We start from the raw sequence: 55,549 nt of genomic DNA on the forward strand, positions 1-55,549 counted from the left end.
GGCGCAAGTCGTGGATAGGCGCAAACGGCTTTCGGCGCAAATCTCGGCACGCAGGAAGCAAAACATCCCTGCGGACCTCGAGGGTATGCCGACCTGGCGGCTACGCTGGACACTCAGATCCGTGACCTGGAGCGGCGGATCGAAAGCGTCATCGCCCAAGAGGAGGCGTCGGCCGTCAGGGCAAGGCTTCTGCTGTCCATCCCCGCTACGTGAAGGCCATGCTTGCGCAGATGTCATTCTCCATCGCCGAGAAAATTGGTTCCGATGCCGTCCATCGTCAGGTTCAGTGGCTTGGCGTCCGATGCATCAAATACATTCACCTTGATCAATCTATGTCTGCGGCTCAGGCTTGAGAAGCTAGGTGCGGGTCGATCGATCCCGGCCATCGACAAAATGCTCGCGACCATTCCGGTCGTTTGCCAAGAGGAGCCCGAACGGAACATTCGCCGTCAGGCAGAATAGGATCGTGGCATCGCGGAAACCGGAGGGCGGCCATTGCAACCGGCCTTCGGGGCAAACCCTGTCTTGTCCGTGTCCTGCACGATCAGCAGGGAGCCACCTTGCATCAGTACCTCATTGTAATTCTTCCAGTTTGCCGTCCCATAGTGGGCAGGGTCACCATCTCAGTCCATCAACCTCATGGGTCCCGGGTGTGAACCACACTCCCACGGGACTTCTGCAAAAACGCCGATTTCAACGGGGCCTCCTTCGGCTCACCGGCATCGTGATGTCTCAGCCAACCGTGCAAGCGTAGACTACACGATGGCTCGCTCGTTTCGCGATCTTCCGTCGCTCAGAGAAAGCCGCTTCACCCGTCGAAATGCCGCATTCCCCGGGTTCGTCCATGTGCTGACGGCCGACCGCAAGGACTTGCGCCGCGAGGAAGGATGTTCCGCGCGAAAGGCAACCCCCTCACGTTACATCAGCGGGCGACGGTGAAGGCTTGCGCGACCCTATGGCCGGAGGCTGAGGTATTGCGTCCATTCGCCACATATTCCTGGAGCGATCAGGACGTTTTGCAACATTGACCCTGGTTGCTGGTCACTGTTTCCTACGGCATTTGCGCCGCTTGCGGCGGCAGCTTTTTCAGGGGGGATTCATATGACGGATAAAAAGCCGGAACTGAGTCATCAAGGTCAGTTCAATGAGCAACGTGGGTGGCGGCGGTATAACGTCTGGATCATGCGTGCGCTCGGTATCATCGCGGCGCTTGTCGTCTATTCTCTGCTTGCGGGGGCCGAGGGATTGAGTGCGGATGGTCGCGCTGTCGCGGCTATCGCAACTCTCATGGCGATCTGGTGGATGACGGAGGCCATACCTCTGGCCGCCACGTCGCTGATCCCCATCGTGCTGTTTCCTGCGCTTACCGGGCAAAGCGTGGCTCAGGCGACTTCGCCCTATGCAAACCCAATCGTATTCCTTTTTCTGGGCGGATTTCTTATCGCGATCGCCATGGAGAAATGGAACCTGCACCGGCGTATTGCGCTGCTTACCATCGCTCGTATCGGAGTAGAGCCGCGCCGCATAGTGCTCGGCGTGATGGTTTCCACAGCGTTTCTGTCGATGTGGGTTTCCAATACCGCGACGGCCCTGATGATGCTGCCCATCGGCATGTCGATCCTGGCGCTGTTCACCAGCGAGGGCAAGTCCGCTGGATCGGTCGAGGACATTGGCGATGGTCAGACTATCACGGAAGCGATCCGTGATCCCAATGTGGCGACCTTCGGAGTCTGTCTGATGCTCGGCATCGCATGGTCGGCCTCCATCGGAGGGCTTGGCACACTGCTCGGAAGTCCGCCCAATGCCATCGTGGCGGGCTATGCGGCGGATACACTGGGCACACCGATCAGCTTCTTCCAGTGGATGATGATCGGCCTGCCGCTCGCCGCGGTGTTCATCCTGCTGGCGTGGTGGGTGATGACGCGCGTCATCTACCGCTTCGATCTGCCGGAAGTCCCCGGCGGCCGCGGCATGATCGACAAGGAGATCGACGCCCTGGGGCCGATGAGCCAAGGGGAAAAGGTGGTGCTCGCCGTGTTTGTGAGCGCAGCTTTCCTGTGGATTGCTCCGGGCTTGCTCAGCAATATTCCCCTCGTCTCCGCAGCTTTGCCTTGGCTGGGCGGTTTCAACGACACCGTCATTGCCATCGCTGCCGGGCTTGCCATGTTCATCCTGCCTGCAGAGGGCAAGACGAAGATGGTTCTGAACTGGAAAGATGCGGAGGACGGGCTGCCGTGGGGCGTGCTGCTGCTGTTCGGCGGTGGCCTGAGTCTCGCCGCTGCCGTTGGGTCGTCCGGGCTGGATGATTGGTTCGGCGCGCAGGTGTCCGGTCTGGGTGCACTCCCCGCAATCCTGCTGGTCGCTTCGGTCGTCGGTATCATCCTTTTCCTGACGGAAGTGACATCAAATACCGCGACGGCCGCGACGTTCATCCCGATTCTAGGGGGAGTTGCTCTGGGCCTTGACGTCAATGCGATGATGCTGATCGTACCTGCGGCGCTGGCAGCGACCTGCGCCTTCATGCTGCCGGTAGGCACGCCGCCGAACGCGATCGTCTTTGGCTCGGGGGCGGTCACCATCGCCCAGATGGCGCGGGGTGGGGCGGTAATGAACCTGATCGGCATACTGCTCATCACCGGCGCGATCTACGCGATAGGCGGGATGGCGCTCGGGATAGAGTTCTGATCTGTCTCTTCCGCGATCGGAGGGGTTACTCGCCCCCTCCGATCGCGGCCTGTTCGGCGATCGTCCTGTAAAGACGCTCGTTCCAATAGGGCACCCAGCAGACCAACGCGCGGCCCGTCCCATGGAAGGCACGCAACCGCCTCTGACCGGAGATCAGGCTGCGGGGCCATCTCGCCGGTGCGCGGGATGAAAACTTCAGCCCGCCCGTCCGGCCCAGAACGAGCCGTCCCTGAACACGGAAGTCGCTGTCATCGACATAGATTGTCTCGACGGGTCCGGGAGCATTGATGGCAACCTTGCCTACGCCAGAAACCGTTGTCTTCCATGACAAAAATCCATCCCCCGCCCAGAAGCTTGACCATGCGGGTTCGCGTGTCATGCCCAGCTGCACGGATCCTTCGGAGGCCCAGTAGGCCCCCGGTTCCAGTATCCAGCGCTCACCCGGGGTTACGTCGAGAAGATGGTAGCCCCCAAGCGTTGGTTGAAGGAGAACGGAGCCGGTCCCCGAGTAATAAGGCCGGATCCGGGCGTCCGAGGTGAAGAAGGATCGAAAGATGTCACGTGGCCCGGGAAGACGGGGCGTCATGACCACCTTGCCCTGCATGGTGGACATTGCGCCATGGCGGGCGCGCACCGTTTCCTCTGCCATGTCGATGCGGATCTGACGCATCCCTTCAACCTCACGGACACTGAACTCCGCCATCACCGTCTCCCTTCAGTAACGCGGCTCGTCCCACGACATCGACCGCTCCCAGACCATAATGAGGGATTCCGGTCTCAGCCCGGCCGCCCCGCGCAGTGGCGCATCCAGCGTGGACATCACGAACAGAATGACGGCGAGAAAGAGCGAGGTGACCGCGCCGAGAAAGAACTGCCGCAGCGGCCGCATGCGCAGCAGGCAGATCAGCAGAACGCTTATGACTGCGCCGCCGAACACGGCGTACCACATCGCCTGCGGGATCCGTACGAAGACGGCGGCGATGCGCTGCTGCCGGGCCGTCACGAAGTCGCGGAACGCGGAGAGCACCTCGGCATGCACGATCTCCTGCCCCGGCGTCTGCGGCTCGAATTCCGCCAGACGTTGGCGCATGGCATTGGAGCGGTTGTTGCCTCCGTCTAGGAAGTCGCCGTGTTGATGTGCGGCCCAGTCCTTGTGGATGGTGAACAACACATAATCGCGCAGCATATCCTTCATGTCGGATCGCAGCGGCTCGGGGTACACGTTCACATCGGCATAGAGAGCAGAAATGGAATTCGCCTCATCCAGCATGGCGGTGCGGACGCGGTCGTTGTTCTGATAGGCTGATACGGTGAGAAGGCCGAGCAGCAGCCCATAGAAAAGGCTGAAACCCGAGGTTGCATAATTGATGGATTCGTTCAGATCCGGGCCGGAGCCGATCAGGACACGCATAACCGGTTTGAACACCAGCATCCCAAGCAACATGCCAATGATCGCCATGGCAAGGAAGCCGATCGCCAGTTGCTGCTGGGGAATATCGTAGACGAAATCAAACATGAGCGTGTGCCCGTAGATGTCACGCAAACCTATCGCGCGAACGGAGAAGCGCGAAGGGTAAAATGCAAATTGTCGCCTGTGGAACGCTCGATTAGTCTCTGCGTGCAGATTAGTACGGGTTGCTCATGATGGTCTCGTTCTTTCGGCTACTTTTTGCACTGTCGACCGTGATCGCATCCCCAGCGATGGCAGTGGATCAGGCTTCCCCGGATCTGCGATTCTTCTCGATCGGAACGGGGGAGGTTACAGGGAACTACTATGCAGCGGCCAAGGCGATCTGCGGTGCCGTCAACCGTCACTCCGACGGTACGATCCGATGCAGCGCGGAAGCAACACAGGGAACGATCTACAACCTTGCCGCGCTGAAAGCCGGCGATCTGGACTTTGCTATCGTGCAATCGGACTGGTTGAGATATGCCTATCAAGGTGCGGGCATTTTCGAGGCAGAAGGTCCGATGACCGAGCTTCGGACGGTCATGGCGCTCTATCCCGAAACGCTCACCATCCTCGCCGCGCGCGGCCGTGGGATCGACAGTCTGCTGGCGCTGCGGGGGCATCGGATCGACATCGGCGCGCCGGCCTCAGGTCGGCATGCGACGGCTCTCAGAGTGCTCGATGCCGTCGGATTGAGCAGCAACGACTTTCCTGTGGTGCTCGAACTCCCGATCACGAGCGCCTATGAAGAGCTCTGCGCGGGGAGGATCGATGCCTCCATTCTTGTGATTGGGCATCCCAATGAGGGCCTCGCAAGCGCCATTTCAAGATGCAATCTTGAAATCGTTGGGATTTCCGCACCGACGAGCGAGGACATTCTTTCCCGGCATCCGGATTTCCGGGCGATCTCCATCCCCGCCTCGGACTATGGTCTTGCGGCAGATATCCCTTCTCTCGCCGTCACCGCGACGGTTATCACCCTGGCCGCCCAACCTGATGATCTGGTGAGGACGCTGGTCGAACAGACCCGCGCTGCTCTGCCGGAGCTGCGTATAGCAGCGCCGATTTTCGGCGCGGTTGAAGCGTCCGGGATGGGAAAGGGAGCAGAGGTCGCGCCGCTTCATCCGGGGGCTGCAGCAGCCTACGAAGCGCTGCCGCCATGACCATCACGATAATCTGTGACCGCTAACGCCGCTTCAGCGCATCGAAATATACAGTATGGCGGAAATGAGAGATATATGGTCGCAAATCGTACTCCGCCCGACGCGGCTTCCGCCATTTTGGTGGGAAGTTTTGTAGGGGCGTGAAAAGCTGTGAAGGGCGGGGCAAACCGGAAATTGGGCGGTTGTGCGGGTAGGGCTCTCCGTCCGCATCGCTCATTGGCGGCAAGATGAGTGACGCGGTCCGGCGATCGGCAGACATGCGGATCGGTTTGATCGGTGCGACGGGTTGGATCGGCGGGGCGCTGGGGACGCGGCTTTTGACATCGGGGATCGTCAGTCCCTACAGTCTGGTTGCGATGAACCGTAGTGGCGACCCTGGCCCCTACGCGCCATACGCAATCGGCTGGGTCGGTGATCCGCTGGAACTTGCGGCGCAGGTGGATGTGGTCATCGTTGCGGTTCGGCCCGAGACATGGCCGGGGCTCCGGCTGCAAGCTCCGGGTAAGCTGCTCATTTCCTTGATGGCTGGCGTGGGAAGCGGCGAGCTTGCCCGTAGCGGCGCGCGCATTGTGCGCGCAATGCCGAATGCCGCGGTCGAAACCGGGAGATCCTACTCGCCCTTTTGGGCTGGAGCCGGGGTGACAATGGCGGATCGCGGCGTGGTTCACCGTATTCTGGGCGCAATCGGCACCTTTGATGAATTGCCCGAGGAACGGCAGATCGACATGATCACCGCCGTTTCAGGCTCTGGTGCGGCCTATCCCTCCCTGATGATGGTTGCGATGGTTGACGTGATGAAGCGGCACGGAATTCCGGACGGCATCGCTTGGCATGCGGCGGAAGCTGCCGTCTGCGGTGGCGCTGCCCTGTTAGCCGGGCAGCCGCAGCAGGCGCAGAATTTCCTCGCTGCCTATCGCGACTATGGCGGAACTACCGCCGCGGGTCTGGACGCGGCGGCAAGAGGAGGGTTTTCCACCGCGCTGGAAACAGCGCTTGAAGCCGCTGCTGAAAGGGCACGGACCATGACCATGGCCGGTTCAGGAGCCGTCTAACGCATTTCAAGGTGCTCGACGTGCCAAAGCGGCAGCTCGCGGGCAGATCACAAAAGCCGCAACAGGGAATGGAAATGAAAAAGCTAGCGTGTCTCATTGCGGTTGCCCTTCCGGCGGCGTTTTCGACGGCTGCCAGCGCAGCTTGCGGCAGCTTCACCATCGCGAGCATGAACTGGCAGAGCGCCGAGGTGTTGGCGAGCCTTGACCAGTTCATTCTGAATACCGGCTATGGTTGCAGTGCCGAGATCACTACCAGCGACACGGTGCCCGCCATCACCTCTCTGGTGGAGAAGGGCAAGCCCGAGGTCGTGCCAGAGTCCTGGGTCGATCTTATGCCCGAGGTGGTCGCGGGCGGTCTGAAGGATGGAAAGATCGTCGAACTCTCCCGCTCGCTTTCCGACGGTGGGCAGCAGGGCTGGTTTATCCCTCGCTATATGCTCGACGAGCATCCCAACCTCAACAAGATCGAGGAGATACTTGCTCATCCCGAACTCTTCCCGGCACCGGAGGATAAGTCGAAAGGTGCCGTCTATAACGGCCCGCAGGGCTGGGGCGGAACGGTGGTGACAACACAGCTCGCCAAAGCGTTCGGGATAGAGAACAAGGGGTTCACCCTTGTCGATACAGGCTCCGCCGCGGGGCTCGACGGCTCGATGGCCAAGGCCTATGAACAGAAGGCGCCATGGCTTGGCTTCTATTGGTCGCCCACGTCGATGCTGGGCAAGTACGATATGGTCGCGGTGGATTTCGGCATGGCGAATGACCCTGCGGAATGGAAGCGCTGCACCTCTTCGGCCGATTGTGCCGATCCGAAGCCCAACGCCTTCCCACGGGACAATGTCTTTACGCTCGTGTCGAAGAAATTCGCGGACGAGACCGATCCTGCGGTCATTGACTATCTGAAAAAGCGCAGCTGGACAAATGATACCGTGAACCAGCTCATGGCGTGGATGACCGACAATCAAGCGACGGGAGAGGATGGCGCGCGGCAGTTCCTGAAAGAACATCCCGATATGTGGAGTGCATGGGTGAGCCCTGAAGCAGCCGAGCGCATCAAGGCGGCACTCTGATCCGCCAGCGGAGCCGCTTCTGCGGCTTCGCGTCCTTTCGCTTGTCATAGCCCATCCGATCAGGAGGTCGCCATGGCCTGGTTCGACAGGTTTCCGCAACTCGATGACTCGACACTCCGTGATCTCAAGAAGGTCATCGATGAGGGTTTTCGCACCTTCACACGCTCCTACGGGGATGCGATCGAAGGCTTTTTCGAGCCGCTCCGGCAGTTCCTGGTATGGTCGGAGGCGTTGTTGACGAGCACGCCATGGCCCCTCGTCCTTGCTGCCATCGCCGCTCTTGCATGGTTTGCCAGCCGCAACCTGCGCATCGTGATCGCCAGCGTGGCGACGCTCGCTCTGATAGGAGCGTTCGGGATGTGGGACGATACGATGAAGACGATCTCCATGATCCTGACATCGACACTTCTTGCCATCGTCATCGGCTTGCCGATAGGCATTCTCATGTCGCGCTCCGACCGGGTTCAGTCTTTCTTCAACCCCGTGCTGGACGTGATGCAGACCATGCCGTCCTTCGTCTACCTGATCCCGGTTGTCATGTTGCTGGGCATCGGCAAGGTGCCGGGCCTTATCGCCGTGGTGATATATGCCATTCCGCCCATGATACGGCTGACGAACCTTGGTATCCGCGAGGTGGATGGCGAGGTGCTCGAAGCGGCGGATGCCTTCGGTTCTTCCCGCTGGCAACGGCTGGTGAAGGCGGAGCTTCCACTCGCACTGCCGACGATCATGGCGGGTATCAACCAGACCATCATGATGGCGCTGGCGATGGTCGTCATCGCGTCGATGATCGGCGTGCAGGGTTTGGGCCAGCCCGTGCTGAAGGCGATTTCGAACCAGTATTTCACGCTGGGACTGTTCAACGGGTTGGCCATCGTCGGTATTGCCATCGTGTTTGACCGGATCAGTCAGGCCTGGGGCTTCCGGCTCCAAAAGCATCGCGGCGGCCATAGTGTCTGATCCCATCGGTATCGAAATCCGCCACCTTTTCAAGATCTTCGGCCCGCGTGCTGCGGATTACATAGATGCGGTTCAAAGCGGCCTGTCGAAGCAGGAGCTCAACGAGCGGTATCGCCATGTCCTCGGTCTGCGCGATATCAACATTTCCATCGCGGCGGGCGGCATACAGGTGGTGATGGGCCTGTCCGGCTCCGGCAAATCCACGCTTATCCGCCATATCAACCGGCTCATCGACCCGACCGCCGGAGAAATACTGGTGGAGGGGGAGGATGTGGTAAAGATGTCTCCCATCGCTCTCCGCGACTTTCGTCGCCATCGGACGGCGATGGTATTCCAGAAGTTCGGCCTGCTCCCGCATCGAACCGTGATTGACAATGTGGGTTATGGGCTGGAGGTGCAGGGCAGGGGCACCGCCGAACGGAACCGCATCTCCGCCCGCTGGATCGAGAGGGTCGGTCTCGCCGGGTTCGAACGGAAATATCCCGCCCAGTTGTCAGGCGGGATGCAGCAGCGGGTGGGTCTGGCGCGAGCGCTGGCAAATGATGCGCCGATCCTGCTGATGGACGAAGCATATTCCGCGCTGGACCCGCTGATCCGCTACGACATGCAGACGGTGCTGCTCGATCTTCAGAAGGAGGTTCGCAAAACCATCGTATTCATTACGCATGACCTTGACGAAGCCCTGCGCATCGGTGATCGCATTGCGCTGCTTAGGGACGGTGCTGTCATCCAGCAGGGAACGGGGCAGGAAATAGTGCTGCATCCCGCCGATGACTATGTCGCGAACTTCGTGCAGCATGTTGACCGTGGAAAGGTGGTGCGGGTCGCCTCCGTGATGGAAGCGGCAGGGCCTGAAACTGCTGGGCCAGCCGTGGCAGCGGAAACCACGCTGACCGATGCCCTGCGCGAGATGATGGGGCACGGCGTCCAGTGCCTCGTTGTGTGCGACGGAGCGGGCAGAACGGTGGGGCAGCTGTCGTTACAACGTGCCATCGCGGTTTCGGCTGGGGTCTGAGGAGAAAGGAGCCATCCGGGGAGCGTTCCATTCCGGTGCGAAATGAAGCGCTGGTACCGCTCGGGCATACCATGACGGTGAGAGCTCGAACCACAGAGTGTTCGCCGCAGGGACGATGGGCGCACGACTCCCCACGACATCGCCCGGACGCGCGGCGGTCGTGAGGGGTGTTCAGGGCACCGCCAGAGACAACCGCTCCGGTTCGTTGGTGGCGCGAACGCAATCCCCATTACACGTTATTGCATAGCTCTCCATTCGAATATCAGTGCTCGCGCGCTAATTTTGACGGCAGCGTGAACTTCCGACTGGATCGTGACTTTGATTGTGCGATGCGCAAGAAATAGCGAAACCTGCTCGAGAATCCGCGTTTTTCTCAATCGGCTGGCTGTAATCGATGAAAATCGGAGTAGGAAAGTCTGAAAATATGAATCGTGACGAATATGGATTACTGCCGCGCGGCATCAATCATATCGGCCTGACAGTAGAAGATCTGGATAAAGCAAGCGAGTTTCTGGCCAAGGGCGTCGGCGCGAAATGGTGTTACGACGGCCTGACCCGCGACGACGCACCGCGCCAAGGACCGGAGGTGGAGCGGCAACTGGGTCTTTCCGAAGGTAGTCGCATCGTTCGCCAGCGCCTGATGAGGATCGGAAATGGCCCTAATATTGAAATTTTCGAAATCGAGTGCATCGATCCGGCTCGTCCTCTCGAACTGGAAGACCGAGGCTGGAACCATATTTCCATATATTGCGACGATATCGATGGTTCGTTAAAACGTCTGATTGCGGCCGGCGCCGAGCCGCTGTCCGGCGTCCACGGCAATTCCCGCCATGAAGACACAGAGGGTAACGGCAGTGTCTATGTCCGCCCGCCATGGGGAGGGCTTATCGAATTGCAGTCGATCCCAAATGGCTATTATTATCCCGATAGCAGTGAAGCGAAAACCTGGTTACCGGAGAAAAGTTAGCAAAGTGCCTTTCTGAAACTCGGGTGGTGTTGCAGTAAACACGACGTGAGTGCACTTACATCATGGGTTCAATCTGAGCACTTCGGAGGGGTTCACGAGGTTCATCCATTTGTCCGTTTGTGTGATGTTTCGACCGAGCGCCTCATGAACTCAACATCCCCCCGTTGACTTCGGATATGATGGCAGGCTGATCTCTCCCAAAGGGTTTGGCACAGGCGATGGATTGCGGAGAGGATCTCGCCGCGGCAATCCTTACGTCATCGTCGCCCGTGCTTTCCGATGGAAGGGATGGAGCGTCCTCGCAGGGGGCATCAGGCCGCTGAAAAGCCCTGCAGTATCGTAACCGGAATCGGATAATCGGCCGTAAGCACTTGGAAGTATATAGATTTCCGGTTGGATTTCGTCAGATTGCGAACGATTCCCGCCTCAACACAGTCCAAAAAGCCTTTTTCAGCAGCCTGCTCATGCGACCTTCGGGGCGGCTCTCCGGGCGGGAAGAGCAAAATACTCCGAGGCGGGCGCGGCCATCCCCAATTCTGCCGCCGCCGACTGCAACATCGGTGCCAGTTCCGCCATGCGGGCATCCGTCATGCGGACTGATGGCCCCGCGATTGACAGGCAACCGAGTATCTGGTCCGTATCCGCATACCGCACCGTCACGGCCATCGCCGCCATCCCGAGGATATACGTGCTGACGGCCACGGAGTAGCCGCGCTCGCGGGTTTCTTTGAGGATCGCCAGCAGCTCGGGGATGCTGATGGGTTTCCCTGGACCTTCGTCCCGGCCAAAGCCCTGTGCACTGACGTGTTCCAGCGCCTCCTCGTCATGCATCGCCGCGAGCCAGGCCCGACCGCCTGCGGAGGAGGCGAGGTGCACCACAACGCCCTGTTCCTGCCCTGGATCGTAGCGCAGCCCCGTGGTTGCCCCTTGTGCAACGGCAACCCAGGTCAGCGCCCCGCTATCGATCACCGAGAGGCGGATGAGTTCGCCTGATTCCGCGGCCAGCCGATCCAGGATCGGCTGAACCACGTCATTGATCCCCGCGCGCCGCATGAAGCCAAGGCCGAGAGCTGCCAACTTGATCGACAGCGTGTAATCGCCCCCGTCCGCGATCTGCCGCACGTAGCCCAACCGGATCAACTCATGGAGAGTGCGGTGGACACCGCTGACCGGCTGACCGGTCATCCCCGCGATATGGGAGACCGACAACCCCGCAGGATGCTCGGCCAGCCCCTCGATGATGGCCAGTGACTTCTCGACGACGCTGCTCACGGTCTCACCTCGCTTCCGCTATTGCCAAAAAGCCGTTCAACAGCGGAAAGGTCAACCGACGAACGCAGAAAACCCTACGTCGCGGCTCACGCAGCTTGTGCGAAAGACCCCTGACCGGCGATCTTCCATCCCAAGGGAGAGAGCTTGTCCACTGCCTCCGTCACCGCCCGGTCTGCCTCTGCGTTCAGGATTTCCACAACGGAGAGGCCCCTGAACCCCGCGGCCTGCAACGCCCTCGCGGCAGTGGCGAAGTTGACGCTGCCGGTGCCGATCGCATCGTGGCGCCACTGCTGCTGCCCGGTATCCGACATATGAAGGAGGTCGAGATATGGCACAACCAGGGGCAGCGCTTCGCTCAAATCCTCGTGGATGAAATGGGCGTTCGCAAGGTCGTAGCAGATGCGGAGTGCGGGACTGTCAAACCGCTCCACGCAGGCCACCATGCTGCGCGCATCCGGCAGGACGCCCATGGGAACGTTTTCGAGAAAGACTTTCACACCCGCGCGTTCCGCGTAGGAGACAGTCTTTTCCAGCGCCCCGAAGAACCATCCCTCAAGCTGCTCTCGCGGTGGGGCATTCAGCGCATTGTAACGACCAGATACCGAAACGAACCCCTGTGCCCCGAGCTCGTAGCAGGCATCCAGCATCTTCCGGTTGAAGCCTACCGTCATCTCGCGGATCTCTTCCCGCGGGGAGGCAAGGTTGTGGTCGAGGCTCTGCGCGGTCAGCGCATGGATCGTCAGCCCTTCGCGTTCCAAAAGCTTGCGAATACGGGCATAGTCGCGGGGCGTCATGTTCTCGATATCCAAGTGCGCCGGACTGACCATCACGTCGAACTGGCGAAAACCCAGTTTTGACAGGCGGATCAAACTTTCTTCCAGCGGGATCGTCCAAGTGTCGCTGATCGTGTTCACGCCAAGTGGCAAATCGGTCATGGTTCTGCTCTCCTCTCAGATGTAATCATTAGACAGCGCGGGCAACCGGCAGCGGCTCCGCGCGTAGTTCGCCCGCCGCATGTTTGGCGATACGCCAGCCAAAGACGATGGCTGGCCCGATGGTGGTCCCCGGACCGGGGTAGGTTCCGCGAAAGATGGAAGCCAGATCGTTACCGCAGGCATAAAGCCCCGATATGGGCTGGTCGCTCCGGTTCAGGACGCGACCGAACTCGTCCCCCTTCAATCCAGCACTGGAGGCGAGGTCTGAAGGTTTCACGGCGACGGCGTAGAAGGGGCCCCCGCTCAAGGGTCCGAGGCAGGGATTGGCGCCGGCGGCCGCATCGCCGTTAAAGCGGTTCATTACCGATGTGCCGCGCCCAAAGGCGTCGTCACGGCCGGTGGAGGCAAAGCGGTTATACTCCTCCACCGTGCGTTGGAGTCCGATAGGGTCGCACCCGATCCTTCGGGCGAGGGCGGCGATGTTTTCAGCCTCGGTTACGTAACCTGCTTTCAGCATCGCGGGCAGATTGCGGGCGCCGGGCAGAACCATCCCCAGCCCATATTTCCGCATGAAGTCCGCATCGCAGATCAGATGGGCCGGGAATGCCCCGACCTTGATCTGCGCGACGGAGAAGTCGTGATAGGAATCGGATTCGTTCACGAACCGCTCCCCGCGCGCGTTGACCGCAAGCAGGCCGGGCTTGGCCCGGTCGAGGATGATATGCGGCCAGACCGCCAGCGTCCCGGCCGCGCGCCGGTAGGAAGAGCAGGGCATCCAGAGCGCGGGGCTGTCTCCGCCGTCATCAAACCCCGCGCCGATGGCCGTCGCAAGGTCGGCACCGTCGCCGGTATTCGTTGCCGGCGCGAGAGCATAGGCGCGCGCCGGTTCGGGGAACAGCCGGTCGCGGATGTCCTTGTTCCAGCAAATGCCTCCGGTCGCCAGCACCACGCCGCGGCGTGCGCGGATCTCACGCCCATTCACCCGGGCTCCGGTGACGCGGCCCTGCTCCACCAGCAGCGCATCGGTCGTGGCGTCGAACAGAATCGGCACACCGGTCTTGCGCAGGCTGTAAAGCAGCCGCGCGACCAGCGCATTGCCCATGAGCAGCCTCGTCCCCCGCCGGTATCGCAACCGGTCCAACGCGTAACGACCGACGATTCCAACCGTCGTGCGAAGATTGTTCAGCGACGCAAAGGGCGAGAGCAGGGCTGAAAGCTCATTCCGCCCCACCATCATGCCCCCCAACCCCATGAACTCCCGCCGGGGAGGGCGGACCCGATCAAAGTCCGCACCCAGAAGCCGCCCGTCGAAAGGCAGGGGACCAAGCGCCCGGCCGCCAAAGGCCTGCCCAGGCGCATCGATGTAATCGGGATGTGCGGCGGCGGCGGCGAACTTGACCTCCGTGTGGCGCTCAAGGTCAGCGACCGCCTCCGGACCCGAGCGGAGGAAGGCCGCCCGCAAATGGTCGCCACCCCGCTGCCCGACGACGGTGCGGAGGAACAGGCCGGCGTCCTCCACACGATCCGGCACGCCCGAGGCATCGGAAAGGTGGGTTCCGGGTATCCAGGTCGTGCCGCCTGACGTCGCGGTGGTACCGCCGACCTGACCGGTCTTTTCGACGAGCATCACGCTCAGCCCCGCGCGGGCGCCGACGAGGGCGGTGGTCATCCCTCCGGCGCCCGCGCCGATGACCAGCAGATCGACCTCGGTCGGCATTTCGGGATCAACTGGCATGGGTTTTCCTCCTCCCATTCGTGGCCGCGGCGATTCCGGCTGCGGCGGTCTCTGCCGCCAGAAAGCCGAATGTCATTGCGGGGCCGAGCGTGATGCCGCCGCTCGGATAGCTGCCGCCCATGATGGAGTTCATGTCGTTTCCTGCCGCGTATAGGCCGGGAATCGGCATCCCGTCGGCATCCAGAGCCCGCGCTCGCTCATCGGTGACGATACCGGCAAAGGTACCGAGACTACCCGGCGCGATCTCCACCGCGTAGAAGGGGCCGTTCCGAATGGGAGCGACAGCCGGGTTGGGACGGTGATCGGGATCCCCCTGCGCACGCCCGTATGCCGTTTCTCCCCGGCGGAACTGCGGGTCGCGCCCGTCTTCCGCATGGCGGTTGTAATGCGCGACGGTGGTTTCCAGTCCGCCCGGGTCGATGCCGCAAACCCGCGCCAGATCGGTGAGTGTCCGGCCTTTTTTCAGATAGCCGTTGCGTAGCCAGCGTCCGTAAGGAAGGGGCGACGGCTTCACCGCTCCAAGTCCATAACGGCGAAGGAAGCGGTGATCGCAGATGAGCCAGGACCGGACTTGTTCCCCCTGGGGAGTAGCCGCGATCATCTCCCGCACGTAATCGTGGTAGGGACCGCCTTCATCCGTAAAGCGGGCGCCGTTTGCCAACACCGCGATGAGGCCCGGCTTGCCCCGCTCCACCAGATGCGGAAAGCGACCGATGGTGCCGTCCGTTCGTGGAACCAGCGACACCGGGGCGTAGGCGGCAGCGTGGGCCTGTGTCCTGCTCACCTGTCCTCCCGCCGTCTCGGCGAGGCGCAGCCCGTCCCCGGTATTCGTTTCAGGTGCGGCTGAAAAGTGCGGTGTGCCTGCCTCCACATGTGGCAGCAGCTCTCGCAGGAGTTCTTCCGCGTGGGGAAAGCCGCCGGTGGCCAGTACCACCCCCCTCCGCGCGGTGACGGCCACGGCGCCGTCCGCTGTCGCCAGCATCGCGCCGACAACCCGGGTTCCATCCCGCAGCAGCGAGCGCGCGCTCGCTCCAGTAAGCAGTGTGACGCCCAGGTCTTCTGCAGAGCGCAGCAGCCGCGCGGCAAGCGCATTGCCGTTCACCAGCTGCATTCCCCGACCGTGCAACGCCAGATCGCGCAGATGCCGGAGTACCCGCCCCGTGACATGGCCAAAGGCGCGGGGACTGCGCAGGGCAGTCAGGAACATGCGCATGTCAAGCCCTGAGGCGATGCCCATGCCCAGCAAGGTGGTTTCCGGAATGGGCTCGCGCAGCCGCGCGATCAGCCCTCCCAGCCGGCGCCCGTCATACGGTGCGGCCACCACAGAACGCCACCCTTCTGCCGCGCCTGGGAGAGTGCCGTGAAAATCCGGCACGCCGGAGCCCGGCAGGAAGCGGACCTCTGTCCTCTTCTCGAAGAAGGCGAGCATTCGGGGAGCGTCGCGAAGATAGGCTTCGATCAGGGTAGGGTGGTAACGGTCGCCGATGACCGCGTGCAGATAGGCGCGCACCGCCGCCGGATCCTCCTCCTTGCCTGCTGCCCGCGCGTGGGGAGCGTCGGGAATCCACAGCCAGCCCCCCGAGACGGCAGTGGTACCGCCGATCACATTGGCCTTCTCGGCCACGATGACGTTGAGGCCAAGCGCTGCGGCGGTGGTTGCTGCCGCCAGCCCCCCCGCGCCGGAACCGATCACGAGCAGGTCGCATGCCATCCGCTGATGAAGCACGATCGGTCCGTTGCCGGGGGCGGTGGAGGGAGATGTCATGGGCATGGGGGTTCCTTAATGGCGGCTGAGGGTTGCTGCGATAGCGGCGATGATCAGGGGAATGGCGAAGACGATCATGACGGTGGAAAGGCTCGCCCCGCCACCGATCAGCATGCCGCCGAAGGTCGGCCCGACCACTGCGCCGAACCGTCCGACGCCCATGGCCCAGCCGATGCCCGTGCTACGAACGGCAGCGGGATAGAGGCTCGCGGCCAGACCGTAGAACGCGTTGAACCCGCCATAGATCGCCACCCCCATCAGGAAAGCGTTGATGAGCACCATGGGAAGCGGCATGACGACCGTGCCGAAGACCACCAGCATGGCGGCGGCAACGATCAGGAAAATGGCGCCGACGCGGTGCTGCGGGAAGACGGTGGAGAGCTTGCCCATTGCGATGGTGCCCAGGCAGGCACCGAAGTTCAGGATCGCGCCGACATAGATCGCGTTGTCGAGCGACAGGCCGGCACCGGAGGCCAGCTTGGTGATCCACGAAATCACAAAGTAAAGCGACATGAAGCCCATGAAGATACCGACCCAGAGCGCGATGGTCGCGCGGATGCGGTTCGGAGCGAAAATCTGACCGATGTTGAGCTTTCCGGCCTTGGCGGGGCGCGGGGGAAGTGTCGCGACGGGAGAATGGTTGAGGCGCGTCAATACGCGGTTCACCTGTGTCAGCGCATCCCGCGGCTGGCGGCGGATGAGAAAGTCGATGGACTCGGGCAGCACCAGCCAGACGATAGGTAGTGCAATGAGAGAGATGACGCCCGCGCCAAGCAGCATCATGTGCCAACCGAACTGGGGCAGCAGAGGGGCCATCGCAAGCCCTGTCAGCATGGCTCCCAAGGGATAACCGGCCGTCATGATCGACACGGCCAGCGCCCGCTCCTTCACAGGGGCGAATTCCGCTGCGATTGCCGCCATGGAGGCGAGGATCGCCCCGACGCCTACACCGATGACCAGGCGCAGCACCAGAAGCTCCGCCACGTTCCGGGCAAATCCGCTCGCGAGCATGCAGGCGGTGATGATGCTGAGCGAGGTCAGGATCAATGGCCGGCGTCCCCAATGGTCCGCCAGCGGGGCAACGAAGAAACATCCGACCACCATGCCCGCGAGACTCGCTGAGAACACGATACCCAGCCGCTCCGGCGAAAGTTGCCAGTCCGTCGTCAGAACCGGAGCGATGTAGGAGAGGATCACCACATCCATTCCGTCGATCGCGTTGAGCAGGAAGCAGAGGCCGACAATCATGATACGCAGCCCGGACCATTGGTCGCTCGCACCGATATCCGTGGCGGGTGCGCTTTGCCGATAGGGCGCGGCAGTCTTTGTCGCGTGCGGTCCAAGGCGATCCGCAGTCGTTACGTCGCTCATATTTCCTCCTCCAACGATGACATGCGAGCCCGGCGGTGTCTGTCCGTCGACAGTCTGCCTCGCCCCCAAGCGTGTGATCTCCCGGCAAGAAGGATACTAAAAATGGAACATGATTCAACAATTATATAATATTCGATTTAAATTGAGGCTAAAAAAGAATGCCCGGCGTCAAGGAAACCGGGCATCATTTATTTATTGATTATTATCAGCTATTTAATGTGTCATGAGCGACCTATGCTCCGCAGAATTCCTCTCGTCGCGGCCATTGCCATTTCTGCCCTTGCCCGGGCATCGACCTTCGATGCGAGCCCGCGGTGAGGAACTTCGACGCTGATCGTCACGTCCTCAGGAATCGCACGGGCAAGCCCTGCTACGTCCACACCCCCCAAGCCGGGCATGAGGCGTTCACCCCTTGCAACCCGGATCAGTCCTTCGTCGGAGGGATCGTAGGGTACCGGGCCATCGCAGAACTGCACGTAGTTCATTCGGGTACGAGGCAGCTCGGCAACCTCTGCCGTAGTGCTGGAGGAACGGTGGAGATGCAGCGCATCTATCAGCACACCGCCGTTGGCCTGCCCGGCCGCGGCGACGATCGAGGCAGCCGAAGCGAGGTCGGGTACCGCCGTCCATGGCATGAACTCCAGATCGGCCGTCTGCCCATGGCGCGCCGCGATCTCGCAGAGCCGCGCGAAGTTTGCCGTCAGCCGCTCGGTATCCGGGTCATCGCCCGCAACGAGGATATGCCGCGCATCCAGCGCCTCGCAGCGCGCGCAGAACCGCTCTATCAACGGCCAATCGTTTTCCGGCTTCAGGCGGACGATCTCGACATCGCCCACGCCGATCCCATGATCCGAGAGCGCGGCCCTCATGTCGGCAAGCAGAGCGTCATCCGTCAGCAGGGGATAATCCTGCTCGCCATTCGCCGCAGCCGGAAGCAGGCGTATGCCAAGCATATCATAACCCGCCGCTGCGGCGATGCGGACCGCCTCCACCGGGCCAATGTCGAAGACCGTGAGGAAGGCGAGAGAGATGGCGTGGCTCATCGTCGCCTCACTGGAGGGGGGAAAAGGGAAGCGGCAGCGCAATCTGGCTGGTCATGTCGGGGAGCAACCAGTCCGGGCCTCCCTTGGGAGGCCAAACACCATCCGCCACCGACTTCGCGCGGGCCGCACTGCGATCGGCGAGACTTGCATAAGGCCAGATCTGAGTGAGTCGGGGGGCCCCATCCAAGCCGTACATCGCGACCGTCAGCTTGGAATAGGCTTCCCGCGCCGGGACGGCGTTCCGCCATTTCTCCATCGTGGGGCTGATGCCGTTGATCTTTGTCTTGTAGGTGCGGAATTCATAGATCGGTCCAAATTTTCCCCCCGCGACGGTCGGCAGAAAATCCAGCCCGCGATAGCTTTCCATAGCGAGGCCAACCAGATGGTCGGCGCACCCAAAGGGATCCGCGTGGAGCAACGCGCGCTCCCGTTCGGCAAAGACTCCGCCCAGATCATCGAACGCACGCAGAATGAAGATGCGGTTCAGCGCGCCGATGTCCGTGGCCCACGCGCCGCAGAACCGCCCTGCGCCTTCCGTCACCCAACGCTCGATCCCCGCTCCTGCCTTGCCGGCGCCGAAGATCACCGTGTCGAGTGTCGCAAGTTCATAAAACGTCATCAAAGCTCTCCTTGTTCGTTGGCTCACCGGAATGAGTCATGCATTCCTGAACTATCCGTATTGTAATTTAATACTTGAACCAAGTTCCATTTTATGAAAGTTCACTTTTATCAGTGGGAGGAAGGCGGATGGGACAGATCATGAAACTGGATGGAGAGACGATGATCTTTCCGGTGGTGGCTCATCCGGTGGGGCAGGTGAAATCACCCGGAGCGCTCAGCCAGATCATGGCTGAACGGGACTTCAATGGAATGGTTGTGCCGGTCCATGTGAAGCCGGAAGGGCTTGCAGCGTGGCTTGAGGGCGTGAAAGTCATGCGGAACTGCCGCGGCATCGTCGTGACGGTCCCGCACAAGATCGCCTGTCTTGACTTCTGCAGCCGGGTTTCTGACCGCGCACGCGCCTCCGGTGCGGTGAACATCGCCATCAGGGACGGCGATGACTGGATCGGCGACGCCACCGACGGGCATGGTTACATGGACGGGATCGCCGCAGAAGGGTTCGATGTCGCCGGCGCACCCGCGCTGCTGATCGGAGCGGGTGGTGCCGGCGCAGCGATTGCATATGAAATCCTTGCCCGCGGCGCGAGTGGACTGGCGATTCATGATATCGACGTCGCACGCCGTGACAGCCTGATCGCGCGGCTGGAGCAGCGGTTTCCGGGCAAGCTCCGTGTTGGCGGAACCGATCCGCGGGGCTTTGCGCTCATTGCCCATGCGACGCCGCTTGGAATGAGGGAAAGCGATCCCTTGCCCATAGATGTCTCTCGCCTCGATGCAGATCAGTTCGTGGCTGACGTGGTCACCCGCCCGGCCGTTTCACCGCTGATCGCCGCGGCGCGCGCGACCGGTTGCAGGACCATGCCGGGAAGCGGTATGTTCGAGGCACAGGCGCTTCTTCTGGCGGAGCTTCTGATGGGAGTTCGCCACATCGCCGCCTGACGGCCGGAATTGACCGGTTGGGCTGTGGGTGTTAATTTCGGCTAAGCCAGCCTGTGGGCGAGCCAGCCCCCTCACCCGCTGGATAATTCCGTGACATTTCGCCCGAACATGACGAGCCAGATCGAAGGCATCAGCCTTTGTGACTCCCTCTCATGGCGAGGGTGGGACGGCGTGGTCGCGGATGTGTGGCATGCGCGGGGGGCAAAGGGGGCGGGCGGTACCTACCTGTCCCCGGACCCGCGTATCGTCGTGCTGCTTGAGGGGGCGGAGGCGTTGGCACTTTCCCCTGTCGCCGGAAGGGCGTTCAGGCCCGCTGGGCGCGTCTTCTATATCCCTGCCGGGATGAGGGTGTGGAGCCGCGTCGATCATCCCCATTCCTTTCGCCATCTCGATCTGCATCTGGATCGTGCGCGGATGGAGGAGCGGCTGGGCGGGGCGATTGCCGGCGAGTGCTGGTCACAGCCGATCGTTCAGGAAGGGACCGCGGCACTTATCACGCTTGCGGGCCTGATCGCGCGGGAATGCACGGAGCGGGAGCGCCATGATCTGGTGGGGGAAGGGCTGATACAGGCATTCCTGGCCGAGCTGTTCGCCCTCCCTCCGGCGGCGGCAAAGGGAGGTCTCACGCGGCGTCAACTCGCGCTTGTCCGGGAGCATGTGGAGGCCAATCTTGCCGGACGGATCGCGATCACGGACCTTGCTCAGGTGGCAGGTCTTTCCGAAAGCTGGTTCACGCGCGCCTTCAAGCAGGCGACCGGACTGCCTCCGCATCAATGGGTGCTGCGGCGAAGACTGGCGAGAGCACAGGGATTGCTGGAGGCCTCCGATCTGCCCTTGGCGGAAATTGCCTGCGCGGTGGGCTTTGCGGATCAAGCTCATCTGACTCGCAATTTCCGCAGCGTTATCGGGATCACACCCGGAAACTGGCGTCGGGAGCGCGATACCGCACGTCGCGGCAGGATCCGACAAATTCCGACAGAAACAATCAAGACAGATGGAGTGCTCCCCGCTAGGTGAGGTCGGCCCAGCACCTTCTATCCGACTTACGCCATCAGGGAGTCCTCCATGTTCCGCACGCCGCGTTCCCGCCTTGCCTCCACCACCGCCTGTCTGACGCTGCTCGCGGCGCTGCCGGTTGCGGCCCAGCAGGCCACCCTCTCCCCGGTCTATCTTGACGGACAGGCCACGGGAACCGGCCCCGTCGGATCGGATGCCAACCCTGTCACTCTGGCGGGAACCAAAAGCGCCACACCGATCACCGAGATTCCGCAATCTGTGAGCGTCATCGGCCAGGAAGTGTTCAACGTTCTCCAACCCACCAAGGTCGATGAACTTCTTGGCTATACTGCGGGTGTGAGCCCCGCGCCCTTTGGCTTCGACACCGATACCAACTGGATCAACATCCGCGGCTTTGAAGCGACACAGACCGGGATGTTTCTTGACGGTCTTGCGCAATATGCCTTTGGCTTCGGAGGGTTCTACACCGATCCCTTCCTGCTGGAGCGGGTGGAGGTGTTGAAGGGTCCGGCGTCCGTGCTCTATGGCGGTTCCAATCCCGGCGGTATCGTCAACATGGTTTCCAAACGCCCCACGGGAACGCCGGGCGGTATGGTTGAGGCTGGCGTCGGCACCGACAGCCGCCGTTGGATCGCAACGGATGTGAACGGCACCGCGGGCGGCTACGACTGGCGCTTTCTTGGAAAGCTCAACACGGAAAAGTCGAACGGCGCATTTGACAACGGGCTGACCGGCCTGATCGCGCCCTCCGTCACCTTCGATCTGGGCGAGGCGACGGAGATGACGCTTTCCGCCACACTCTATCGGGTGGATGAGACGCATGTCGGCGGCTCCTGGTTGCCCTATATCGGCACGGTAAGGGGGGCGGACTTCGGCTTCATTCCGCGCGACTTCAACACTTCCGACCCGCGGCTGGACTGGTATGAACGGGATCAGGCCACGCTGTCCTCGGAAATACGTCATCGGTTCGACAACGGCTGGGTGCTGAGTCAGGGTATCCGCCTTGCTTGGTCGCAGATCGACGAAAGCGCGCCCTATGCCTACGGATATGGCTACGGCGATACGTGGAACGAGACATTCTCGAACCATTTCGCGATGCTCCCGCAGGATCCGAAGGCGAACCTGTCCCGCATCTTCTTTCAGCAGCAGACCACGTCGCGGAGCGCTCTCGCCGATACCCGGCTCGAAGGAACTGTCGAAACCGGCGCGGTCCAGCACCGACTGACCTTCGGGCTTGATCTTCGCATCTTCAAGATGGACCAGGTTCAGGCGTCGTCATCTTCGCCATTTGCACCAACGATATCCGTGCTCGACCCGGTTCGGGGTGCGGTCTTCCCGCCTGCCGTCCCCTATATCGATCAGGATATCACCATGCGGCAGGCGGGTCTTTACGCGCAGGACCAGATCCGCTGGGGCAACTGGATTGCCACCGCGAACGCGCGTTACGATTGGGTGAAGACCTCATCCGGCCGGAACGAGGCCACGGGTGCAGAGGGTGTGGATCGCTCGGACGGGGAGTTCACGGGGCGGCTGGGTCTTGCCTACGCCTTCGCCAACGGGGTGACCCCCTATGCTTCCTATGCCACCTATTTCACGCCGCAGATCGTCAACGATGCGGCGGGCAACAAGGTCGAGCCCGAAACCGGTCGCCAATGGGAGGCGGGTTTGAAATGGGCGCCGTCTCAACGCAGCCTGATAACGCTGTCGGCCTTTGACCTGGAGCGGGAGAACGTGTCGATCAGTGCCTGGGGAGGGGCGGGCTACGAGTACTTTCAGGTCGGCAAGATCCGTTCCCGCGGGGTTGAGCTGGAGGCGCGCGGCGAGATCATGACAGGCCTCACCCTCACCGGTGCACTGACATCCATGGATATCGAGGTGCGTGAGGATGTGAATCCGGCCCTCGTCGGCAAGACACCCAAGGCGACGCCGGAGAACTTCGCCTCGCTCCGGCTCGACTGGCAGGTGGCACAGGTGGAGGGTCTGAGTGTCATGGCGGGTGTGCGGCGGCTCGGGGCCTCATGGGCAGACGATCTCAATCAGTACAAGGTCGATGGAGCGACGCTTTACGATCTGGGCGCGAGCTATGCCTTTGGCGAAGGTTGGCTGGTGGCCGCCTCTGTTACCAACCTTACCGACCGGGACTATGTCTCGTCTTGTGATGGCGCGCTGTCCTGTTTCTACGGCGATGGGCGGCGCGCCTCGCTCTCGCTGCGCAAGAGCTGGTGAAAAGGGGTGGCGTTTCCCGCTGGTGAAACGCCGCCATCATGGTCGCTGATCACGCGGGTCAAAACGATAGCTGCCGATCGGATCAGGTGGACCTCGTGTCGCCTGCCTGCATCGCGTCAAGGTCTGTCACCAACTGAAATCGCACGCCGTCTGGCAGATATTCAATCTGGGCAGTGCCATCGACAGAGGCCGACAGGGCGTATTCGATCATCGTTGAACCGAAACCCTTCCGCTCGGGTAGCGTGACCGTCGGACCGCCTGTTTCGATCCAACGAAGTTCGAAGCGCTCGTCCTCTATGAACCACTCTACCCGAACGCGCCCCTCTTCGCCTGACAGTGCCCCATACTTGACGGCGTTCGTCGCCAGCTCATGCAGCGCCATTGTCAATGCACTGCTTGCCCGGTGGGAGATATCCAGATCCGGGCCAAAGTAGTGAATCCGGTGCTCGCTGTTAAATGGCAGGACAGCCTTCTCCACTGTCTGCCGCAGAGCGGCGATATCCCAGTCCTTGCCGGTGAGGACGTCATGTGCGCCGCTCAGAGCGTTGATGCGACGCAGGAGAACATCCCGCATAGCGGGGACCTGCGCGTCGGCACGAAGGGACTGCCGCACAATGGAACCAACCGTCGAAAGGATATTCTTGATCCTGTGGCCCATTTCCCGATTCATCAGGTCACGATAGGCTTCGGCCGCCTTTCTCGCGGTGATGTCGATGGAGATGCCGCTCATCATTACGGGCCGATGGTCGTCGTCAAAGCGTGTTTCCGCGCGGATTTCGATCCAATGGACGGAGCCATCCGGCCAGATTGCGCGGTATTCGACGTGAAGGTCGCCCTCGGATGCCATTGCCGCTGCCACGGTGGCACCCCATCGCTCTGCGTCATCGGGATGGATAGCGGCCTTCAGATCGGCGTAGCTGAAGCTCTCTGCCGGGCCGCGACCGAAGTTCGCCTTGCAGATCGCGGAGGCAACGAGCCTTTCGCTCGCCACGTCGAGCGTCCATGTCCCCAATCCGCCCGCCTTCAGCGTGAAGTTCAGTCGCTCCTCACTCGCCGTCAGATCGGCGATGCGCTGCTGCATCCCGCGTTCCATCTCATTGCGGTCGCTGAAGAAACCGGCTGTCCGCTCCCACGTCACATCGAGCTGCGAGGCAAAGAAATAGGTCAATTCCCCATCATCGAACACGGGGGAGACGAGCAGCCGGTTCCAGAAGATCGTGCCGTCCTTGCGGTAATTGAGCAAGTCGATCTCGAGTGGTTCACGGTCCCGGATGGCGTGACGAAGCCGTCCCACATCTTCCGCATTCGTGCCCGGCCCCTGAAGAAACCGGCAGTTGCACCCCAGAACCTCGTTGCTCTCATAGCCGGTAAGCTTCAGAAAGGCGCTGTTCGCAAAGACGATGGGATTGTCAGGCAACCTAGGGTCGGTGATGATCATCGGCATCCGTGTGGTACGCATGGGAGCGGCAAACGGATCGGACCCTGGCATTCGGCTGTGTATCTCGCGGTCGATGCGGAGTTCTTCCAGAGGATCGCTCATTATGCTCCACGCTCGCCGTAACCCGCGGGATCGAAAGGCCCCGTGGTAAGTGGTGTTCCATTTATGTTCATGACACATTGCTGCAGCCAAGTCCAACCGCAGCGCTGTGCCCCTCAACCACGATCTTGCGGTCAGATACCTGACAGAAGCATGTCGAGGGCATTTGTGATCTCCGTATCCCGCCCGATTAGCGAGGAGACGGGCCGACCAAGCATAGTGAGCGGGACTGCGGCCATGAATTGCGTCACCATGACATGCGGCGTTTCCGCTATGTCAAACAGCGGGTTCAGGCGTCGTGCGGGCAGGGGGGCGGCGTCCGGGGGAAGCAGGGGAACCACGACGCGGGTATTCAGGCCGTCCAGCAGATCCGCCTGCACATCCAAAAGATATCCCGCTCCGGCGGGGTTGGGATACACCTCGTAGCGCGCCATCAGAACTGCCGGAAACCGTCCAGCGGCAGTCCGTTTTCCACCACCCAGTCGTTGGAGCTCTCGATGGCCTGGCGATTTTCCGCGCGCCACGCCTCCGCCCGGGCGCGAGTGACGGCGGATCGCAGTCCCGCCTCCGCCGCTTGGGAGAGGTTGACGCCGAACGACCGTGCCTCTGCAAGCAAGGCCATGTCGATCGTCAGGTTGGTGGCTTTGCGTGATGCGGAAGCGGGCATGATATACCTCATGGATTATGCGCATGATACATGCACGGTCCGCGGAGAAGCAAGTGGTTCTATACCAGGCCTGCCCCTGCAATAAGCGCGCGCATCACCTCGGCGGCATTGCCTTCCACGCCGCGTCCCGCTCCGGTTCCGGACCATTGTGCGCCATAACCGGTTTCGCCCCGCGCTTTGGCCGCGTTGTTGAGCGCTTTGCCCAGATCATAGGCGCGGGGATAGGCAGGCACATCGGTTTCGGGAAAAGCCTCACCCCAGTCTGTAAACCGGTTCGTGAGACAGCGCGCTGGCCTGCCGGATATCACGCGGGTCATCACCGTCTTACCGCCTTTCGCGAGACGCTCGCGATAGGCGTGATCGGCGGCGGACTCCCCGCATCCGACAAAGGCCGTGCCGAGTTGTGCGGCAGCCGCGCCCATGTCGAGCATCCTGCGAATGTCCTGCCCATCCATCAGCCCGCCCGCGGCGATCACCGGCAGGCCCGCTTCCCGTACCAGAAGACGCGTCAGATCATCGGTAGACAGACGCTCATCAGGGCCATCGGGCTCGAATATCCCACGATGTCCGCCGGCCTCCCACCCTTGGGCGATCACCGCATGGAAGCCCGCATCGGCGATCATCCGTGCCTCGGAAAGTGACGTAGCGCTGGCGATCAGGACGAGGCCCGCATTTCGCAACGCTGCGATCTGGTGCGCACGGGGCAGGCCGAAGTGGAAGCTTACGACCGCCGGGCGCATTTCCAGAACGACATGCAGGAGGTCATCCGTTTCGCGGAAGCCGATGTAGATCTCCCCCAGCGTGGAGGGGGGAGTGGCGCCGAACTTGGCAAAAAGCGGTGAAGCGGTATGGAGCCATGCCGTCTCCACCGGTTCATTCCGGGCGGCAGGACGGTGGCAGAAGAAATTGACGTTGATCGGTTTCTTCGTCAGGGCCTGCGTATCGGTGATGGCCTGACGGGCGGCGGTGGCGGAGGACGCTCCCAGCCCGAGCGCTCCGAGACCTCCCGCCTCCGATACCGCCGCAGCAAGCGGCGGGGTGGAGACGCCTGCCATCGGCGCCTGAAAGATCGGCAAGGCGACAGTCATCTGGTTGAGTATGGATTGTATCATCGAGGTCCTCCGCGGCGGCAGGATGCCTCGGCACCGGAATGCCTGCAATATCCGAACGTCTCAGGACAGGCGCCGGTATGCCTGATGGCTTTCCAGTGCGTGCTTCCATCCCTCCGGCAGCGCATCGTTCCTCCATGGGCCGCCAGAGCGGGACATGCCAGCCGGTGGGCAGAGTATCGCAGTAGGCTTTCGCTGCGGCCCTAGCCCCCGCGGTCCGATAGCTGCCGGGCGGGGCATTCTTCCTTGGCGCGGGAAAACGAACGGCTTCGACGCGAGACTCTCATCCTCAAGGAGGAGAGGGACATTCTAAAAAAAGCCCCCCAGTTCCTCGACGAGCGTAAAGCCCTGAGGTTTCGGCTCGTCGAGGAACAATGCGGGGCTTTCCCGGTCGACTGGCTGTGCCGGGTGATGAATGTCAGCGCCCGCGGGTTGCGGGCCTTTCGCTGCCGTCCCGCCAGCCGAAGGCAGCGCATGCACATGGTGGTTCTGGCCCACATCAAGGAGCAGTCACGCCTGAGCTTGGGCGGCCGTCTCAGGATGACTGAAGAACTGAAGGAGGTTGGCGTCGATGTTGGGCAGCGCAGGGTCGGGCGGCTGATGCGCGAGAACGGGATTGCGTTTGAAAGAACATGCAATTCAAAGCGACGACGGACAGCGGTCACACATTCAACATAGCCAACCCTCCTGGACCGTAACTTCACAGCGGATCGACCGAACCAGAATGGGCGGCCGATATCAGCTACGTATGGATGCGTGACGGTGGGCTGTATCTGGCCGTCATTCTCGACCTGCATTCGCGGCGCGTCATCGGCTGGCCGTCCGCAACCGCATGAAACGCGATCTGCCGATCCGGGCGCGAAGATGGCCATCTCCCTGCGGTCGCCGCCGCGGGGTTGCATCTTCCACAGTGATCGCGGCAGCCAATATTGTTCACAGGACTATCAGAAGGTCCTGCGCGAGCATGAAGCCCCGATGAGCAGCAACGCAACTACTACGATAGCGCCGCCGTCGAGACCTTCTTCAAGGCCATCAAGGCCGAGCTGATCTCGCGCAGGTCGCGGGAAACACGCCGACAGCCTGAGACGGCCATCCTCCAATACATCAACAGCTTCTATAACCCGCGCCGTCGGCACTCAGCATCAGGAGGCAAAAGCCCTTGGCCTTCGAATGCCAAGTGGCCTAGACGAGTAATGCGGGCGGCACAAATTCGCGACAGGTTCCATCCCGTGGAGACACGCCTTTACAGCTCAGAATAACGGCGCCCGCGCAGGCAGAACCGCCGAACATCAAAGATGCCGTCAGATCAGGGGATACATGCTCGGCCTGTAGTCAGCGTGTGTTTGCTGTCATGATGATAGCCGTGTCGGTGCTCTGCAGGGCGGCATCAGGTCACCGCATTCCGCACCAATATACAAGATCGCCAAAGTGCGATCACCCCACCATCTGCCTCTGCCGATCACGAAACCGGGCGCGGTCGGCTTCAGAATAGTGATTCCGACAATGCGGACAGCTTACCCCATCCTCGAAGTCGGGATGCGCGCGGCCCTCTGCCGTGACCGGCCAACCGCAGGCACGGCAGAGAGTGTGATCTCCGGGTGCAAGACCGTGACCGACAGACACGCGCTCGTCAAAAACGAAACAGGCACCTTGCCAGCTGCTGTTCTCCGCCGGAACTTCCTCCAGATATTTCAGGATTCCGCCCTTCAGGTGGTAAACTTCCGGCGCGCCTTCCTGCTTCAGCCAGCTCGTCGATTTCTCACAGCGGATGCCGCCCGTGCAGAACATGGCCAGTGTCTTTCCCGCGAACCGGGCCTTGTTCGCCTGCCACCAGCCGGGGAAATCGCGAAAGGTTTCGATGCCCGGATCGACTGCGCCGGCAAAGGTGCCGATCGCGGTTTCGTAGGCGTTGCGGGTGTCAATGACCACCACATCCTCCCGCGCGATGAGATCGTTCCATGCCTCGGGGGAAACATAGGTTCCGACGCTCGCCGTCGGGTCAACACCCGGCTGGCCCATCGTCACGATCTCCCGCTTGATGCGCACCTTCATGCGGCGGAAAGGCATGATCGCGGCTACGCTCTCCTTCCACTCAAGCGTGGCGCAGCCGGGTATGGCACGGATATGGGCGATCACGCGATCTATTCCGGCACGGGGCCCGGCGATTGTCCCGTTTATACCCTCGTTCGCGATCAGCAAGGTGCCACGGATCCCCTCCGCCTCGCAGAGCGTGGCGAGCGCGGAGCGCAGCTCGGGCAGGGCTTCGAGACGGGTGAAATGGTAAAGAGCGGCGACGATCTGGGACATGCGGCTCTGTAGAGCCGCAACGCTTCGCGGGCAAGAGCAGCGGTGCAGTGACAGCACTGGAACCGGAAGCTATCCCTGCCCATTGAGCGGAACCGCCGCAGGAGAGATGATGACCCAGCCCCAGATACTTGCGTTCCTCATCCTCGGCGGCATGATGATCCTCTTCATCTGGGGCAGGCTCCGATATGACGTCGTGGCGATGCTGGCGCTTGTTGCCTCGTTGATTGCGGGAACGGTACGCCCGGAAGACGCTTTCCGTGGGTTCTCCGACGATATCGTCATAATTGTCGGTAGTGCGCTTGTGGTGAGTGCGGGTATAGCCCGGTCGGGTGTGGTGGAGGTGGCGCTTCAGTGGGTGGGGCGGCGGGTGACTTCGCTTCGCTGGCAACTGACGGTGCTGGTCGGATCGGTGACGCTGCTGTCCGCCATCGTCAAGAACATCGGCGCGCTCGCCATGCTGATGCCCGCCGCGTTCGGCATGGCCAAGCGGTCGGGGGCATCGCCTTCGGTATTCCTGATGCCCATGGCCTTCGGATCGCTGCTGGGCGGCCTTATCACGCTCGTTGGCACATCACCTAACATCATCGTCTCCCGGGTGCGCGAGCAGATGACGGGAACACCTTTTGGCATGTTCGACTATGCCCCTGTCGGTCTGGGGCTGTCGCTGGTAGGGCTGATCTTCCTGCGCTTCGGCTACCGGCTGCTCCCGAGCGACCGGCGCGCGGCCGCGCGTGGATTGGGCGAGGCAGTATTCGTCAGCGATTACAACACCGAGGCGCGGGTGCTGGAGACTTCGCGGGCGGCGGGCGTGACCGTGTCTGACTTCCTCTCCGACATAGACGGGGCTCTGGCGGTCACAGGCATCATCCGCGCTGGGAAGCGGCGCGCTACGGTCCTGCCCGATACGAAGATCCTCGTGGATGACTTGCTGCTTCTGCGGGGCGCGCCGGATGCGCTGGAGGCGGCGATCACGCGCGGTCGGCTCGGGCTCGCCCGTCAGGAAGCGGGTCGCGTTTCGGAAGGGGTGGCCCTTGTGGAGACCGTCGTCATCCCTGCATCGCTTTTGGTCGGGCAGAGCGCGGGGGGAATGGCACTTCATGATCGGCACGGGTTGAACCTCATCGCCATATCGCGGGCCGGGCACCAGATGAGCGAGCGCCTTGGCGACACTTCGATTGCCGCAGGAGATGTTCTGCTGGTGCAGGGGCCGGAGGCGGAAATGCCCGAGCAGATGCGCGCCCTTGGCCTGCTGCCGCTGGCCCAACGCAAGCTCGGACTCGGCAGCGTAAGAAAGGCGCTGCTGCCGCTGCTGATCCTCGGTTCCGCCATGGCGCTGACCGCGACCGGGGCGGTGCCTGTCGCGGTCGCCTTCTTCGGGGCGGCGACAGCGATGATCGCCAGCGGCGCTCTCCCGGCGCGGGAGGCGACGGAGGCCGTGGAATGGCCGATCCTTGTCATGCTGGGGGCGCTCATACCGGTGAGCGAGGCGCTGCAGACGACGGGAGCCACGGAGCTCATCGGGACGCTGCTTTCGGACATCGCGACGGGGCTGCCGGTCTGGGGCGCGCTGACGCTCATCATGGTGGCGGCCATGGCCGTCACGCCGTTCCTCAACAACGCGGCGACAGTGCTGGTCATGGCCCCGATCGCCGCTACCTTCGCCACCGATCTGGGCTATCGCCCCGAAGCGTTCCTGATGGCCGTGGCGGTAGGCGCGGGAAGCGATTTCCTCACCCCCATCGGGCATCAGTCGAATACGCTGGTCCTGGGACCGGGAGGCTATCGCTTCGGCGATTACGCCCGCCTTGGCGCGCCCTTGTCGGTTCTGGTGGTGTTGGTCGGCGTGCCGCTCATCCTTGCCGTCTGGCCGGTCTGAAACGCCGCGCGGCTGTGGCAATTTGTCTGCGCTGTCGCGGGTAAAAACAACGGCCTTGATTGGATGACAATTGTCAGGAATTATGGCCCGGACCTCGGCGGGGTGGGGGAGACATGCCCGTCAGAAGGTCTAAAGGGAGGGTCACATGACCGAGAACCGGGTTCTTCTGAACCGCAGGACGCTGATGCGGGGCACGGCTGTCGGAATGCTTGCCGCCCCGGCGCTGGTCGGCAAGGGGCTGGCGCAGGGTGCGGTGACATGGCGTGTGCAGTCGCACTGGCCAAAGGCGTCGAGTTCGTTCAACGACAGCCTCGGCATGTTCGCCAAGGAAGTCGAGCGCCGGACGGATGGTGCTTTCAAGATGACCCTGTTGGGCGATGGGGAGTTCGCCAAGGGCACCGATATCTACAGTATCGTGCGGCGCGGGGTGGTGCCGATGGGGACGATCAGCCCCTCCTACATTCAGGACAACGCGCAGGCGGCGTCTTTTCTCTACGGCATTCCCGGGACGCTGCGGGAAAGCTGGGAGATGCAGCATGTGGTCAAGAACCTCGGTATCGAAGCCTTGGTGAACGACGATCTGGCAAAAGAAGGCACGATGGCGCTGGCCGAAAAGGTGCTGCCGACGGAACTGACGCTCACCAAGAATGTGACCAGCGTCAGTGATTTTCAGGGGCTCAAGATCCGCTCCTCCGGCACGATGATGGACTTCCTGTCGATGGCCGGTGCCGCGCCGCAATATGTGCCGGGATCGGAGCTTTATCAGGCGCTATCTTCCGGGGTCGTGGATGGCGCGCATTGGGGTGCGGCAGTCGGCGCGCAGTCCATGTCGCTGTGGGAGGTCTGCAAGTATCACGTCAAGCCGCCCATCGCCCAGACCACGGATGCCTATGTCGTCAACCTCAAGGCGCTCGAGGCTCTGGACGACGAGATGCGGACCGCCTTCATGGACGCGGCCGAAACGAGGTTCTATCGCCGCTCCATCGAATACGTCCATGCCGAGGCCGTAGCGCTTTCGGAGGGCCAAAGGGACAACAACCTTCAGGTCATCCAACTGCCCGACGAAGTGATGTCGATGATGTCGGAGGCCTCCAGAAAGGTCATGGACAAGGAGGCCGAGCGGGGTGAACGCGCGACCAAGGCCGCCGACATCTACCGCGGCCTGATGACGGACATGGGCTACATCTGACACCCTTTCGGGGCCGGATCCCGTCGAACGGGCGCAGCCGCCGCTGCGCCTGACCCCCTTCACATCATGAGGTCACGTTATGCGGAAGGTCGCCCGTGCCGTCACGCAGTTCAATCTCTTCATCGGTCGCTGGGCTTCCCTCGCGATCTTCATCATCTTCGCGCTTTTGCTGGCGGATGTTGTCATGCGCTACATGGTCGGCCGCCCGGCGATCTGGACGGCGGAGCTCGCGACATTGATTTTCGGCGTCTATGCCATCATCGCGGGTGGCAGCCTTCTGGCGCAGCGTGGTCATGTCAACGTGGACATCTTCTACGGCCGCCTTTCACCTCGCCGGAAGGCGATGGTCGACATCGTGACATGGCCGCTCTTCCTGCTGTTCGTCTTTGTGCTGCTTTGGCAGGGCTATGACATGGCATCCGAATCCATCGCGGATATGGAGAGGTCCAACTCCGTCTGGAAAGCGCCGCTCTGGCCAACAAAGACCTTCATTCCGATCGCGGCATTTCTGATGCTTCTTCAGGGACTTGTGCGGTTGTGGTCCGACATTCGCGTCCTTCGTGGCCTGCCGGTCGATGAGGAGACATTCGGGGTGCCTGCGCCCGTCGCGCATGACGCGCCGGAGATGACCCATGAGCGTTGAACTTCTCACCTTCCTGTTCTTCGGTTCGCTCCTGCTCTTCGTGCTGATCGGTACGCCGCTCGTCTTTGTGCTGGGCGGGGTATCGGTTATCTTTCTCTACTTCGAGATGGGGAGCGTAGGTTTCTACCTTCTCTCCTCCAAGATGTGGGAGACGATGTCCAACGCCACGCTCATGGCGATCCCGCTCTTTGTCTTCATGGCGACAATGCTGGAGAAGTCGGGCGTCGCCGGTGACCTTTACGACATGATGCACAAATGGTGGGGCGGTGTGCGGGGCGGCCTTGCCATCGGCACGGTGATGATCTGCGTGATATTCGCGGCCATGTCCGGCATTTCCGGCGCGGCCGTGGTGACGATGGGGACCATCGCGCTGCCGAAGATGCTGGAGCGGGGGTATGACAAGAAGCTCGCGCTCGGCGCGATCAATGCGGGCGGTGGCTGGGGCATACTGATCCCGCCGTCAATTCTGATGGTACTCTACTCGCTCCTGACGGAAGTTTCTGCGGGACGCCTGTTTGCCGCAGGGATTGGACCCGGGCTTTTGCTGTTCGTGCTCGTCAGCATCTATATCCTCGTCCGCTGCCTGATCCAGCCGCAGATGGGCCCGTCGCTGCCGAAGGAGCAGCGTGCCGACTGGGGCGAGAAGTTCCGATCGCTCCGCTCGGTCATCCTGCCGATTCTGATCGTGGTGAGCGTTCTGGGCGCGATCTTCGGTGGCTTTGCCACGCCGACGGAAGCTGCAGCCATAGGCGTGTTCGGTTCGCTTGTGGCAACGGCGGTCAACGGGAAGTTCAACCGCAGCGTCCTTTGGGACAGCGCCATATCCACGCTGCGGCTGACGACAATGATCATGTGGATCCTGTTCGCCGCGCATGCATTCTCAACTGCCTATACCGCGCTCGGGGCCCAGACGCTGATCGAGCATCTGATGTCGTTCATTCCGGGTGGAAAATGGGGGTCACTCGCCTTCATGCTGGGAGTGCTGTTCATTCTTGGGATGGTGCTCGATCCGGTGGGCATCATGCTCATCACCCTGCCGGTGTTCCTGCCCGTGGTGCAGAGCTACGGCTTTGATCCGATCTGGTTCGGCATCCTCTTCATCATCATGATGGAGGTGGGCTACATGACGCCGCCGTTCGGTTTCAACTTGTTCTATCTCAGGGGCGTTGCGCCGCCGGAGGTGACGATGGGAGACATCTACAATTCGGTCATCCCCTATGTGCTGGTAACTCTGCTCGGTGTCCTTCTCATCATCCTGATCCCGGACATCGCGCTTTATCTGCCACGGCTGTTCTACGGCTGATACATTTTCTCCGGCTTCCCCTCCGGGGGCCGCGTTCCTCGTTTATCGGCGAGATGACACCTTCGGACCCGCTCAAATCGGCAAACGCCCCCAATACGGGGCGTTTACTGTTTGATCGTCAGGGCTCCGCGATAACAGTGTTTTCGATGGCGCCGATCTCTTCGATCTCGCAACGCACGATGTCGCCAACTCTCAGGTACTTCGGTGGGTTGAAGCTGAAACCGACCCCGCCGGGCGTGCCGGTGAAGATCAGGTCGCCGGGCTGAAGCGTCATGGCCTTGGACAACTCCGCAATCTGATCCCAGACCTTGAACACCAGATGCTTGACGTTGGAATTCTGTCGCAACTCGCCGTTCACATAGGCGCGGATGGCCAGCCGATGCGGGTCGCCGATCTCATCTGCCGTCACGATGCACGGGCCGACCGGCGCATGCGTGTCGAAGGATTTCCCCAGCATCCATTGCGGAGTGCGCGTTTGCCAGTCGCGAACGCTCACATCATTGCCGATAGTATAGCCGAACACGTGCTCAGGCGCGTCCGCCGCGCTGATGTGCCGGCCACCCCGGCCAATCACCGCTACGAGTTCCACCTCATAGTCCAGCTTGTCAGAGACCTTCGGCATCTCGATCGCTGCGAACGGACCGTTGAGCGCGCTTGGCTGCTTGCAGAACCACACCTGCTCGGTCGGGATCTGCAGGCCGATGCCTTTCGCTTCCTCTATATGGTCGGCATAGTTCAGTCCGATGGCCAGCAGCTTCTGCGGCCTGTCCACCGGGGAAAGAAGCGTCACGTCGCCCAGCGGAATGGAGCGCGCCTCGGCCACAGATGTGAGGCGCGGGGCGATATCGCCCCATTGGCCGATCAGCTCCACGACGCTGTCGCGCGCTTCGGGTAACACCTCATCCAGCGGAACTATGCGCTGGTCAAACAGCACCCCGACCCTCGGTCGCTCACTGTTTTGGATGAAACGGACCAACCGCATGACGCCTCCTTTTCAGTCTATCGAACTACAGATCACGCACCGCGACCGATCCTGAAAAACCAGGCCACAGGTGCTTCCGGCGAGACTTGCACATATCCTGCGGTGGAAGAAAGGCGTCCCGTCGCGCTCGCCCGCCCGTGGCGCTGATCTGACCGCATGCTTGCGATCGGGCGTCCGGGAGCACTCAGCGCTGAGGGGGTGTTCCATCCATTCGCAATCACAAGGGTGATCGCAGATCTCCTGGAGCCTGCGCAACGGGCCGCTGTTCGCCCCGCTTTTAGGGTATGACAATGATGACTATCCGGCTGCGATGGACGCGCTTCCCGCAGGAGGGAGCGCGGGGTCAAAGGACAGTGGGAGTGCAAGATCGCACTATGCCAGCCAGTCCATAAAAGCGCGCTCCCCCTTCCGGCTGAAGCTGATGATCCGGGAGCCGGGTTCTCGCCGCGCCCATGACAGGGCAATGAAGCGGTCGAGCATCGTGCGGCCAAGTCGTCCGGCGATATGGTGCCGCCGCTCGCTCCAGTCGAGGCAGGTCCGGCACAAAGGGCGTCTGCTCTGCGGGAGAGTACCTTCACTCACGTCCAATGCCGCGAGTTTTGCCCATCCCCGATCCGTCACAGAAAGATCGGGGGTCAGCCAGCCTTCCGCCACCATCCTGTCGTGCAGATATACGCCCATTTCCCCGGCGAGATGGTCGTAGCAGACGCGCGCCTTTCTCAGTGCGGGTTCCGTCGGACCGGGCCGTATCGGTGGCGCGGCGTCACTGGAGAAAACCATCAACGCCTCAAGAAGTGCAGCGACATGTGCCCCGGCCAGCCGGAAGTAGCGATGCCGCCCCTGCGCTTCAACCAGCAGGACATCTCCGTCCAGAAGCCGCGCAAGGTGGCTGCTGGCCGTCTGCTTGCTGACCCCGGCAATCTCCGCCAACTCCCCCGCGGTGAGCGCCCGGCCGTCCATCAGCCCGAGCAGCATGGCGCTGCGGGCCGGATCCGCCACCAATGCGGCGGTGCGGGCTATGTCGGGGTCTTCTCGCATGGTTCGATGGTAATCGAACCATCTTGTCCTGCCAATCGGATAGAAGGGCGAGGCAAGACGAAAGGCAATGACCATGAGCTACCGTAATCAGTACCGCTCCTGCCGCGTTGCGGCGATCACTCTCTCGCGCAGGACAAGCGCATGATCGCCGTGATCTTTGAGGTTTCGATGGCGGAAGAAAGCCGCCGCGAGTACCTAGATCTCGCCGCGGGCCTGCGGCCGCTGCTGGCGGAGGTCGACGGTTTCATTTCCATCGAGCGGTTTCAGAGCCTGACCTCGCCTGACAAGCTCCTTTCGCTCTCCTTCTGGCGGGACGAGGCTGCCGTCGCGCAATGGCGTACCCTGTCGGAGCATCGGAAGGCGCAGGCGGCGGGGCGCGATCATGTGTTTTCCGGCTACCGCCTGCGGATCACCGGAGTGATGCGGGATTACGGCATGGACAAACGCGACGACGCACCTTCTGACAGCCGCGGCTATCATGCGGAGGCGACCGATGTTTGATGTCGCGTTCGACCTGAATGCACACAGCCTGGCCGATCTGGGAGAAGCCATGGGGCGCGCTGGTATCGCGTTTGAAGGCGGTGGCATGTTCAACCACGGGCGGGGCGTCGCGGCGCATTTCCTGTTCGCGGACGGAGAGGCCGCGAGAGCTGCTGCTGAGGCAGCCGGTATTCCCGTGACAGGCGTCGCTCGCCCGCTGGTCAGACGGCTGAAACAGGGGGAGCCGGGCCAGCTGGGTGCTATCGCACGGGCAGTGGCGGAGGCTGGAGTCACGATCACCGCCCAATATTCCGATCATCATAACCGGTTGATCCTGCTGGTGGACGACCCGGAAGCGGGTCATGTCGCGACGCTCGCGTGGCAGGTGTAGTGCATGGACAGTCTTCCGCTCATCTTCGCGCTGACGTTCCTTGCCGCAGGCTTCGTGAAAGGCGTGACCGGCATGGGCCTTCCTACGGTGGCCATGGGGGTTCTGGGCACTCTCATCCCGCCCGTCGCGGCGGCGGGGCTGCTGATCGTCCCGTCTTTTGTAACGAATGTGCTGCAATTCTTCAGCGGCCCCTATCCGCGCCGGACGGCGCTACGGTTTTGGCCGATGATGCTGGCGATCACCATCGGCACCGTAGCCGCGCTGCCGCTGATGGTCCGGGCCGACCCGCGCCTCGCCTCGGCGCTGCTGGGTGTAGCGCTGCTTGGCTATGCAGTGTTCACGCTTTTCGCCGCGCCCCGGACGATTCCCGTGCGGGCGGAACGAGCAGCCTCGCCGGTGGTCGGGCTGGTGACGGGTGTCGTCACTGGCGCAACCGGCGTTTTCGTGATCCCTGCCGTACCCTATCTTCAGGCGCTGGGGCTGAAGAAGGATGAACTGGTACAGGCGCTCGGGTTGTCCTTCACGGTCTCAACCCTCGCCATGGCGGCGGGTCTGGCAGGGCAAGGGGCATTCGAGCCATCAGGATTGCTGCGTTCGTGTCTTCTGGTCGTGCCTGCGCTGGCGGGGATGTGGCTTGGCCAGCGTTTCCGCGGGCGGATTTCGCAAAAGGCGTTCCGGCGAGGGTTTCTGATCGTTCTGGCCCTCTTGGGTCTTCAGATGATCGGAACGGCGATTGTTTCGGCATAGCTATCGAATCGACACCCTTTTCGGTTCTGATGCGGCGCAAGATATACATTCCCGTTATACCTGATCGAACCAACCGGTCGGAGACAGGGCAGAAGCCGTGGTATAGGCAGGAAGGGAAGATCGGCACACGAGGTCGCCCATGCCATTCGTCACAGGTGCTTTCGGAGAGATGACCGCGGGGTTTTGCGCCTTATGAGCGGCGTGGTGATCATCGGCGGTGGGATCATGGGCAGCACCGCGGCCTGGTTTCTGCGGCGGGAGAGGTTCACCGGGTCTATCACGGTCGTCGAACCCGACCCCACCTACCAGTTCAGCTCGACCGCGCGGTCGGCCGCTTCCATCCGCACGCAGTTCGGTACGCCGCTCAATGTGCGGATGAGCTTGTTCGGGGTAGAGTTCTTTCGCGGGATTCGCACTGCTTTCGGACCGGAAGCAGACATCGGCTATGCCGAGAACGGTTACCTCATCCTGGGCGGACCTGAGGATGCAGATGCACGTCGCAAGGGTGCTGCCATGCAGCGGAGCGAAGGGGCGGATGTTGCGGTTCTCATGCCGGATGAGATCGCCGCGCGATTTCCGTTCCTCGCTCTGGAAGGGGTGGAGATCGGCACTTTCGGGCGCTCGGGCGAAGGATGGTTTGACGCCTGGTCGCTGCTGTCGCTGATGCGCCGTGCGGCACGGGACTGCGGCGTGACATATGAAAAGGCGAGCGTCCAGGGTTTTGATATCGGTGAGCGGGTGGATGCTGTCCACCTGAGCGATGGCTCACGCCTTGCGTGTGACATCTGCGTGCTCGCGGCGGGGGCCGCTTCAGGCGCGCTTGCAGCACTGGCGGGGATCGCGCTTCCTGTAAGCCCGCGCAAACGGTCGGTGTTCAACTTTCGCGCACCCGTGGCGCCAAAAGGCTTTCCCATGCTGTTCGACAGTACGGGCATCTGGGTCAGGCCGGAAGGCGCGGGCTTCATCGGGGGCGTTCAGCCCCCGCCGGACCAAGACCCGGACGCGACAGGCGATTTCGAGCCGCATCATGACCTGCTGGAAGACCCGTTCTGGCCTGCCCTCGCCACCCGTATCCCTGCGATGGAGCAGCTGCGGCTGGAACGGTCGTGGGCGGGCCATTATGAGGTCAATTCACTCGATCATAACGGAATCGTCGGTCAGCATGATGAGATCGGCAACCTGATATTCCTCACCGGCTTCTCCGGCCATGGGGTGATGCATGCGCCGGCGGCAGGGCGTGCCGTCGCCGAGCTGGTGACACAAGGCGGTTACCGCAGTCTCGATCTGTCCCCGCTCGGATATGGACGGATACGGGCCGGGGCGCCGCTCCATGAAACCGTGGTTTATTGAGAGGACGGGCTATGGCTATGAGGTTTGCTGACAGGGTCGTGGTCATCACGGGCGGCGCGCAGGGCATCGGGCGAGCCTGCGCGGAACGCTTCCTTTCGGAGGGTGCCAAAGTGGTGCTCGCCGATGTGGATACGTCCAGACTTGCACGCACGGCCGAGGAAATCGGCACGGCGGAGACGGTGCTTCCGGTGACCACGGATGTGTCGCGCAAGGCTGATGTGGATGCGCTGATCGCCGCGGCTGTCGCGCAGCTGGGACGTGTGGATGTGATGGTCAATAACGCCGGGGTCTGTCCGGTCGCCGATTTTCTGGATTTCACTGAAGAGCAATATGACAGGACGCTCGCCGTCAACCTGAAGGGGGCCTTTCTGGGTACTCAGGCCGCTGCAAGGGCCATGATCGCGGCGGGCCGGGGGGGGGGTCATTATCAACATGTCCTCTATCAACTCCGGTCTCGCCAACCCCTCGGTCGCGCCCTATGCGATTTCCAAGGGGGGCATGAATCAGGTCACCTCCACCGCCGCCGTGGCGCTCGCGCCTCATGGTATCCGCGTTTGCGGCGTCGGCCCCGGCACCATCGCGACCGAGATCATCAAGGGCGCCTTTACCGAGCGCGCAGGGATGAATGCGATCCTCGCGCGTACGCCCATGGGGCGGCTGGGGGAGCCGGAGGAAATTGCCGGCGTGGTGGCATTCCTCGCCTCCTCGGACGCGTCCTACATCACGGGGGAGACGATCTATCCCGACGGGGGGCGGCGGATACTCAACTATACCGTTCCTGTGCGGGAGTGAGCGATGGCTGTTTTGCTCGATAGACTGCCGAAAAACGATTGCGGGGTTGCCCTGAAGCCGAGACCCTCCCCCCATTGTGGGAAATCGACCCGGAAATGGCGAGTTCTGGATTGTGACCAGACGAATTACCTGACGTTCAACGTGAGCTGGGACCGATACCAGACGTTTCAGCAGGCTGTTAACGCCCTGCGGCGCGCGCCATGAAGGTCGATCTGAACGCCGATCTGGGCGAAAGCTTCGGCCCTTGGGTGATGGGCGACGACATGTCGATGCTCGATCTCGTCACTTCGGCGAATGTGGCCTGCGGAGGCCATGCGGGTGACCCGGAAACGATGTTCGAGACGCTTCGCGCCGCTTCGGTCCGTGGCGTGAGCGTGGGTGCTCATCCGGGTTTCGCAGACCGGGAGGGCTTCGGACGCCGCGTGATCCCGATGCCCGCGGCGGAGATCGGGCGGCTCGTGGCGGCGCAGGTGGGGGCGCTGACGGGTATTGCAGCGCTCGCCGGGGCGGAGGTGCGCTACGTGAAGCCGCACGGGGCGCTCGGAAATCTGGCCGCTGATGACCGCGCCGTGGCGGAGGCCATCGTCGGAGCGGTCGCCGCATTGCCGGGAAGGCTGGCGATACTGGCGATCTCCGGCACGGTTCTGGAGCAGCTGGCGCGGGCGGCTGGCGTCCCGGTCTACTCGGAGATATTCGCGGATCGCGCCTATCTTCCGAACGGGCGGCTTGTCCCGCGCTCGCGGGAGGGTGCCATGCTGCACGATGCGGACGAAGCGGCAGAGAGGCTGATCCGATTTCTGGACAGCGGCCGCATGCCGGTGCTCGGCGGCGATCCGATCCCGCTCTCCGCACAGTCCGTTTGCGTGCATGGCGACAGTCCGGGAGCGGTGGTCATGGCGCAGCAGGTGCGCAGCGGGCTGGAGAGGGCGGGGGTCACCGTCGCGCCCTTTATGTCGTGAAGAAGCCGGTTTTTCGCCCGGTCGGAGAGCATGGCCTGCTGGTCGAGTTCGGCGATGAGATTTCCGCTGACATCCATGCTCGCGTTCTTGCGCTGGACAGATTGCTAAACGCCGCGCCCTTTGCCGGCTTCCGGGAGGCTGTACCGGCCTACGCCGCTCTCCTGATCCGGTTCGATCCGCTCGTGACAGATCACGGCATCGTTCACCGTGCAGTGGAGGCGCTGCTGCACACCCCGGTCAGCCCGCAAGCGCCCTCGGCGTTGCGAGAGGTCGCAATCTGCTATGATGAGGATTTTGCACCGGACCTGGCGGCTGTAGCCCGCCATGGGGGGATGACCCCGGAGCAGGTGATCGCCGCGCATCTGGCTGGGGAGTATCGTGTCTTCATGTATGGCTTCGCGCCAGGCTATGCCTATCTCGCGGGCGTGCCGGAGGCGCTGCGCATGCCGCGGAAAGCGACCGCTGTCCGGGGTATTGCCGCGGGAAGCGTCGTGATCGCCGGGCCGCAATGCCTTGTCACCACCCTCACCATGCCGACGGGATGGTGGATCATCGGGCGATCACCCACGTCGATCCTGACGGGTGATCCCGCGGCGCCGTTTCTTTTCGACGTCGGTGACAGAGTGCGCTTTCGGCGCGCGAGCCGGTCGGAATACGAGAATATGAAATGACCGGGTCCGCCGCGTTGTCGGTCATCTTCGCAGGCCCGCATGTCTCGGTTCAGGATAGCGGGAGGCCGGGCCTGATGCGGTTCGGTGTTCCCCAATCCGGCCCGATGGACCGCATTGCCTTTGCTGCGTCGAATATCGCGCTTGGCAATCCGCCAGATGCGCCGGCGATCGAGGTGTCGCTTGGGGGATTGAAGCTTCAGTGCCTTTCGGGAGAGATTGGATTTGCCGTGGCGGGCGGCGGCTTCCGCATCGATCATGCCGGGAGACAGCGTGGTTCATGGACCATGGCCACACTCCGTGCGGGCGAAGTGCTGGTTATCCGGCCGGGACAATGGGGAAGCTGGTGCTACCTCGCGCTCGCCGGAGATCTGCTCACGCGCTCCTGGCTCGGAAGCCACGCCACCCATGCACTGTCGGGCTTCGGTGGTGGCAGGCTCCAGGCCGGACAAATACTGAATATCGGGGAGGCGCGGGTGACGGCCGAGGGGGACGTTCCTTGCCCGGTCTTCGCCCGTCCGCCCCGGTGCGTACATGTGACCCTCGGCCCGCAGGACAGGTTCTTTTCAGCCGGGGCGCTGGAGACATTCCTTTCGACCTCATGGCGTATGACCGAGGCCTGGGACCGCATGGGTGTGCGGCTTTCCGGTCCGCCGATCACACCCTCTGCCGCGCTCGACATGCCTTCCGAACCGATCACCCGCGGTGCCGTGCAAGTTGCGGGCGACGGGGTTCCCACCGTTCTGCTCGCGGACCATCAGACGACCGGGGGGTACCCGAAGATCGCCACGGTGCTGGACTGCGACCTTGACGCTTTCGTTCAGTTGCGGCCCAATGACATAGTGAAGTTTCAATGTGTTGCGCCGGAGCAAGCCATTCTTCGCGCGCGGGCCGCTGCGGCAAGGGCCGCGCGCTACCGACAGGGGATCGAACGGCGAGTGGTGGCGGCAATGCAAGGGGAAATGCTATCGCCCTAGTTGCCGTCCGGCAGGTGCCCTTCCCATGTCCCGGCGTGGACAAGGGCGGCTGTTTCGCTCACCACCGTCCGTTCGAGATAGTCCAGCAGGCGCGACGGGCGGCGGTCCACGGGCACGGTCAGCATGAGCCTCCAGCCGGCCCGCGGATCGACCAAGGGCGCGATGCCGAGGCTGCCGCGCCCGATGTCCTCGCGAATGGGCGACGCGGGAAGGACCGTATAGCCGAGCCCGCTCTGTACCATCTCCTTCAGAACCGAAAGGCTGTCCGCTTCCAGCACGACATTGGGGGCGACCCCCGCCGTCTGGACGAGCCTCTCCACCGTCTCCCGCATTCCGTGCCGGCTACCGGAAAGGATCATCGGCAGCTCCGCCAGCTGCCGCGCCGCCACCGGGACTGACTGGTCAAGACCGCTGTCGGCAGGCCCCACAAGAAACAGTTCCTCCTCAAGTAACGGAGAGGCGCGGAGCCATCGCAGCGGTTGCGTTTCGTAAAGGATGGCGATGTCCAGGTCTCCGCGTCTCAGCCAGTCCATGAGGAAGGCCGAATAGGCGCTGACGATCCGAAGCCGTGCCTGCGGGTGGGCGCGCCGAAACGCGCGGGCCAGCGGAATGGCGAGGATCGCGGCCACGGTCGGCGGCATGCCGATGGAGGCTTCGCCGCGCAGGGGCGCATCATCTCCGCCAAAGGGAAGGCTGCGGATCGCCTCCAGTTCCCTCATGATCTGCCGCGCATGCAGGATCAGCTCCTGTCCCGCCTCGGTCAGCTGCATGCCCCGCCCGTGACGGCTGAACAGCCGGGTGCCGAGTTCCTGCTCCAGCAACCTGACTTGCCGGCTGAGCGCGGGCTGCGCGATATGCAGCCGTTCGGCCGCCCTCGAGAGGCTTCCGAGTTCGGCGACATGCAGCACGGTGCGCAACTGGGCGATATCCATGGGTCAGCAATAGCGTGATAGCGGAGACCGCGGTAGCCACGACCGCTCGCCTTTTCTGCCCGTTAGAGCCCTGTGTGATATTCGGTGACACTCGCTTGGGCCCGGCTTGCCGTGCGGTCCGTTATGGGATACGGGTCGGCTGTCGGTTTCCGAGAGGAATTGAAAGGGAATCCGCCGCCAGCCCATCTGGCGAACCGGAACTGCCCCCGCAACTGTAGGCGGCGAGGAATACTGCAAACATGCCACTGTGGTGCAGACCATGGGAAGGCTGCAGTTTCCGTTGACCCGCCAGTCAGGAGACCTGCCGACGTCTGAACGCAACACGGCCCGGACGGGGTGTCCGGGGAGGTGCCATATGACGTCTGTCCAGCGGGTGCCCCGGCGCGCCCGACCAGCCATATCTGCACAACGGCCCTTGGCCGTTCCTCTCCGCATCCGCCGGGACCATCATCCTGATCGGAGAGATCGCATGATCGCGCGAAACATTCTGGCCGCCTTGCTGGGCGCGGCGGCCGTGGCATCCCCCGCGCTCGCGGAGAGTCCCTATCCGCTTCATTTGAAGAATTGCGGTATGGACCTGACCTTCGACGCAGCTCCCGCCAGCGCGGTGACGGTCGGCCAAGCGGCGACCGAAGTGCTCTATGCGCTGGGGCTGGCTGACAAGGTGGCGGGAACCTCGGTCTGGTTCACCGACGTGCTGCCTGAGTTCAAAGACCTGAACGCCGGGGTGGAGCGACTCGCGGACAATGATCCGAGCTTCGAGTCCGTCGTGGGGAAGCGCCCCGGACTGGTGGTGGTTCAGTATGAGTGGCACGTCGGGCCGCAGGGCATCGTGGCCACGCGCGAGCAGTTCCGCGACGTGGGTATCCCCACCTACATCCTGCCTGCCGACTGCTGGAAAAAGGATAATGCGGTAGGCTCGGACGGCACCCGGTCCGCGATGTTCGAGATGGAAAGCATCCATGCGGGGGTGCGGGAGCTCTCCCGCATCTTCAACGTGCCAGAACGGGGCGATGCGCTGGTGGCCGATCTCCGTGCACGGGAAGAGGCTGCGACAGAAAAGGCACAGGCGCTGGGGTTGAAGGATGCCTCTGCCGTGTTCTGGTTCTCCTCGGCGGAGATGGATGTCGATCCTTACGTCGCCGGTCGCAAGGGTCCGCCCGCTTACATGATGGAAAAACTCGGCCTCAAGAACATCATCGAGAGCGATGAGGAATGGCCGGTGGTGAGCTGGGAAACCATTGCGCGCGCCAATCCGAGCGTCATCGTGATAGCCCGGATGGACCGTCGCCGGTTTGAGGCGGACGACTATGAGAAGAAGCTCGCCTTCCTGAAGTCGGATCCGGTCGCCAGCCAGATGGATGCGGTGAAGGCAAACCGGATCGTCGTGCTGGACGCCCATTCCATGGACCCCTCCATCCGTAATGTGAGCGCGCTTGAAACGCTTGCCGATGCGCTGCCCTCCTTTGATCTGAAATGACCGCTGACATCGGCCTGCGCGCGCGCCTTGCTGCCCCGGCGTGGATCGCTGCGCTTGGGGCCGGTGTCCTCGTCCTGGCGATCCTTGCCGGGGTCGTGATCGGTGAGATGCCGCTGCCCGTGGAAACGGTTGCGGCGGTCCTGGCGAACCGGTTGCTAGGGGCGGCGCAGTCTGTCGATGCGATAGAGGCGGCAATCATCTGGAACTACCGGCTGCCGCGGACACTGGTCGCCGCGGCCTGTGGGGCGGGGCTGGCGCTCTCCGGTGTCGTGCTTCAGGCGCTGATACGCAATGCGCTGGCCGACCCGTATCTGCTGGGCGTGTCCGCCGGGGCATCGACGGGGGCGGTTGCGGTGACCATCCTCGGGCTTGGCGGCGGGGCGATCGGGTTGTCGGCGGGGGCCTTTGGCGGGGCAGCGCTGGCCTTTCTGCTGGTGGCAGCGCTCGCCCGTGCGGCGGGCGGCGGACCAGCGCAGCTCGTGCTTGCCGGGATCGCCGGATCGCAGCTTTTCAACGCTCTGACGAGCTTCTTCATCGCCAAATCCGCGAATGCGGAGCAGGCGCGCGGGATCATGTTCTGGCTGCTGGGCAACCTGTCCGGGGTGCGTTGGCCCGATGTGGCGCTGGCCATTCCGGTGGTTCTGCTCGGGCTGATCGTCTGCGTCGCCCATGTCCGCGCAATGGATGCATTCTCCTTCGGCGCGCGCTCCGCGGCGTCGCTCGGGATTTCGGTTCGGCGGGTTAACCTGCTGCTGATCGGCGCGACGACGCTGATGACCGCCGTCATGGTGAGCCTCGTCGGCTCCATCGGCTTCGTCGGTCTGGTCATTCCCCATGCTGTCCGGTTCGTGGCCGGGCCGCGGCACGGGGCGTTGGTGCCGCTTTCCGCCTTGACGGGCGCGGTGTTCCTGATTGCCGCCGATATCGTGTCCCGCATGCTCATTCCTGGGCAGGTCGTGCCCATAGGCGTGGTTACCGCCCTGGTCGGGGCGCCGGGCTTCGCGCTCATCCTGATCCGCAACCGGAGGTTATCATGAGGGTTCTGGCCAGAGATCTCGGCTGGCGCGTTCAGGCCCGGTCGCTGGTGGAGCGGGTGAGCCTCGACGTGGCATCGGGTGAGACGCTGGGGTTGATAGGGCCGAACGGATCGGGGAAATCCACGCTCCTCCGCCTCATCGCCGGGCTGGTTCCGCGGGGTGAGGGGGAGGTGTGGCTGGATGACGTTCGGCTCTCCCGGCTTCATCGGCGGGAGGCTGCCCGCCGTATCGCCTTTGTCGAGCAGCAGGCCGACACGGTGGAAGCCCTGACGGCTCGGGATGTGGTCGAACTGGGCCGAACGCCATGGCTCTCCGCGCTCCGGCCGTTCGGCGAAGAGGATGACACCATCGTGGAGGAGGCGCTGGCCGCGGTGAAGATGCGTCATATGGCGGCGGCGCTCTGGTCAACCCTGTCCGGGGGGGAGCGCCAGCGTATCCATATCGCCCGCGCGCTTGCACAGCGTCCGCGGCTGCTGCTTCTGGACGAGCCTACCAATCATCTTGATATCCACCATCAACTCGGCCTTCTCCGACTGGTGGAACAGCTTCCCGTGACGGTGATCGTAGCGCTCCACGACCTCAATCAAGCCATGGGCTGCGACCGGATCGCGGTGATGGACGGCGGCAGACTTGCCGCTTGTGGCCCACCGGAGGAGGTGCTGACACCCGCACGGTTGGCCACGATCTTCCGCGTCGGCGCGCGCCGCCTGACCGATCCCGCCGATAGGGCGACCATTCTGCGTTTCTGCTGCCTTGAGGAATGACGATGCGATACGTGAAACATGCCGCCCTGATGCTCGCGCTGATGACGGGTCCGGTCCTTGCTGAAACCCATGACGTGAAGATGTACAATCGGAGCGAGAACGGGGCGATGATCTACGAACCCTCCTACCTCCGCATCGCGCCGGGGGATACGGTGCGCTTCCTGTCCACCCAGCCCGGCCACAATGCCGCGACCATCGACGGGATGATCCCCGCGGGTGCCGATGCATTCAAATCGAGGATCAACGAGGACTTTGCTGTCACGCTCTCTGTCCCCGGTTCCTATGGCATCAAGTGCTCGCCCCATTACGCGATGGGCATGGTGATGCTGATCGACGTGGGTGAGCCTGCGGAAGCCGACCTGCCGCCCGACCTGCCCAAACGGGCGTCCGAGCGGTTCCGCCAGATTCTGGACGCGCGGCCGGATGACTGATACGCTGGAAGTCATACTGATCGGCATTGGCACGGGAAATCCCGAGCATCTGACACTTCAGGCGATCCGGGCGCTGAACCGGGCGGATGTCGTGCTCCTTCCCCGCAAGGGCGAGGAAAAGGGCGATCTGGCCGCACTCCGTCGGAGTATCTTCGCGGATGTGGTCAGCAACCCCGCGACGCGGATGGTCGAGTTCGACATGCCCGTCCGCGATCCGTCGATCCATGACTATCTCGCACGTGTTGACGAGTGGCACGATGCGATTGCACGCGCCTGGCAGGACGCATTGTCGGCATATTCCGACACGCGAGTGGTCGCACTGATGGTCTGGGGGGATCCGGCGCTCTATGACAGCACGCTCCGCATTGCGGGCAGGCTTGGGCGACCGGCGCGCATCACGGTCATTCCGGGCATCATGGCGCCGCAGGCCCTGACCGCCGCACACGCCATTCCCCTGAACGCGGTGGGGGAGCCATTCCTCGTCACGACGGGGCGACGGCTCCGGGAGGAGGGTTGGCCGGAGGGCGTGGAAACACTTCTGGTGATGCTAGACGGAGAATGCGCCTTTCGGACTTTGGAGCCTCAGGACGTGACCATCTGGTGGGGAGCATTTCTGGGCATGTCGAACCAGATCGTCGATCACGGCCCGCTGGCAGAAGCAGGCCCGCGTATCGTGGCGGCGCGGGCCGCCGCGCGGACAGAACATGGCTGGATCATGGATACCTATCTTCTGCGCCGTCACTCGGCGAGCGCACCATAGAGGATCAGCGTCGGCGCCTCCTCCCGCAGCGCGACGGCCAGCCGCGCTGCGAGACCGGCCACCGTGTCACGGTGGAGAAGTTGACGCGGGGTCGAGACACCTTCGGCCATGAGCGCGGGGGTATTCTCTGGCAGGCCCTGCGCGATCAGCCGCTCGGCGAGTTCCGGGAAGGTTGCGCGTGCCATGAAAACCGCCGTGACCGCGCCCGGATCAGCAAGAGCGGCCCAGTTCAGTTCTTCCGGCAGCGCGCCCGTCACGTCATGGCCGGTAACGAACTGTACCCGCCGCGCGATGCCGCGCCGGGTCAGCGGAATGCCCGCAGCGGCGGCGGCGGCGCAGGGCGACGGCACTCCGGGAATGATCTCGAACGGGATTTCCGCCTGGTGGAGGGCGGAGATCTCCTCCTCGAGCCGCCCGAACACGCCGGCATCTCCGGATTTCAGCCGCACGACAAGGGCACCGGTCCGGGCGTGATCGACCAGCAGCCTGCTCACATGTGACTGCCGGGGCGAGGCGCGGCCCGCTCGCTTGCCGACGGAGATCAATTCCGCGCCGGGGGGCGTCATGTCGAGGATTGGACCAGCGGAAAGGTCGTCATAGAGCACGACCTGCGCCCGACGCAGACGTCTGGCGGCTTTCACCGTCAATAGCTCCGGGTCGCCCGGGCCGGAGGAGACGAAACTGACGAAGCCGGTCATGAGGCCCTCGCGATCAGGTGGAAGAACGTGCCGCTGACGGTTCCCCGATGGGAGCCTGTCTCCGCCACCGGCGCGCCGTCGGCGTCCTCGACACGGGCCAACGGCGCGTCTGGCTGTGAGAGAATTGTGGAATAGTGGAATTCGTGTCCTCTGAGCCGCGTTCCCGCAGGGAGACCGGGGAGTGGCGCCCGCAATTCGGCCAGCCGGTAGCCGAGGTGCATGCGCCGGGTGGCGTAGCTGGTGACAAGGCCAAGCAGCCCCGCCATCAGGTGCGAGGTGCCATGCGCGTCAACCAGCGTCTCGCCCAGCACCATGTAGCCGCCACACTCCCCGTGAACGGGCCGCGTCGCTGCGAACCGCCGCAGACCCGACAGGAACCTCTCTGACGCGGCGATTGGGCCCGCGTGAAGTTCGGGATAGCCGCCGGGCAGCCAGCAGAGGTCCGCTTCTGGAGGCGGCTCATCGGCGAGCGGGGAAAACGGCAGGATTTCCGCACCCCGCCGATGCCAGCCGTCCAGAAGATGCGGGTAGGCAAAGGAAAAGGCTGCGTCCCGCGCCAGGGCAATCCGCTGTGCAGGCGGCGGCAGGTGCTCTGCCTCGAACGCCATCGTCCCGCCGGAGGCGGCGGCCTTCAGCGCGGCGAGGTCCAGATGCGTGCGCAGGAAAGACGCGTATCGGGCGACGGCTGTCTCCAGATCGGGGTGTTCCACAGCCTGCACAAGCCCCAGATGCCGCTCCGGCAGGGTCAGATCACCCCGCCGAGGCAGGGCGCCGAAACACGGGATGCCGACTTCCTCCAGAGACAGGCGGCACAGCCGCTCATGCCGGGGGGAAGCGACGCGATTGAGGATCACTCCCGCGACGCGGACACCCTTGCGGAGCGCGCCCAAACCCGCCGCGACTGCCGCCACTGTCTGTGCCTGACCTGAAACATCCAGGACCAACACAACCGGCCAACCCGTCATCGCGGCGATGTCGGCGCTGGCCCCGGTTCCGTGTTCGCCCGCTGTCGCCACCCCGTCGAACAGCCCCATGGAGCCTTCCGCCAGAGCCATCTCTCCGCCCCGTGCCAGTTGCGCGCCGAGGAGACCGGGGGGCATGGCCCAACTGTCGAGATTGAAGCTCTCACGCCCGGATGCAGCGCGGTGAAAGGCCGGATCAATGTAGTCCGGCCCACATTTGTAGGGCTGCACCGCAATGCCGTCCTCCGCCAGACAGCGGAGCAGGCCGAGCATTACAGTGGTCTTGCCGGAGCCTGACCGGGGGGCGGAGACAAGGAGGCCGGACGTCATGGTTTCACGGCGTCCAGCCGGCCTGCGCGAAAGCGTCGGTCGTAATCAGCGGCATAGAGGCGGCTTTCCTCGAATCCATCCTGGGCGAGCGCGGGGCCAACAAGGATGAGCGCCGTCCGCTCCATCGTCTCGCCCACAAGCGGGACGATGGAGGCGAGGGTGCCGCGCACCACCCGCTCCTCTGGCCAGCTTGCCCGCCACACCACCGCCACCGGGCACTCCGGCCCGTAGTGGTCTTCAAGCTCAGCCGCGATTTCGGCCAGCCGGTGAATGGACAGATGAAGGGCCAGCGTGGCTCCGGTCGCGGCAAAGGCCGCCAGCCGTTCTCCACCTGGCATCGGCGAGGCGCGCCCGCCTGTCCGTGTCAGCACCACGCTCTGGGCAACGCCGGGAAGCGTCAGTTCCACGCCCAGAGTCGCGGCAGCGGCGGCAAAGGACGGCACACCGGGGGTCACCGTATAGGGTATGTTTAGCGCGCGGAGCCGGCGGAGCTGCTCCCCCATCGCCGACCAGACGGAGAGATCGCCGGACTGCAGCCGCGCCACGTCCTGACCCGCGCCGTGAGCCGCCGCGATTTCCGCCACGATGGCGTCGAGATCGAGGGACGCGGTATTCACCAACCGGGCTCCGGGAGGGCAGTGAGCCAGCACCGCCTCCGGTATCAGCGATCCGGCATAGAGGCAGACAGGGCATGCCGCGATCAGATCACGGCCCCGAAGGGTCAGCAGGTCGGGCGCGCCGGGACCGGCGCCGATGAAGTGGACGGTCATGGAATGTCTCCCGTTACGGCGAGGGCGGCTGTCGCCATCCGGTCGCCGGATATGGCTCTGGCGCCTGCCAGCCGCCCGCCCGCTCCGGCCGCCGCGAGGGCGCAGGCCTCCGCCACGGAGCCGGTGCCACGGGCCGCACGGGAAGCGGCGCTCTCGCTTAGCGTGGATTGGGCCGACATGGCGTGTGGCGCTATCGGGATCAGCAGGTAGCCTGCTTCGCGCAGGGCGGTTGCCGCGGTGTGATGGAGCTTGTCCTGCGGCAGCGCGAGGCGACGGCAGTCTGTCGCGCCGGCCCGTTCCAGTGCGTCGAGCACGGAGTCCATCGTCGCAGCTGTCCGGAACCCGATACCGGCGATCATCGGGTGATGCTCCATTGGACCACCGGGTAGCTGGCCTTCCAACCCCGTTTCCGCCCCAACGGACGGGCCTCCGAAAGCTCGATGCGCAGGAGGCTGCCGCCATGAACACCATGCCAGCTGGCAAGCAGCGCCTCCGTCTCCAGCGTGACGGCATGGATCACGAGGCGCATGCCGGGCGCGAGCCGCTTCCAGAGCGAATGGAGCAAGGCGTCATCGGCACCGCCACCGACAAAGACCGCATGCGGATCAGCTAGCGTTGCGAGCACGTCCTGTGCCGCGCCCGTCCGCACTTCCAGTGCCACGCCGAAACTGGCGGCGTTGCTCTGGCAGCGGAGGGCGCGCGCGGGGTCCTGCTCTATGGCGATGCAGCGGGTGGTGGGATCGCAGAGCATCCACTCGATACCGACGGACCCGGAGCCAGCGCCGATATCCCACAGCAGTTCCCCGTGACGTGGTGCGAGCGCCGAGAGCGCCAGCGCACGGATCGGGCGCTTGGTGATTTGTCCGTCATGATCGAACAGGCCGTCCTGCACCCCCGAGCAACGCGGGATTACCGGGCCCTTACCGGCGATTTCGATCGCGGCGATCACCAGCGGATCAATCCCGGCCAACGCAAATTCCGCCGCCGTGGCCTCCCGGATACGCTCCGACCCGCCCCCCAACCGTTCCATCAGGGTAAGCCGCGTCTCGCCGAAGCCCTCGCCGGTGAGCCATTCGGCAAGTTCGCCAGCCGCCCTGCCGTCCCGAAGCGTCACAATGGCGCGTAGGCCGGGTGCAAGATGGCGGCGGAGCGACCGCAGCGGTGCTGCGTGAAGGCCCAGCCGCAATGTTTCCTCTTCCCGCCAGCCAAGACGCGCCGCGGCCAGAGCCGTAACCGAGGGTGCCGGGAAGGCGCGCCATTCCCCTCTGTCCAGCCGGGCCGTCAGCGTTCCCCCCGCGCCGTGCCAGAAGGGATCGCCGGAAGCGAGCACTGCAACCTTCCTTCCCCGCAGCCTCAGGACCGGCTCCACCGAGAACGGCACAGGCCAGGCCCGCCGCTGCGGATGATCTATCATTCCCAGGTGTCGGGAGCCGCCGAAGACCACCTCTGCCGCCGCGAGGGCACGGAGGCTTGCGGCGGACAGGCCATCCGGGCCATCTTCGCCGATACCGATGATCGAAAGCCACTCACCCATGCGTCCGATCCTGATACTTGGCGGCACGACGGAAGCCAGCCATCTTGCCGGCGCGATGGCAGATGCGCAGCTCCCGGCGATCCTTTCCTATGCCGGACGCACGCTCACACCGCGCGCGCAGCCGGTTCCTGTTCGGATCGGCGGCTTCGGCGGGGTGGAGGGGCTGGTGGAATATCTCCTGCGGGAGGGGATCGGCAGGGTCGTGGACGCCACGCATCCTTTCGCGGCAAAGATAAGCCGCAATGCGCGTACTGCCTGTCACAGGACAGGTATACCGCTTCTCCGGCTGGAGCGCCCTGTCTGGAGGCCGGCAGCGGGGGATCGCTGGGTGTCGCTGCCCGATATGGAGGCTGCAGCGGCTGCGCTGTCCGGGGTGCCGAGAAGGGTGTTTCTCGCCATCGGACGGCAGCATCTGGGCGCCTTCGCGGGAGTTCAGCAGCATCGCTACCTGCTCCGTCTGGTCGATCCGCCCGTGACACCGCCGCCCTTCCGGGATTGCAGTGTCGTCATCGGGCGCGGGCCCTTCGATACCGGGGCGGAGCGGGCGCTTCTTGAGAGGCACGGCACGGAAATCATCGTCACCAAGAATGCCGGCGGGGAGGGGGCAAGGGCCAAGCTCCATGCGGCACGCCTGCTGGGCCTGCCCGTGCTGATGGTCGAGCGGCCCGCCAGTGCGGGTGAGAGCGTAGCGAGAGTGGAGGACGTGCTCCGCTGGTGTCATGCCGACCTCGGGGTATAGACGAAAGGGCCGACCCGGCGTGTCCGGGATGAGCCGACAATGACCATGGTGCGCATGTCCGCCATTTCCGGCAACGCCTCCGAAAGGGCAACCGTTCGGAGCTCCTGATCGGGGGTGGACACGGCGCGGGCAAAGATCAGCAGCCGTTCCGGTTCGCACAGCTGCCGCAGGGCGGCCAGCACGGCACCGAACTGTGCGGGTCGCGTGCGGGATCGGGGGTTGTAGAACGCCATGGCGAAATCCGCCTCCACCGCGAGCCGCACACGCTTGAGCACGAGATCGAAGGGTTTGAGATTGTCGGAGAGATTGATCGCGCAGAAATCGTGCCCGAGCGGAGCACCAGCCGCGGCCGCCGCCGCAAGCATGGCGGTGATGCCAGGGAGGACGCGGATGTCTGGCTCTGCCCGCGATGGGCTCTGCGGCAACTTCTCCAGCGCCTCGAACAGCGCCGAGGCCATGGCGAAGACGCCGGGATCGCCGGAGGAGACGATCACCACCCGCCGCCCCTCCGCCGCGAGACACAGCGCGTGACGGGCGCGCTCCAGCTCGTCCCCATTGTCCGAGGCATGACGCGATAGCCCCTGACGCGGGGCGATGCGGGCGACATAGGGCTGATAACCGACGACGTCGGTGGCTTCGGCCAACGCCTGCTCCACCTCGGGCGTAATCATGCGGGAGGCACCGGGACCAAGGCCCGCCACGGTGATCCAGCCGGGCTGCGGAGCGGTCATGGTCTCCGCCCTCGACCGTGCACGAGCACGATGGAGAAATACGGAACCTCGCCCTCCACTTCGCGCAGGGGGCGCACCCGTTCGGTGGGCATCGTGCCGTTTTCCACCAACCAGGCATCCGCGAGCCTTCCCGCGGTGGCCAACGCGCGGTGCAGCTTGGCGAGATTTCGTCCAATCTTCATGACGACCAAGGCATCCGTGTCTTCTGCGCGGCGGGCGAGTTCCGCCTCCGGCAGGGTCGCGGGAATCACGGTCAGCACATCATCGCCCCACGTGATCGGCCGGCCTGTCGCGGTCCAGCAGCCCGCCATGCCGGGAATACCGGGCACGACATCCACCATTCCGGCGGGCAAGCGCGAATGCAGATGCATGAAGCTGCCGTAAAGAAAGGGGTCTCCCTCGCAGAGCACGATCACATCGGTCTCCCGGGTCTGCTCGGCCAGGCGTGTGGACCAAATGTCGTAGAAGGGGGCGAGGGCGGCTCCGTAAGCGGGGTCGCGGAAGGGAACCTCCGTCGTCACCGGATATTCCATCGGCCATTCCTCGGCCGCGGCGGGGATCAGCCCGTCAACGATGCGGCGCGCCTGTCCTTCCCGTCCGGGCTTGCGGAAGTAGGCGACAACCCGGGCAGTGGTCAGGAGCCGATGTGCGCGCAGGCTCATCAGGTCAGGGTCTCCTGGGCCAAGGCCGATGCAGATGACCTTTCCCATCATTCGCTCCGACTGGCGAGAGCGTTGACAGCCGCTACGGTGACGGCGGAACCGCCAAGCCGTCCTTCGATCGAGCACCATGGCGCGGGGTTGTCTGCGATGAGCGCCGCTTTGGACTCCGCCGCTCCGATGAATCCTACGGGGCAACCAACGATTGCCGCCGGACGTGGGCAGGCCGGGTCCTCAAGCATGTTGAGCAGGTGAAAGAGCGCGGTGGGTGCATTGCCGATCGCGACGACCGCGCCCGCCAGCCACGGACGCCACAGCTCAACCGCCGCGGCGCTTCGGGTGGTTGCCAGCCGGTTGGCCAGATCGGGAACCTCCCTTTCGTGAAGGGTGCAGATCACCGCGTTGCCGGTGGGTAGGCGGGTGCGGGTGATGCCCTCCGCCACCATGCGTGCATCGCAAAGAACCGGTGCGCCCGCTTCCAGCGCCGCGCGGGCGACAGTGGCGAAATCGCGGGAAAAGCGGATATGCGCCGCCAGTTCCACCATCCCCGCGGCGTGTATCATCCGCACGGCGACGATCTCCTCCTCGGAGGTGAAGCCGGCAAGATCGGCCTCGGCGCGGATTGTGGCGAAGCTGGCGCGATAGATGGCCGCGCCGTCTGTTTCATAAAGGTGGGGCAAGCGGGCCTCTCAGCAGGGTATGAACGTCGTCGATGGATAGATCCTGAAGGGCGGGGGGGTCGCACGCACGCCCGTTGCGGATCAGGTCAAATCTGCCCATGCGACCGGTGAGCGTGATGTCTGCGGATCGGGGATGCGCACAGCCCTTTGCACATCCCGACACATGCAGCGATGCTGAACCCGGCAGGTGCGGGGCCAGCCCCGCTGCCAGCTCCCGTGTCACCACGCTTGCAGAGCCACAGGACGGCTTCCCGGGACAGGCGCTGACCCGGAGCCGGGGATCGGCCGGGTCGATGATCCAGTCCGGCGCGGGCGCCACCACCGCCCCCACGAGCACCGACCGCCAAGGGGTGAGGCGCAGGGGTCCCGTGGCGAGCGCGCGGAGCGTCGCCGCCGTCAACCGCCCGAAGGGGAGCGCCACGCAACTCCCCGCTTCCGTCTCGGCCGGTTGGAGCGGCTCGCCCCGTAGCGGCGGAGAAGCGGCTTTCAACGGAGGCTCACCGCCCGCGGTGATGAGGGTGGACATGCGGCGATGGTCGGCCGCATGCGCGCTGAACCACCTGGCGATATCCATAGCCCGCTCGACGGCTGTTGCCGCGCTGACCCGTTCCCCAAGCGCCATCCCGTCCGCGCGCACAATCAACCCCTCCTTCGCACGTTCGAGCCGTATATCGGCGGAGGCGCCGCCGAGGATCGCCCTTGCGCCGGTATCCACGGCAAAGCCGAATTTCGCAGGGAGGT

General features: G+C 63.4%; 54 protein-coding genes, 3 pseudogenes and 1 riboswitch (1 of these 58 cut by a window edge). Of the genes and pseudogenes, 30 read left to right on the plus strand and 27 right to left on the minus strand.

Features of this window, described 5'->3' with window-relative positions:
* Nucleotides 1–236: 236 nt before the first annotated feature.
* A pseudogene (locus CG51_RS20720) lies at nt 237–569 on the minus strand (transposase); the annotation flags it as partial.
* Between the two features lie 532 nt (nt 570–1,101).
* Here CG51_RS20720 and CG51_RS09270 point away from each other — a divergent pair.
* On the plus strand, nt 1,102–2,685 hold the full coding sequence (locus CG51_RS09270; protein ID WP_035744206.1) for an SLC13 family permease: 1,584 nt from the start codon (nt 1,102–1,104) through the stop codon (nt 2,683–2,685).
* Between the two features lie 25 nt (nt 2,686–2,710).
* Here the strand turns inward: CG51_RS09270 and CG51_RS09275 are convergent, their stop codons facing one another.
* Together CG51_RS09275 and CG51_RS09280 are read right to left on the minus strand one after the other, a co-directional pair.
* A complete protein-coding gene (locus CG51_RS09275; protein ID WP_035744208.1) occupies nt 2,711–3,388 on the minus strand; it encodes an AIM24 family protein in 678 nt (225 codons plus the stop codon).
* Nucleotides 3,389–3,400: 12 nt separating this feature from the next.
* A complete protein-coding gene (locus CG51_RS09280) occupies nt 3,401–4,201 on the minus strand; it encodes a bestrophin-like domain (protein WP_035744210.1) in 801 nt (266 codons plus the stop codon).
* Nucleotides 4,202–4,329: 128 nt separating this feature from the next.
* On the opposite strand from CG51_RS09280, the gene CG51_RS09285 reads away from it, so the two are divergent.
* The 6 genes from CG51_RS09285 (at nt 4,330) to CG51_RS19510 (ending at nt 10,362) form a co-directional block, all read left to right on the plus strand.
* The gene (locus CG51_RS09285) at nt 4,330–5,298 is read left to right on the plus strand and encodes a TAXI family TRAP transporter solute-binding subunit (RefSeq protein ID WP_269845367.1); all 969 of its coding nucleotides are present in this window, start codon (nt 4,330–4,332) and stop codon (nt 5,296–5,298) included.
* A 227-nt stretch (nt 5,299–5,525) separates the two neighbouring features.
* Nucleotides 5,526–6,350: a pyrroline-5-carboxylate reductase family protein gene (locus CG51_RS09290; RefSeq protein ID WP_233141226.1), complete on the plus strand. Its 825-nt coding sequence runs from the start codon at nt 5,526–5,528 to the stop codon at nt 6,348–6,350.
* Between the two features lie 11 nt (nt 6,351–6,361).
* Complete coding sequence (locus tag CG51_RS09295) at nt 6,362–7,420, plus strand: ABC transporter substrate-binding protein (RefSeq protein WP_244901210.1); 1,059 nt, start codon at nt 6,362–6,364, stop codon at nt 7,418–7,420.
* A gap of 72 nt (nt 7,421–7,492) precedes the next feature.
* Complete coding sequence (locus tag CG51_RS09300; protein ID WP_035744216.1) at nt 7,493–8,380, plus strand: ABC transporter permease; 888 nt, start codon at nt 7,493–7,495, stop codon at nt 8,378–8,380.
* Nucleotides 8,373–9,395: a quaternary amine ABC transporter ATP-binding protein gene (locus CG51_RS09305; protein WP_035744219.1), complete on the plus strand. Its 1,023-nt coding sequence runs from the start codon at nt 8,373–8,375 to the stop codon at nt 9,393–9,395. Before CG51_RS09300 ends, CG51_RS09305 begins: the two co-directional genes overlap by 8 nt.
* 424 nt (nt 9,396–9,819) lie before the next feature.
* On the plus strand, nt 9,820–10,362 hold the full coding sequence (locus tag CG51_RS19510) for a VOC family protein (RefSeq protein WP_084695125.1): 543 nt from the start codon (nt 9,820–9,822) through the stop codon (nt 10,360–10,362).
* A gap of 462 nt (nt 10,363–10,824) precedes the next feature.
* On the opposite strand, the gene CG51_RS09315 is transcribed toward CG51_RS19510, so the two are convergent.
* The 7 genes from CG51_RS09315 to CG51_RS09345 all read right to left on the minus strand — a co-directional run bounded on the left by CG51_RS09315 (nt 10,825) and on the right by CG51_RS09345 (nt 19,102).
* Nucleotides 10,825–11,634 (minus strand): IclR family transcriptional regulator, encoded by an 810-nt coding sequence (locus tag CG51_RS09315; RefSeq protein WP_035744223.1) that lies wholly within the window; start codon nt 11,632–11,634, stop codon nt 10,825–10,827.
* 86 nt (nt 11,635–11,720) lie between these two features.
* Nucleotides 11,721–12,569, minus strand: coding sequence for a sugar phosphate isomerase/epimerase family protein (locus CG51_RS09320; protein WP_035744226.1), 849 nt, complete (start codon nt 12,567–12,569; stop codon nt 11,721–11,723).
* Between the two features lie 28 nt (nt 12,570–12,597).
* Nucleotides 12,598–14,304, minus strand: coding sequence for an FAD-dependent oxidoreductase (locus tag CG51_RS09325; protein WP_198947658.1), 1,707 nt, complete (start codon nt 14,302–14,304; stop codon nt 12,598–12,600).
* Complete coding sequence (locus CG51_RS09330; protein ID WP_233141225.1) at nt 14,294–16,075, minus strand: FAD-dependent oxidoreductase; 1,782 nt, start codon at nt 16,073–16,075, stop codon at nt 14,294–14,296. The genes CG51_RS09325 and CG51_RS09330 overlap by 11 nt, the downstream gene beginning before the upstream one ends.
* Nucleotides 16,076–16,084: 9 nt before the next feature.
* Entirely contained in the window at nt 16,085–17,440 is a 1,356-nt protein-coding gene (locus tag CG51_RS09335; RefSeq protein ID WP_035744228.1) for an MFS transporter, read from the minus strand.
* A gap of 221 nt (nt 17,441–17,661) precedes the next feature.
* Complete coding sequence (locus CG51_RS09340; RefSeq protein WP_035744231.1) at nt 17,662–18,483, minus strand: sugar phosphate isomerase/epimerase family protein; 822 nt, start codon at nt 18,481–18,483, stop codon at nt 17,662–17,664.
* A gap of 7 nt (nt 18,484–18,490) precedes the next feature.
* Nucleotides 18,491–19,102, minus strand: coding sequence for an NIPSNAP family protein (locus CG51_RS09345; RefSeq protein WP_035744234.1), 612 nt, complete (start codon nt 19,100–19,102; stop codon nt 18,491–18,493).
* Between the two features lie 128 nt (nt 19,103–19,230).
* Between CG51_RS09345 and CG51_RS09350 the strand changes: the two genes are divergently transcribed.
* The 3 genes from CG51_RS09350 to CG51_RS09360 all read left to right on the plus strand — a co-directional run bounded on the left by CG51_RS09350 (nt 19,231) and on the right by CG51_RS09360 (nt 23,286).
* Nucleotides 19,231–20,043, plus strand: coding sequence for a shikimate dehydrogenase family protein (locus tag CG51_RS09350; protein ID WP_035744236.1), 813 nt, complete (start codon nt 19,231–19,233; stop codon nt 20,041–20,043).
* A gap of 90 nt (nt 20,044–20,133) precedes the next feature.
* Complete coding sequence (locus CG51_RS09355) at nt 20,134–21,060, plus strand: AraC family transcriptional regulator (RefSeq protein WP_143412899.1); 927 nt, start codon at nt 20,134–20,136, stop codon at nt 21,058–21,060.
* Between the two features lie 48 nt (nt 21,061–21,108).
* The gene (locus tag CG51_RS09360) at nt 21,109–23,286 is read left to right on the plus strand and encodes a TonB-dependent siderophore receptor (protein WP_035744239.1); all 2,178 of its coding nucleotides are present in this window, start codon (nt 21,109–21,111) and stop codon (nt 23,284–23,286) included.
* A gap of 82 nt (nt 23,287–23,368) precedes the next feature.
* Here the strand turns inward: CG51_RS09360 and CG51_RS09365 are convergent, their stop codons facing one another.
* The 4 genes from CG51_RS09365 to CG51_RS09380 form a co-directional block, all read right to left on the minus strand.
* Complete coding sequence (locus CG51_RS09365; RefSeq protein ID WP_035744242.1) at nt 23,369–24,826, minus strand: PAS domain-containing protein; 1,458 nt, start codon at nt 24,824–24,826, stop codon at nt 23,369–23,371.
* A gap of 131 nt (nt 24,827–24,957) precedes the next feature.
* Nucleotides 24,958–25,257 carry a CcdB family protein gene (locus tag CG51_RS09370; RefSeq protein WP_035744245.1) on the minus strand — a complete coding sequence of 100 codons (300 nt, stop codon included), beginning with the start codon at nt 25,255–25,257 and terminating at the stop codon, nt 24,958–24,960.
* Entirely contained in the window at nt 25,257–25,490 is a 234-nt protein-coding gene (locus CG51_RS09375; protein WP_233141224.1) for a type II toxin-antitoxin system CcdA family antitoxin, read from the minus strand. Before CG51_RS09375 ends, CG51_RS09370 begins: the two co-directional genes overlap by 1 nt.
* 59 nt (nt 25,491–25,549) lie before the next feature.
* Nucleotides 25,550–26,602 (minus strand): NAD(P)H-dependent flavin oxidoreductase, encoded by a 1,053-nt coding sequence (locus CG51_RS09380; RefSeq protein ID WP_035744251.1) that lies wholly within the window; start codon nt 26,600–26,602, stop codon nt 25,550–25,552.
* A 240-nt stretch (nt 26,603–26,842) separates the two neighbouring features.
* Here CG51_RS09380 and CG51_RS09385 point away from each other — a divergent pair.
* Nucleotides 26,843–27,785: pseudogene (locus tag CG51_RS09385) on the plus strand (IS3 family transposase); the annotation flags it as partial.
* Nucleotides 27,786–28,033: 248 nt separating this feature from the next.
* Here the strand turns inward: CG51_RS09385 and trhO are convergent.
* On the minus strand, nt 28,034–28,906 hold the full coding sequence (trhO, locus tag CG51_RS09390; RefSeq protein ID WP_035744254.1) for an oxygen-dependent tRNA uridine(34) hydroxylase TrhO: 873 nt from the start codon (nt 28,904–28,906) through the stop codon (nt 28,034–28,036).
* 109 nt (nt 28,907–29,015) lie between these two features.
* Between trhO and CG51_RS09395 the strand changes: the two genes are divergently transcribed.
* From CG51_RS09395 to CG51_RS09410, 4 genes are all read left to right on the plus strand, one after another.
* Nucleotides 29,016–30,782 carry an SLC13 family permease gene (locus CG51_RS09395; RefSeq protein ID WP_035744403.1) on the plus strand — a complete coding sequence of 589 codons (1,767 nt, stop codon included), beginning with the start codon at nt 29,016–29,018 and terminating at the stop codon, nt 30,780–30,782.
* A gap of 145 nt (nt 30,783–30,927) precedes the next feature.
* A complete protein-coding gene (dctP, locus tag CG51_RS09400; RefSeq protein WP_035744257.1) occupies nt 30,928–31,971 on the plus strand; it encodes a TRAP transporter substrate-binding protein DctP in 1,044 nt (347 codons plus the stop codon).
* Between the two features lie 79 nt (nt 31,972–32,050).
* Complete coding sequence (locus CG51_RS09405) at nt 32,051–32,614, plus strand: TRAP transporter small permease subunit (RefSeq protein ID WP_051930332.1); 564 nt, start codon at nt 32,051–32,053, stop codon at nt 32,612–32,614.
* Nucleotides 32,604–33,917, plus strand: a complete 1,314-nt coding sequence (locus CG51_RS09410) for a TRAP transporter large permease (protein ID WP_035744259.1) — start codon at nt 32,604–32,606, stop codon at nt 33,915–33,917. Before CG51_RS09405 ends, CG51_RS09410 begins: the two co-directional genes overlap by 11 nt.
* A 118-nt stretch (nt 33,918–34,035) precedes the next feature.
* Here CG51_RS09410 and CG51_RS09415 read toward each other — a convergent pair whose 3' ends face one another.
* The gene (locus tag CG51_RS09415) at nt 34,036–34,899 is read right to left on the minus strand and encodes a fumarylacetoacetate hydrolase family protein (RefSeq protein WP_035744261.1); all 864 of its coding nucleotides are present in this window, start codon (nt 34,897–34,899) and stop codon (nt 34,036–34,038) included.
* A 372-nt stretch (nt 34,900–35,271) separates the two neighbouring features.
* Entirely contained in the window at nt 35,272–35,937 is a 666-nt protein-coding gene (locus tag CG51_RS09420; protein ID WP_035744409.1) for an ArsR/SmtB family transcription factor, read from the minus strand.
* Nucleotides 35,938–36,078: 141 nt separating this feature from the next.
* On the opposite strand from CG51_RS09420, the gene CG51_RS09425 reads away from it, so the two are divergent.
* The 9 genes and pseudogenes from CG51_RS09425 (at nt 36,079) to CG51_RS09460 (ending at nt 42,301) form a co-directional block, all read left to right on the plus strand.
* Entirely contained in the window at nt 36,079–36,438 is a 360-nt protein-coding gene (locus CG51_RS09425; RefSeq protein WP_035744263.1) for an antibiotic biosynthesis monooxygenase family protein, read from the plus strand.
* A complete protein-coding gene (locus CG51_RS09430; RefSeq protein ID WP_051930335.1) occupies nt 36,431–36,808 on the plus strand; it encodes a hypothetical protein in 378 nt (125 codons plus the stop codon). Before CG51_RS09425 ends, CG51_RS09430 begins: the two co-directional genes overlap by 8 nt.
* Nucleotides 36,809–36,811: 3 nt before the next feature.
* Entirely contained in the window at nt 36,812–37,555 is a 744-nt protein-coding gene (locus CG51_RS09435; RefSeq protein WP_035744265.1) for a sulfite exporter TauE/SafE family protein, read from the plus strand.
* Nucleotides 37,556–37,747: 192 nt separating this feature from the next.
* Nucleotides 37,748–38,905: an NAD(P)/FAD-dependent oxidoreductase gene (locus CG51_RS09440; RefSeq protein WP_035744267.1), complete on the plus strand. Its 1,158-nt coding sequence runs from the start codon at nt 37,748–37,750 to the stop codon at nt 38,903–38,905.
* Nucleotides 38,906–38,922: 17 nt separating this feature from the next.
* Nucleotides 38,923–39,249 (plus strand): annotated as a pseudogene (locus tag CG51_RS20925) (SDR family NAD(P)-dependent oxidoreductase); the annotation flags it as partial.
* Between the two features lie 88 nt (nt 39,250–39,337).
* On the plus strand, nt 39,338–39,697 hold the full coding sequence (locus CG51_RS20930) for an SDR family NAD(P)-dependent oxidoreductase (protein ID WP_276861515.1): 360 nt from the start codon (nt 39,338–39,340) through the stop codon (nt 39,695–39,697).
* A 200-nt stretch (nt 39,698–39,897) separates the two neighbouring features.
* Nucleotides 39,898–40,656 carry a LamB/YcsF family protein gene (locus CG51_RS09450; RefSeq protein WP_035744269.1) on the plus strand — a complete coding sequence of 253 codons (759 nt, stop codon included), beginning with the start codon at nt 39,898–39,900 and terminating at the stop codon, nt 40,654–40,656.
* Nucleotides 40,653–41,327 (plus strand): 5-oxoprolinase subunit B family protein, encoded by a 675-nt coding sequence (locus CG51_RS09455; RefSeq protein ID WP_035744271.1) that lies wholly within the window; start codon nt 40,653–40,655, stop codon nt 41,325–41,327. Before CG51_RS09450 ends, CG51_RS09455 begins: the two co-directional genes overlap by 4 nt.
* Nucleotides 41,324–42,301, plus strand: coding sequence for a 5-oxoprolinase subunit C family protein (locus CG51_RS09460; RefSeq protein WP_051930337.1), 978 nt, complete (start codon nt 41,324–41,326; stop codon nt 42,299–42,301). Before CG51_RS09455 ends, CG51_RS09460 begins: the two co-directional genes overlap by 4 nt.
* On the opposite strand, the gene CG51_RS09465 is transcribed toward CG51_RS09460, so the two are convergent.
* On the minus strand, nt 42,298–43,233 hold the full coding sequence (locus CG51_RS09465) for a LysR substrate-binding domain-containing protein (protein ID WP_035744273.1): 936 nt from the start codon (nt 43,231–43,233) through the stop codon (nt 42,298–42,300). The genes CG51_RS09460 and CG51_RS09465 overlap by 4 nt on opposite strands.
* Before the next feature lie 126 nt (nt 43,234–43,359).
* Nucleotides 43,360–43,556, plus strand: a riboswitch (cobalamin riboswitch).
* Nucleotides 43,557–43,702: 146 nt separating this feature from the next.
* On the opposite strand from CG51_RS09465, the gene CG51_RS09470 reads away from it, so the two are divergent.
* From CG51_RS09470 to cobF, 5 genes are read left to right on the plus strand one after another with little or no spacing between them, the layout of a single operon-like run.
* The gene (locus tag CG51_RS09470) at nt 43,703–44,713 is read left to right on the plus strand and encodes an ABC transporter substrate-binding protein (RefSeq protein WP_035744276.1); all 1,011 of its coding nucleotides are present in this window, start codon (nt 43,703–43,705) and stop codon (nt 44,711–44,713) included.
* Nucleotides 44,710–45,750: a FecCD family ABC transporter permease gene (locus tag CG51_RS09475; RefSeq protein WP_084695126.1), complete on the plus strand. Its 1,041-nt coding sequence runs from the start codon at nt 44,710–44,712 to the stop codon at nt 45,748–45,750. Before CG51_RS09470 ends, CG51_RS09475 begins: the two co-directional genes overlap by 4 nt.
* Complete coding sequence (locus tag CG51_RS09480; RefSeq protein WP_035744279.1) at nt 45,747–46,514, plus strand: ABC transporter ATP-binding protein; 768 nt, start codon at nt 45,747–45,749, stop codon at nt 46,512–46,514. Before CG51_RS09475 ends, CG51_RS09480 begins: the two co-directional genes overlap by 4 nt.
* A 2-nt stretch (nt 46,515–46,516) precedes the next feature.
* Entirely contained in the window at nt 46,517–46,945 is a 429-nt protein-coding gene (locus CG51_RS09485; RefSeq protein WP_084695127.1) for a pseudoazurin, read from the plus strand.
* The gene (gene cobF / locus CG51_RS09490; RefSeq protein ID WP_035744284.1) at nt 46,938–47,705 is read left to right on the plus strand and encodes a precorrin-6A synthase (deacetylating); all 768 of its coding nucleotides are present in this window, start codon (nt 46,938–46,940) and stop codon (nt 47,703–47,705) included. Before CG51_RS09485 ends, cobF begins: the two co-directional genes overlap by 8 nt.
* On the opposite strand, the gene cobA is transcribed toward cobF, so the two are convergent.
* The 5 genes from cobA to CG51_RS09515 are packed head-to-tail and all read right to left on the minus strand — an operon-like array spanning nt 47,684 to nt 51,999.
* Nucleotides 47,684–48,403: a uroporphyrinogen-III C-methyltransferase gene (gene cobA, locus CG51_RS09495; protein ID WP_035744286.1), complete on the minus strand. Its 720-nt coding sequence runs from the start codon at nt 48,401–48,403 to the stop codon at nt 47,684–47,686. The two genes, cobF and cobA, sit on opposite strands and share 22 nt — an antisense overlap.
* Nucleotides 48,400–49,695 (minus strand): cobyrinic acid a,c-diamide synthase CobB, encoded by a 1,296-nt coding sequence (locus CG51_RS09500; RefSeq protein ID WP_035744288.1) that lies wholly within the window; start codon nt 49,693–49,695, stop codon nt 48,400–48,402. Before CG51_RS09500 ends, cobA begins: the two co-directional genes overlap by 4 nt.
* A complete protein-coding gene (cobM, locus tag CG51_RS09505; protein ID WP_035744290.1) occupies nt 49,692–50,465 on the minus strand; it encodes a precorrin-4 C(11)-methyltransferase in 774 nt (257 codons plus the stop codon). The genes CG51_RS09500 and cobM overlap by 4 nt, the downstream gene beginning before the upstream one ends.
* On the minus strand, nt 50,462–50,824 hold the full coding sequence (locus CG51_RS09510; protein WP_035744420.1) for a cobalamin biosynthesis protein: 363 nt from the start codon (nt 50,822–50,824) through the stop codon (nt 50,462–50,464). Before CG51_RS09510 ends, cobM begins: the two co-directional genes overlap by 4 nt.
* Complete coding sequence (locus CG51_RS09515) at nt 50,821–51,999, minus strand: bifunctional cobalt-precorrin-7 (C(5))-methyltransferase/cobalt-precorrin-6B (C(15))-methyltransferase (protein ID WP_035744292.1); 1,179 nt, start codon at nt 51,997–51,999, stop codon at nt 50,821–50,823. The genes CG51_RS09510 and CG51_RS09515 overlap by 4 nt, the downstream gene beginning before the upstream one ends.
* Here CG51_RS09515 and CG51_RS09520 point away from each other — a divergent pair.
* Nucleotides 51,998–52,738, plus strand: a complete 741-nt coding sequence (locus CG51_RS09520; protein ID WP_035744294.1) for a cobalt-precorrin-6A reductase — start codon at nt 51,998–52,000, stop codon at nt 52,736–52,738. The two genes, CG51_RS09515 and CG51_RS09520, sit on opposite strands and share 2 nt — an antisense overlap.
* On the opposite strand, the gene cobJ is transcribed toward CG51_RS09520, so the two are convergent.
* The 4 genes in view from cobJ to CG51_RS09540 are tightly spaced (each overlapping or abutting the next) and all read right to left on the minus strand, a layout consistent with a single transcriptional unit that may run on beyond the window.
* A complete protein-coding gene (gene cobJ / locus CG51_RS09525) occupies nt 52,717–53,469 on the minus strand; it encodes a precorrin-3B C(17)-methyltransferase (protein ID WP_035744296.1) in 753 nt (250 codons plus the stop codon). The genes CG51_RS09520 and cobJ overlap by 22 nt on opposite strands.
* A complete protein-coding gene (gene cobI / locus CG51_RS09530; RefSeq protein WP_035744298.1) occupies nt 53,466–54,179 on the minus strand; it encodes a precorrin-2 C(20)-methyltransferase in 714 nt (237 codons plus the stop codon). Before cobI ends, cobJ begins: the two co-directional genes overlap by 4 nt.
* Complete coding sequence (locus CG51_RS09535; RefSeq protein WP_035744301.1) at nt 54,179–54,808, minus strand: precorrin-8X methylmutase; 630 nt, start codon at nt 54,806–54,808, stop codon at nt 54,179–54,181. Before CG51_RS09535 ends, cobI begins: the two co-directional genes overlap by 1 nt.
* A protein-coding gene (locus CG51_RS09540; RefSeq protein WP_035744303.1) for a hypothetical protein crosses the window boundary here: on the minus strand, nt 54,792–55,549 show its 3' portion. The gene runs 367 nt beyond the window's last position; only the last 758 of its 1,125 coding nucleotides appear in the window; its start codon lies off the right edge, out of view — the gene reads right to left on this strand; its stop codon occupies nt 54,792–54,794. Before CG51_RS09540 ends, CG51_RS09535 begins: the two co-directional genes overlap by 17 nt.

It is taken from the genome of Haematobacter missouriensis (assembly GCF_000740775.1).
Lineage (GTDB): Bacteria > Pseudomonadota > Alphaproteobacteria > Rhodobacterales > Rhodobacteraceae > Haematobacter > Haematobacter missouriensis.

Bases quoted from the DNA above. Each gene is read 5' to 3' on its own strand.
- CG51_RS09365 (WP_035744242.1), bottom strand. From the start codon at position 24,826: ATGAGCGATCCTCTGGAAGAACTCCGCATCGACCGCGAGATACACAGC.
- CG51_RS09515 (WP_035744292.1), bottom strand. From the start codon at position 51,999: ATGGGTGAGTGGCTTTCGATCATCGGTATCGGCGAAGATGGCCCGGAT.
- CG51_RS09275 (WP_035744208.1), bottom strand. From the start codon at position 3,388: ATGGCGGAGTTCAGTGTCCGTGAGGTTGAAGGGATGCGTCAGATCCGC.
- CG51_RS09320 (WP_035744226.1), bottom strand. From the start codon at position 12,569: ATGACCGATTTGCCACTTGGCGTGAACACGATCAGCGACACTTGGACG.
- cobA (WP_035744286.1), bottom strand. From the start codon at position 48,403: ATGACCGGCTTCGTCAGTTTCGTCTCCTCCGGCCCGGGCGACCCGGAG.
- CG51_RS09280 (WP_035744210.1), bottom strand. From the start codon at position 4,201: ATGTTTGATTTCGTCTACGATATTCCCCAGCAGCAACTGGCGATCGGC.
- CG51_RS09475 (WP_084695126.1), top strand. From the start codon at position 44,710: ATGACCGCTGACATCGGCCTGCGCGCGCGCCTTGCTGCCCCGGCGTGG.
- CG51_RS09435 (WP_035744265.1), top strand. From the start codon at position 36,812: ATGGACAGTCTTCCGCTCATCTTCGCGCTGACGTTCCTTGCCGCAGGC.
- CG51_RS09405 (WP_051930332.1), top strand. From the start codon at position 32,051: ATGCGGAAGGTCGCCCGTGCCGTCACGCAGTTCAATCTCTTCATCGGT.
- CG51_RS09500 (WP_035744288.1), bottom strand. From the start codon at position 49,695: ATGACGTCCGGCCTCCTTGTCTCCGCCCCCCGGTCAGGCTCCGGCAAG.
- CG51_RS09380 (WP_035744251.1), bottom strand. From the start codon at position 26,602: ATGATACAATCCATACTCAACCAGATGACTGTCGCCTTGCCGATCTTT.
- cobM (WP_035744290.1), bottom strand. From the start codon at position 50,465: ATGACCGTCCACTTCATCGGCGCCGGTCCCGGCGCGCCCGACCTGCTG.
- CG51_RS09510 (WP_035744420.1), bottom strand. From the start codon at position 50,824: ATGATCGCCGGTATCGGGTTCCGGACAGCTGCGACGATGGACTCCGTG.
- CG51_RS09470 (WP_035744276.1), top strand. From the start codon at position 43,703: ATGATCGCGCGAAACATTCTGGCCGCCTTGCTGGGCGCGGCGGCCGTG.
- CG51_RS09300 (WP_035744216.1), top strand. From the start codon at position 7,493: ATGGCCTGGTTCGACAGGTTTCCGCAACTCGATGACTCGACACTCCGT.
- CG51_RS09440 (WP_035744267.1), top strand. From the start codon at position 37,748: ATGAGCGGCGTGGTGATCATCGGCGGTGGGATCATGGGCAGCACCGCG.
- CG51_RS09370 (WP_035744245.1), bottom strand. From the start codon at position 25,257: ATGGCGCGCTACGAGGTGTATCCCAACCCCGCCGGAGCGGGATATCTT.
- CG51_RS09350 (WP_035744236.1), top strand. From the start codon at position 19,231: ATGGGACAGATCATGAAACTGGATGGAGAGACGATGATCTTTCCGGTG.
- CG51_RS09325 (WP_198947658.1), bottom strand. From the start codon at position 14,304: ATGCCAGTTGATCCCGAAATGCCGACCGAGGTCGATCTGCTGGTCATC.
- cobJ (WP_035744296.1), bottom strand. From the start codon at position 53,469: ATGACCGCTCCGCAGCCCGGCTGGATCACCGTGGCGGGCCTTGGTCCC.
- CG51_RS09460 (WP_051930337.1), top strand. From the start codon at position 41,324: ATGACCGGGTCCGCCGCGTTGTCGGTCATCTTCGCAGGCCCGCATGTC.
- cobI (WP_035744298.1), bottom strand. From the start codon at position 54,179: ATGGGAAAGGTCATCTGCATCGGCCTTGGCCCAGGAGACCCTGACCTG.
- cobF (WP_035744284.1), top strand. From the start codon at position 46,938: ATGACTGATACGCTGGAAGTCATACTGATCGGCATTGGCACGGGAAAT.
- CG51_RS09520 (WP_035744294.1), top strand. From the start codon at position 51,998: ATGCGTCCGATCCTGATACTTGGCGGCACGACGGAAGCCAGCCATCTT.
- CG51_RS09450 (WP_035744269.1), top strand. From the start codon at position 39,898: ATGAAGGTCGATCTGAACGCCGATCTGGGCGAAAGCTTCGGCCCTTGG.
- CG51_RS20930 (WP_276861515.1), top strand. From the start codon at position 39,338: ATGTCCTCTATCAACTCCGGTCTCGCCAACCCCTCGGTCGCGCCCTAT.
- CG51_RS09335 (WP_035744228.1), bottom strand. From the start codon at position 17,440: ATGAGCGACGTAACGACTGCGGATCGCCTTGGACCGCACGCGACAAAG.
- CG51_RS09415 (WP_035744261.1), bottom strand. From the start codon at position 34,899: ATGCGGTTGGTCCGTTTCATCCAAAACAGTGAGCGACCGAGGGTCGGG.
- CG51_RS19510 (WP_084695125.1), top strand. From the start codon at position 9,820: ATGAATCGTGACGAATATGGATTACTGCCGCGCGGCATCAATCATATC.
- CG51_RS09425 (WP_035744263.1), top strand. From the start codon at position 36,079: ATGATCGCCGTGATCTTTGAGGTTTCGATGGCGGAAGAAAGCCGCCGC.
- CG51_RS09485 (WP_084695127.1), top strand. From the start codon at position 46,517: ATGCGATACGTGAAACATGCCGCCCTGATGCTCGCGCTGATGACGGGT.
- trhO (WP_035744254.1), bottom strand. From the start codon at position 28,906: ATGTCCCAGATCGTCGCCGCTCTTTACCATTTCACCCGTCTCGAAGCC.
- CG51_RS09330 (WP_233141225.1), bottom strand. From the start codon at position 16,075: ATGCCCATGACATCTCCCTCCACCGCCCCCGGCAACGGACCGATCGTG.
- CG51_RS09375 (WP_233141224.1), bottom strand. From the start codon at position 25,490: ATGCCCGCTTCCGCATCACGCAAAGCCACCAACCTGACGATCGACATG.
- CG51_RS09420 (WP_035744409.1), bottom strand. From the start codon at position 35,937: ATGCGAGAAGACCCCGACATAGCCCGCACCGCCGCATTGGTGGCGGAT.
- CG51_RS09395 (WP_035744403.1), top strand. From the start codon at position 29,016: ATGACCCAGCCCCAGATACTTGCGTTCCTCATCCTCGGCGGCATGATG.
- CG51_RS09285 (WP_269845367.1), top strand. From the start codon at position 4,330: ATGGTCTCGTTCTTTCGGCTACTTTTTGCACTGTCGACCGTGATCGCA.
- CG51_RS09410 (WP_035744259.1), top strand. From the start codon at position 32,604: ATGAGCGTTGAACTTCTCACCTTCCTGTTCTTCGGTTCGCTCCTGCTC.
- CG51_RS09270 (WP_035744206.1), top strand. From the start codon at position 1,102: ATGACGGATAAAAAGCCGGAACTGAGTCATCAAGGTCAGTTCAATGAG.
- CG51_RS09360 (WP_035744239.1), top strand. From the start codon at position 21,109: ATGTTCCGCACGCCGCGTTCCCGCCTTGCCTCCACCACCGCCTGTCTG.
- CG51_RS09290 (WP_233141226.1), top strand. From the start codon at position 5,526: ATGAGTGACGCGGTCCGGCGATCGGCAGACATGCGGATCGGTTTGATC.
- CG51_RS09465 (WP_035744273.1), bottom strand. From the start codon at position 43,233: ATGGATATCGCCCAGTTGCGCACCGTGCTGCATGTCGCCGAACTCGGA.
- CG51_RS09480 (WP_035744279.1), top strand. From the start codon at position 45,747: ATGAGGGTTCTGGCCAGAGATCTCGGCTGGCGCGTTCAGGCCCGGTCG.
- CG51_RS09340 (WP_035744231.1), bottom strand. From the start codon at position 18,483: ATGAGCCACGCCATCTCTCTCGCCTTCCTCACGGTCTTCGACATTGGC.
- CG51_RS09345 (WP_035744234.1), bottom strand. From the start codon at position 19,102: ATGACGTTTTATGAACTTGCGACACTCGACACGGTGATCTTCGGCGCC.
- CG51_RS09430 (WP_051930335.1), top strand. From the start codon at position 36,431: ATGTTTGATGTCGCGTTCGACCTGAATGCACACAGCCTGGCCGATCTG.
- dctP (WP_035744257.1), top strand. From the start codon at position 30,928: ATGACCGAGAACCGGGTTCTTCTGAACCGCAGGACGCTGATGCGGGGC.